The sequence below is a fragment of the Microcoleus sp. Pol7_B2 genome (genome assembly GCF_036701035.1).
GTDB lineage: Bacteria > Cyanobacteriota > Cyanobacteriia > Cyanobacteriales > Microcoleaceae > Microcoleus.
This window is the reverse complement of the sequence record NZ_JAUBQB010000031.1, coordinates 1-57,671: the sequence shown is the minus strand read 5'-3', so window position 1 is coordinate 57,671 and position 57,671 is coordinate 1. Positions and strand designations below refer to the sequence as shown.

Below are 57,671 nucleotides of genomic sequence, written 5' to 3'. Positions count from 1 at the left end.
GGGCCGGCAAAAAAACGACTAATTTTTATCTCTCCGGTGCGGTCTTTTAAAATTACTTCTAATATGGTTAACTTCTTATTCTTCGGACTAGAAAAGCAATTGCAGCGCTTTACTTCGGCGATTAAGGTGACAGTTTCTCCGGCTATTAGCTCGCGAATTTGTACTTGCTTTGCATAGTCGATGTGGTTGCGTGGATAGTAGTAAAGCAAGTCATATACAGTGTATAAACCGAGTTTGGCCAAGCGGTTGCCGTTGGCGGGGCCGATGCCGGTGACACGGGTTAACTGTTGGTCGAGAGTCAGGCTGGGCGGTGGGGGTGCTGTACTCAGGGGTGCAGTTCGGGGAACGGAAAGTGCTGGGGCGGTTGGTTCAGAAGCGTTAGCGTTTGCGGGTCTGACTTGTCTTGCTTGTTCTTGCTGGTGGCGAGTTTCTTGTTCCCAAACTTGCTCCATTTGCCTCAGAAAACTTACCGTAATGGCGATCGAATGTTGGCGCTGTTCGAGATCTTTCTGAGGGTAGATGTCAAATTCAGCGGCTAGTTGTCTGGCTCGATCGCGCGAAGAAGCCGCCACAGAACCTGCCAACTGTCTCAAACTCATTCCCAGAAACTCGCTGAAGCGGTATTGACTGCCTTGGATGTCGTTAAATCCGCGATCTGCTTCTACTGAAAGAGCTTTTTGCAATCGCTGCCATTCGGGTCGATCGATAGTCATATCAATTTTAGATTTTAGATTTTAGATTTTAGATATTAGATTTTAAATTTTAACTTTTTCTTTTAAGAAGCTTCCACCAAAAAAGTATAACACCGAGAAACCCGGTTTCTTTAAGAAAGCGGGTTTCCCAATAGCCTAAAAGTTTTACGTTTTTCCTTCTTCCCTCTTCCTTCTTCCTTCTTCCCTCTTCCTTCTTCCTTCTTCCTTCAACATCCGATCAATCTTCAAACCAACTCGCTCGCCAAGCCGACTCAGCTTCCACCACAGCGAGTTCCCGCTGCTTTTTCTGGTAATCGCGGCCCAGGGAGTTCAACTTGACAGACAGGTTACGAATTTGCTGGCGCCAAGCCGAGGTTCCCGCATCGGCAAACTCTATTTCCGACAGCCGCAGTTTAATCGCTGTAATGTGCAGCGCCCTACCACCCAAGGTTTCTGCCAATTTTTGCGATGCTGATGAGGCATCAGTTTCAATGATTAAGTTTAATAAGTTAGGCGGCCCGGCAACACTATCGCCGGAGGATTCAGCACCAGAAGCAGCTTCTAGAACTGGTTCTGGCAATTGACTCGGCAAGATTCCCGACTGTTGCAGCAAGCGGTTGGTGTCGCGAGAAAGCAGCTTGAGTATATGGACGATCGACTTTTCAATAATATTTTGCCAGCGTGCCAAACTTTCTGGGGAATTGGCACTTGGCAATTGATAATTTGCCAATGAAAATAGATAGTTAATGGCGGAAACTTGGTTTTTTTCCTTTCCGTTTTCTTCCTTTTCGTCTTCTTCGCCTTCATCTTCTTCCTCTTCGTCTTTGTCGAAGTCGTCTTCCTCTTCCTCTTCCTCTTCCTCTTCCTCTTCCTCTTCCTCTTCCTCTTTCTCGCCTTCTGATTCAGTCACCAGCGATCGCAATTTTTCCTCCGACGCCGCAGCCAAAGCCCTTACAGACTGCTGCATTTTTTGCCTCGCCTCGAAGGACAACTTGAGAAACGACTCAGGTACTGCTTGAGTGCAAAGGTGATAGCAAGCCAAAATTAACTGCTGTCGCACCGCTTGTCCCAACGCAGTTAAATAACCTTCGTAGGTACTGCGGAACTCCAAATTCAAGGCTGCTAAAGCCTCTTCGAGTCCTGCCAAATCTTGCTCTATTCGCTCTCTTGGTCGCACCATATCTCTCGTATAAAATTAAAATAGGACTTACGCAAGTTTTAAATTATTACAATTTTTACGCTATCTGTCTGTAGTAGTAAGGTTTGCAGTCTACCTCCTACCAATATAGTCTGTCCGTAAGTCCTCTAAAAATTAAAAATTAAAAATGCAAAAAATTGATTTTTCACATTTTTAATTTTTAATTCTAAATCTTACATTTGGGATTATTGAACACCCATTTGGGCTGCCACTTCATCGGCAAAGTTAGCTTCTACCTTTTCAATGCCTTCGCCCAAGACAAAACGCACGAAGCGGCGCACTTGGACATTTTCTCCAATTTGGGCGATCGTTTGTTTCACCAACTCTTCCACCGAGATATTCTGATCTTTAATAAAAGGCTGATCCATCAAAGATAACTCTTTCATGCGCTTCTCAATCCGCCCTTGAACAATCTTTTCTTTGATGTTTTCCGGCTTGTTGCCCAAGTCATCTTTGCCCATTTCAATTGCCTTTTCTCTTTCGACAACTTCGGCGGGGATATCTTCAACTTTCACGTATTCCACATTCGGGCAAGCTGCAATTTGCATCGCAATATCCCGCACCAACTTTTGGAATTCTTCGCGACGTGCCACAAAATCTGTTTCGCAGTTAACTTCCACCAGCACTCCCACGCGGCCGCCGGTGTGAATGTAGCTGCCTACAAGTCCTTCTGAGGCGACTCGTCCACCTTTTTTACCTGCCGAAGCCAGACCTTTTTTCCGCAGCCACTCAATGGATGTTTCCATATTGCCTTCGTTTTCAACGAGGGCTTTTTTGCAGTCCATCATGCCCGCGCCAGTTTTTTCGCGCAGTTCTTTAACAAGTTTTGCAGATATGTCCGCCATCTTCTTTAAGTTCCCAATCAAAATTAGTTATTAGTCATTAGTCATCAGTCATTAGTCATCAGTCATTAGTCACTAATTTTAATGTTAATGATTAGACCAGAGTGAAGAAATACCCAGTAGATCTTAGGACCGACTTTGTAGGTGTAGTGCCAGAATTAATTCTGACCCTGACACAATGAATGCTTTTGCCAGAACTCTACTAATGACTTAGACTCATGCCATGTACAATTAAAAATTAAAAATATCCAACTAAAAATAATTATTATTTTTAATTTTCAATCTTTAATTTTTAATTTCCTGGTGTCAGATTGCGAGGGCAATACTAGCTCTCGGTTTCTTCGCCTTCAGCGTCTTCGTCGTCGGGTTCTACATAATTGGGGTCATCCAATTCTTCGATTTCGACATCATATTCAGCGCCTTCGTAGCCACCTTCGTAGTCGTAGTCCTCATCAGAGTCGCCGCCCTGCTGACCGTGACGACCTTCGTAGATGGCATCAGCCAACTTGCCGACAATCAGCTTGATCGATCGAATAGCATCGTCATTCGCCGGAATCGCAATGTCAACCAAATCCGGGTCGCAGTTGGTGTCCAACAGAGAGACGATCGGAATTCCCAACTTTTGGCATTCCAACACCGCATTATACTCGCGGCGTTGGTCTACCAGCACCACTCCGTCGGGAATCTTCCGCATAGATTTAATCCCGCCCAGATATTTCTGGAGTTTGGCCATTTCTCGGCGCAGTACCGAAGCTTCTTTTTTCGGCAGCAAATCGAGGGCGCCGATTTCCTCGCGACGCTCCAAATCCTTGAGGCGCTCCACGCGGGACTTAATCGTCGTCCAGTTGGTGAGCATTCCCCCCAGCCAGCGCTGGTTGACGTAATAAGCACCGCAGCGTTGAGCTTCTTGGGCTACAATCCCGGCCGCTTGGCGCTTCGTACCCACGAACAAAAACTTTTTGCCTTTTTCTGAGGCAACTCTCATGTACTCGTAGGCGTCTTCCATAAGCTGAGCGGTTTGCACGAGGTCGATGATGTGAACCCCGTTGCGCTCTGTAAAAATGTATGGAGACATTTTCGGGTTCCACCGACGGGTTTGGTGTCCGAAGTGAACCCCTGACTCTAACATTTGAGCCAAACTGACTACTGGCATTGTATTTTTAACTCCTGATTCGGGTTAATCCTCCACCCGGTCGTATTTCTGAAGGTTTGCACCCTCGAAACACCCGAAAACCCGGATGTGCGAATTTAAACAACTTTTCTAGTTTATCACAAGCGCGCTACTTTTTCTGACAATCTGATATCCGTAGGGTTGGCTTGGCACCCGGATGTGAGATTTAATGGGCGGGTTGGGTGCGGGGTGTGCACGCTGCGGTTAAAGTTACTTGCAAGAGCTTCTTAAAAACAAAAAATCCAGGTGGAAGGTTGCCAAAGCCTTTGTTCGCTTGTGAGAGAATGGCGTTGTTGGTGCGCCTCTTGTGCCTTCTACCTTCGATCGAGCTGGTATCCATTTTTTTCGATTCGGTAATTCTGTCGGCTTTAGTACACTGCCCTCTCGATCCGCAAAAATCCCAAAGCTAAAAACGCCATGCCCATACCCATTCTCGTCCTGCTTGAAGTTCTAATTGTCATCGCACTTTCGAGACTTGTAGGTTTAGGATTTCGAGCGATCAAACAACCTCAAGTCATTGGAGAAATTGTAGCAGGAATTATGCTTGGGCCTTCTCTGTTTGGCTTAGTTGCACCAGATTTAGCAACAGCACTTTTTCCAGCCGAAGCCGTTCCCTTCCTCAACGTGCTATCTGAGGTGGGGCTAATATTTTTTATGTTTTTGATTGGTTTGGAACTGAATCCCAAGTATCTCAAAAGCAATTTAGATATAGCAATTTTAACTTCCCACGTCAGCATTCTAGTGCCGTTTTCTCTAGGAAGCTTGCTAGCGCTGCTGCTGTATCCCATAGTTTCAAATAATAGCGTTTCGTTTACAGCCTTTGCCCTATTTTTGGGCGCTGCCATGTCAATTACTGCCTTTCCGGTGCTGGCAAGAATTATTACAGAACACAACTTGCAGAATACCAAATTGGGGACGCTGGCCCTGACTTGCGCTGCAGTTGACGATGTGACAGCTTGGTGCTTGTTAGCGGTGGCGATCGCAGTTACTCGTACTAATTCGATGCTCGGTGCTTTGCCGACAATTATTGCATCTTTAATTTACATCGGTTTCATGCTGACTGTAGTCCGCTGGTTCTTGCAGCGGCTTTCCAAGCAATACAACCGCACGGGTAGATTAACACAGTTAGTGCTTTCGGGAATTTACATGGGAGTTGTAGCATCGGCTTTAATTACTGAATGGATCGGCATTCATTTAATCTTCGGTGCATTTTTGCTGGGTGCTGCCATGCCTAAAAATGCGGGATTAACCAGAGAATTAGCAGAAAAAACTGAAGACTTTGTACTAATATTTCTGCTGCCAATCTTTTTTGCTTACAGCGGCTTGCGGACTCAAATCGGCCTCCTCAACAGTCCAGAATTGTGGCTGCTGTGTGCCGCAGTTTTAGGAGTGGCTATTATTGGGAAATATGTCGGCACTTACGTTGCGGCAAGAGTTTGCGGCATCAGCAACCGCGAAGCTTCAGCGCTGGGATGGCTGATGAATACTCGCGGTTTGACTGAACTAATTGTGCTGAATATCGGTCTTTCGCTGGGCGTAGTTTCGCCGCTGCTATTTACGATGTTAGTCATCATGGCGTTAGTGACAACTTTTATGACTTCGCCACTGTTGGAGTGGACTTATCCAAAACGGTTAATTAGATTAGATATTTCAGAAGTTAACTCTGAGGATTCAGAATTAGAAGATTCACAAATTGCTGACAGCAGCGAAGAAACTGCTAACAAATTGCTGCCCACTTATCGAATTTTAGTACCTGTTGCCAATCCCAGCACGCAGAAAGGTTTACTGCAACTAGCGGTAGCGCTGGCGCAGCCGGCTGCTGGTATGGGCGGTGATGATTTAAAGTCGGCGGCGGTTCATCCTCTGAGTTTGATAGAATTAAATGATGACTATGCCTTTGAAAGTACGCCGGCAGAAGCCGATCGCATTATTCAAGAGCGTCGCTCGAAATTATCAGAATTGATTGATACTTTGGAACTGCCGGAGGCGCGGAAATTGGTACATCCCATCATTCGGATTACTAATGATGTAGCCCGGGAAACGGCACAAATTGCCGAGATAGATCGCGCAGATTTGATTTTAGTAGGATGGCACAGGCCTACTTTTACCAGCAACCGTTTGGGAGGACGTGTCGGCCAAATTCTCAGCAACGCTAAGGTGGATGTAGCAATTTTTGTTGACCGAGGTCGGGAAAAATTGAATAACTTGTTAGTACCTTACGCGGCAAACATTCACGATGATTTGGGGTTAGAATTGGCGCTGAGACTGTTAGTTAATAGCGAGGAACGCCGTTTGACGGTGCTGCGGGTGGCGGTTGACGGGGAAGCTGAAAATGCTCTGAGTTATGAGTTTCAGCGAGTGATGGATCAGTTGCCGGTTGATGTGCGATCGCGCATTGAAACTCCTATTGTGGAGGCTGCTGAGCCAATTCAAGCAGTGGTGGCTGCTTCTGCTAATGCTGATTTGACTATTGCGGGTACGAGTCGGGAATGGGGAATTGAGCGCCAAACTTTGGGACAGTATACTGATGAATTGGCTGTGCAGTGTCATTCTTCGCTGCTGATTGCGCGGTGTTACGTTAAAGTGCGATCGCACTTGGCGTCGGTACTTCCTCAAATGTAGTCAGTTGACTGTTGACTGTTGACTGTTGGTAGTTGTTATTAGTTATTGGTTATTGATTATTGGTTACTTGTGAGTTAGTACCAATGCCCAATGCCAAATGCCCAATGCCCAATGCCCAATGCCAAATGCCCAATTACTAATTACCAAGATTATGAATCATTTAAGCCTCAAATCGCTGGCATTTTACGGGATTGCGATCGGCTCTGTTTTGCTGCTGTTTAAATTAGTGAGTGCTTACGGCGAATCAAATTTAAAGGCGGCTCCGGCAATTGGGGGAAGTTATCGCTTCGATGCTAAAAGTTTGCCAGAATGTCTGAAGTCTGATGTTTTGGTATTGACAATCGAGCAATCGGGTGTTTATTTGAGCGGTAATTTGCGATCGGGCAGCAGGGAGGGCAGGGAAAAAACAGCCCAGGAGAAACCTTCTCTATTTGGTAAGTGGGAAACTCAAGGATTGAACTTGTCGGGTACGGTTGCTAATTTAGCTGGTTGCAGCGACTCCACAGCAACGGGTCAAAACAGTTCTGTTAAAATGCGCGGAATTGTGGAGCAAGAAAGCCTCAAGGGAAAAATTAGTCTAACTGATAAGACGGCGGCTACTGATTTTACGGCTCAAAGAGAAGCGGCGGTGCAACCCCAAAAGCAGGAACATTGATTGATGCCAATAGAGAATAAGAAATGGGAAATGGGTAATTCTTTGTCGCTTTCGGACTCTTCCCTTCACTCCTCATGAAGCAAGGAATCACAAAGTGGCGGTGGGGGTGGGGGAGTGGGCGATAGAACTCCCGCCGCCGGAGCTCGCCTGTGACGGTCGGTTGCTGCTAAATTAGAAAATATACCTAAAAGTCAATGATAAAAATAAAGTATCCCAGAGAAGTTCTTGGTTGAGAATTTGTCTTGCTTAAGACCCCCCGTGCCCGTATAGTTTGTTTGGAATGGATGTTGCCGTGATATTAATGCCGTCAGAAACTTCGCTTACCCAGTCAAACCCGTTAATTTTAGACAGTTTGCCAGACTTGTCGCCCTCCGATGGGGGATGTCCCCGCCGAGCCAGATTGCAAATTGACTTGATGTTGCTGGCGATCGAAGCCTTGTATCTCGGAGGTGCGGAAGAAATGCTTGCCGTGTCAAAGGACCTGGAATTGGAATCAATTATCAAAAATCGGGTTGCCCTTTGGCTGATGCGTAATACTAACCCGCTGAGACGCTATACCCAGCGCCGCTCCCTTACCATTGTGGAGGCAAAAGCGCTGGTGGCGATCGCCTGCAATATGGCGCGTAAGTTAACAGCCACAATTCGGCAGTTGCTGCTAGACTCGCAGCAGTTGCGATCGAGAAATATCCCCCTCAACCAGAACCAGCCGCTGGCCGAGTATTTAGAACGCTTTAGAGCTCACTTTCGATCGCGCATGAACCCCAAGCGATCGCTAGTTGCAGCTTACGATTCCGACGACAAGCTCAACGAACTAGCTTTGAACTTGTTGAGCAAACTGCTATTTTGTACAGGCACAGCCGGAATGCAGCGCTTCTGGGTTAGCCTGTTTGATGGAGAAGTTGAATAAAAAATGACTATTAGGCGTCAGTACAGTCTGCCAAATTGCACCCTAGTTCTAGAAGGGTTGAGCGATGGTTCGGCAGCCAGCCAGTTAGATATACGGCCGGTGCTTTCCATATTAATGAGCGCTGAATGCTATGTGAAAGGTCTCGGCGAGCCCCTGACGGGGGGGCGGGAGTTTTTTGAAAGCTTGGTGAGGGCCGTCAGCAGCTACGCTCAAGAATTTATGAGCGGAGTGCATTATCCCGATCGCTACGGCCCGAATGCGGGTATGGTGCAGTTACACAGAATTGACGGGAACTTGCACCGGTTGACCGTTCTACCCGCCTCCACAGGCAGCGCAACCCAAATCGATCAAAAAACAGAACTGTCGGCAAAAGTTGATTTGACGACGGTACAGCTATTTGACTTGGTAGAGGCGATCGATCAGTTTTTTGCCGACACGCAGACGCTGCCGGAATTGTCGCTGCAGTTAACCCCTATTTCCAGGCGTTATATCAAGTCTGCCGAACCTTTGGCGAAGCGGAGTTTGCCTGCTGTCGTGGGGGTTTCGAGTTTGGCTTTGGCTGCGATGGCATTTTTCTTGGTACCGGTGCCGGAAGTCCAGCGCCAGAGAGATCCGGTGCCGCAGCCCAATCCTGCGGGCCAGAATCAGGGGACGCCGAATCCGGGCGGATCGGGTTCGCCTAATCCCAATCCCACCCCCCCTGCTGACGGTTTGCTGCCCGGGACTCAAACTCCGAACGCTGGATCGCTTTCGCCGACTCCGATCCCCGCGCCGCAGCCGGACGCTTCACCTAGCCCCACACCGCAGTCGAGCACTTCGCCGGAAAGCACGCCCAGTCCTGTTGCTGAAGGTTTGGCAAGCCCAGAGGTGGCAGCCGTGCCAATTACCGATCCAGGGGAAATAGACCTGTTGAGGGGCAAACTTTCCCAGCAAATTGATGGAGTTGTGAAGGATCAGCCTCCGGTTGATGCGGAGTTGGTTTATCGGGTGAGTGTGGCCCAAGACGGGGCGATTGTCGGTTACAAGCCGGAAAATTCGGCAGCAGTCGAGAGATCCGAAACGCCGTTGTCGGAGTTGCTTTACAAACCGGTTGGCACCAGGCCACCTGCGGAACCACTGGCTGATTTCCGCGTAGTTTTGGCACCAGACGGCACTGTTCAAGTCACTCCTTGGTAATGGTTGATTGTTGACTGTTAACGGTTGATTGTTGACTGTTAACGGTTGACTGTTGATTGTTGACTGATACCAAATCCCGCTTAAATGCTCCCTCAATCTCTTAGTCTGTGGAGGCATACTGGGTTTTTATAGTAGCGATTTCAAAATCCGAATCATCTACAAACCGATTACTGATTCAAAAGCCTGTTGGTGCAAGTGGCTCAATGTCTGGGTCAAATCCTCCAACTTGATTAGTGCGAATTATCCACAAAAATGCTCCCTGTTTTAAGAAAATTTTGGCTATTTCATCTTGGGTGCGCCTGGGCAACATTGTGCGGTAACTAATAGCAGCTTTTATTAGGTTCACTATACCCACAAAAAAGGTTTTTTTCAGTTCCGCATCAATCCCTGCCAATCTTGGATTTTTCTGCCAATCTGGACGGACAATGCCGAGGGGCATTAATACTTTTTCTAAACTCTCTCCTAAAGCTACTAACTGGTGAAATCTTTGGGTTTGTGCGTCGGTGGGATGTGTTTTCAACCAGTCTTGAATCTGAGGATTTGACTCGACTTCGGAAGTAATTTTTTTAATTGTCGCGTAAATTGCCTGACTTGAATCTTGGACGCAAGAAGTTGCTGGCGTGACTAAACTTGCGCCGGTGCCGTCTCCGCTGCGGTAACGGGCCATCATGATATCTAGTTGCTGGTTTAATTCGGTTAAAGGCGACAAGGTGATGCCGTCAAAATCGTAGTCGTAACACACGCAATCTAATTTACAGATGATATCGCAAACCGGGCGATCGCCCAACCAGCCGCGCTGCAAGTCTCCCATGTAGCTTTGCCATTTGCTGGAACCGGCAACTATTCCGTCGGGATTGTGGGCGTAAACTTGTTTGTATTCTATGTCAAAACGCAGTTCGCTGGTAAAGCGATCGCGTACTACTTTTGCTACTCCAAAAGCAAAATGTCCGGTGACAATCCCCAGGGGTGGCCGTTCGCCTTTTTTACCACCGATACCCCCGAAACTGTGAATCACTATCCCGATATCTCCTTCTTGCCAAGGGGAGATTGAAGCGTTTTCTGTAGCATCATTTGGGGTTAACAATACTATTTTTGCTTGCCCTTTTTGGGCTGGTGTATTTTCCCAATTTGGGCTGCTTAAATAAGCGATAGATTTTTTTAGTCCGAAATGTGTTTCATCTGGGATTAATTGAGCAATTTTGCGGGGTTCGATTGCCTGTACTACAAACATATTGTCTTCGTCTCTTTCGCCGTAAATATACCAGCCGTCTGGATTTAAGGGCGATTTTTCTATCAGGTGATTGGTAGACCTCGCTACGCCATTTTTGTCTGGCTGTACTTGGGGAATCCGAATGATTTCGGCTGCGCCGTCAAATTGTCGAGATGTTTTGTTGAAATGCCGGACAATAAATTTGTCGCTGTCGCCTTCTTTTCGCTGTAAAATTGAGACTAAGGCGCAGAAACGTCCGATAATTTGTACTGGTTCGCGATCGATCGTCAGTTCATGGCGATCGCTACTGCTATAATTAATCGCAATCACGGGCCTGCGTAGCATCACAGTCACGCTGTTTTCGAGTCTGCTGCCTGCTAGAGTTTCTAAAGGGCCGACATTTCGCCAACCGTTCAATCTATCTGGATGGATGTTGCCAGATTTTTGGCTTTTTTTAGTTTCTTGTGTGAAGTTTATATCTTGACTGACTGCGTGGACAAAAAACTGTACTTCGCGATTTGTACTCCATTTCAAAAATGCTGTTTTGCCAATAAAGTTTTTATATTTTTTTGGGGCATTTATTACTTCAAAAAAGACTGTACCGTAGGGCTGGCGCTGTTCGTGTGAGGGCAAAATTAAGCGCCCGTGCCAAAGAGCGATCGGCTTGTAGAGATAGGCAACTGCTGCTGAATTTTCGCAGATCATCTCCGGCTGAAGCGCTCTTGAAATAGCGCTTGTGCCTCCAAAAATAGTAGCCGTTAAATTGCCGTCACTTTCTACGAATCGGGGTTCTAAAAACACCTTTTCAGCTTGTGAAATATCAGCGGTTAAATGACCAGTATTTCTTGTGAATGAGCGGCTAAAAAAAAGGGGACGGTTCTCCAATTTCGCCTGCAACCAATTGAAGAAAATGCGAATAAAAATAAATGCTGTTAAACCAAAAACAATAGCTAAAATAATCAGCACCAGGGTCAAAATGAATTGGTTGAAAGACTGACCTGACACTAAAAAAATTGTTGGCCCTATCAAAGAAAATGCCACCATAATATCTAAAAACGAGTTTTAGGTTCGATCCAGTCTGTGCTGGCTTGACTGCCGAAAACTAGGGGTTTGTCCTCGGTGACTGCTACCGTTTGCCCTGTCATATCCACTGCACAAAGAGGCCAAGATCGATCGCCCAAATTGCCTGCGCGGAACAGAACTTTTCCGGGACAAACTTGACTCCAACCCAACAATACAGCATGAGTGTAAAGACTGCGAGCGGGAGCAACGGTATAAGTGTAGTTATCATTTTTGTCCCAAATGACACCGTAGTCGGACATATCGGAAGAGTTGAAAAGTGCTTCAAATTCGCGGGCGAGAATGCGGGAACCGTCTTGATTCCAAGAAACAGGCACTAAAATGGCGATCGTCCCGGACATATCTGTATCATCGCTACCATACATCCCACTTTCGGCCAGTGGCGAAGCAGCCGCCACTGTTTGCAGTTCGCCGGTTTTGAGATTTTCCACAAACATGACGCTGCTAACCCGACACTGGGAGAATTCCGGCTGCACTTGCAACTCAATTCGACTGTAAGCTGCGTATTGGCCGTTAGTTGATACTAGGGATGGACTGCGATAATAGCGGAGGCCTGTGCCGGCAGTGGAGCTCACTTTAGCATGAGTGGCACTAATCCATTCCCAAGGAACGGGATAAGGGCTATTTAAAGGGTCAGTCATCGGTTTTTTTTCCAAAAGTTTTACTGAATTATCCAACAGATTCAGGCTGGCACGCAACAAACTAGAAACCGGGTTTCTGCCTCGATGCTTCGCCACCAAACCCCAGATTTATAGAAACCGGGTTTCTTTTTTAGATTTTAGATTGGAGGCCAAATCTCAAATCTCAAATCTCAAATTTCAAATCGGATAGGTAAGATAGTATCGAAATTAATCTGGTATGTACACCGAGAGGGATGAAATATGACGCGATCTTTTAACCAAAAACCTTCAATCCCCCCCACTCGCGTCTCCAAGTCGCGGGGAAAAGGTTTGCTTGTACTGTCGCTGATTTTTCGACTGCTGCTGCTGGGGGTGGGCAGCGGTTTTGCGTGGGTTCTGGGGATGGCGATCGCTCAAATTTATCCGTCAGGCGCGACGGAGATGCCGCTGGCAGAGAGATTGCTGCGTGTAACTCAAAATTTGACCTCCAGCCCGAAACGCGCCCCAGCAACGCCAATTCCGGCGCTCCCGCCACCAACCGCTACACCAACTCCCCAGTCAACAGTCAGTCCTGCCCAGAGAGAGAAATTGCAGTCGGATTTGAGACAGTTGCAGGGCGAACTCAACGCGCTGATTGGTCGCACCGCGGCTTTGGAGAGTCAGTTGGGCAGCAGCCGCCCGACGGAAACTTTGGAAAAGCGTTTGCAGTTGATGTCGCGGGAATTGGCGGCGCCGGAAACGGCGGCAAGTGTTGCCCCTGCTTTACCGGCGATCGGCAGCAGCCCGAGTCTGAACCCTGAAACGGTGAATACTGCCCCACAGAATGCCAATAATCCGGTGTTTGGGGGGGATGGGCTGATGGTGACTCTACCCAGCGATGTTTTGTTTGATACTGGCAGTATTTCTTTGCGCGCGGGAACTAATGCGATTTTGGACAATTTGGTGGCGGAGTTGAGTAATCACGAGGGGGCAACTGTGCGGGTTGCGGGCCACACTGACGACGCGGGGGAAGCGGCGGATAATCGCAATGTGTCGTTTGCGCGGGCTCAGGCGGTGGTGCAGTATTTGTCGGGTGTACTCGGTCAGAAGTATCATTGGGTGGCGATCGGCTATGGGGAAAGTCGCCCTTCGGTGGATAATAGTTCCGATACTAATCGGCAGCGCAACCGCCGCATTGAAGTGGCAATTAGTCCTTAGTTTTTAGCGATCAGTAATCAGTCACCAGTTATTAGACTTATTACATCAATCTTTGATTAATAGGGAAACTGCCGATGCCACACAGAGGCATTTCAGCATAGGAGAGCGAAGGCATACAATTCAAGTCTAGTCTTTAGTTAATAGTGCGAGCTTAATATCTCGCGAGTGTTCTTTTCGCGAGATATTAAGCTCGCACTGCACTTTCAAGCATATTATGCCGATTCCAAGAGAAACGATATAAATTAAATATTTCAATTCCCCTCTCCCTATTGCCCCATTTCCCCATCTTCCACGCTATCAAGCCGAAGGTGTAAGAGGTGGCAAGTCAGAATTATTTTTAGCTTGATCTATTGCCTCTCGATGTTCGCTCCTAAGTTTCGGTTTTAAATACAAGTTCTCAATCAAAGCTGCTACTCCCGCAAACCAAGGCGGCACAATTACAGCTCCAATAATTCCTAATACTTGAACGCCTCCCAAGACAGACAGCAATTGATATAAAGGATGCACACCAACCGATGAACCAACCAGCAAAGGATCGAGTACGTAAGTTTCTAAATTCTGGATGATTACAAATAACAGTAATACCCACACAAGTACCCAGCCACCTTTAGCTAATGCTACGATTAATGCTGGTACTGCTCCTAACACTGGGCCGATGAAGGGAATCAAGTTGGTAACACCTGCGATCGCACCCAAGCCTAAAGAAAATTCCGGCATTCCCAAAATGCTCAAACCTGTGGTAATAAATATCCCTAAAATGCCTGAAACTAACACTCGCCCGCGAATATAACTCCCCATTCTTTGACCGATTGGCGCGGCTTGTGCGGCTAATCTTGCGTCCCAAGGTTTTGGGAAAAATTGCACCAAACTTTTGATTAATGTGTCGCTGTCCGCAACCATGTAACCTGAAATAAATAATGCTAAAACTAGGCTGAAGACACCGCCTAGAATGCCTCTCGTTAAACTGTACGATCGCAAAACCAGTTGTTGACTCGATCGAATCAGCCAATTAGTCAGCGATTGAGTGTCCACCAACTGACCCACCAAGGTTGGGGCATCGTCCGTTAGGCGACTCAATACATTAGTTGCCACAGTTCGCAAACTTTCAACATACAGTGGTAACTGTCGCAGCAGTAACTCTATTTGTTCGATGACCGTCGGCCCGATTAACACTACCGTCCCGCTAAATCCGCCGATGAGAGTTAAATAAACCATAATCACTGCCAGCCAGCGGGGAACCCGCATGGTTTGGGCCCAATTCACGATCGGGACGATCGAAGCAGCCAGCACAACTGATATCATCAGAATTACTAGCAGGCTCCGCAATTGCCACAGCAGCACTAGCAGCAAGGACGATGCTACAATTAGCAGCAAGTTAGGTAAAGAAATGGTAATCCGCTGTTCTGACATGATTAAGTAATCAAGGTTTGTATTGACGCTTATGTCATCCCGCAGGGCGGGTTTATTTATATTCTCATTTACCAAATGTAGGTCGGGTCAAACCCGCACCTACTCATATTACAATAAAAAGTAACATCGATTCAAAAAAAAATAAGATGCAACCCCCATATTCAACCCAAGATTTCTCCACTATTTCGTCTATAAAATCACCAACGCTCTTTTACGGATGGCAAAATTATCGCTGTGCTTATGATGTTTATAACCCAACTACTGCGGCACTAGATAGCATTCCTTTATTATTAATTCATCCGATAGGAGTGGGTTTGTCAAGAATCTTTTGGCATAGATTTTGTGAGAGTTGGTACAAAGCAGGGAACACTAATCCGATTTACAATCCCGACCTTTTGGGCTGCGGCGATTGCGAAATGCCGGCTGTGGCTTGCTATCCTGACGATTGGGCCGCACAGTTGCAGTATTTCTTGGAAACTGTAGTCAAAAAACCTGCGATCGTACTCGTGCAAGGTGCTTTACTGTCGGTAGCCTTGGCTTTAGCAAAAATGCAGCAGGAAAGCGACTCAAATTTAATTCGTGGCTTAGTTCTCGCAGGGCCTCCCGCTTGGGCTGTGATGAACAAACATTCGACAGAAAGACAGCAAAGAATTGTCTGGAATTTGTTAGATTCTCCCTTGGGAAACGCTTTTTATCGCTACGCCAGACGCGCTGAGTTTTTGCGTTCTTTTTCAGTGAAACAACTGTTTGGCGATGCGGCGAAAGTTGACAGCGAATGGTTGGATGCTTTGCAGGCAGGGGCGGCAAATCCTGACAGCCGACACGCGGTTTTCTCGTTTTTAGCGGGGTTGTGGCGCCAGGATTATAGCGGTACGATTCAAAAGTTCGATCGCCCCGCACTGATTGTGATGGGAGAAACAGCCTCAAGCATCAGTCAAGCGGGTAAAGAAGAGAAACCGGATGAAAGATTAGGGCAATATTTAGCCCATTTTCCCAATGCGAAAGGTTTATTAATGCCGGGGCGCAATGTTTTGCCCTACGAATCCACCGCAGAATTTGTCGCGGCTGTTGCGGAGTTTGTGAATGGGAGTTTTTAACCGCAGATATCAGCAGATGAACACAGATGAACGCGGATGGAATTTCATGTGCGTTCATCCGCGTTCATCTGCGATTAAAAAACTCTAAATTTCAACTCCGGTGCCAGATGGTTGTACCATCTTTTTGATCGATCAAAGTAATGCCCCGATCCTTGAGTTCGTTGCGAATGCGATCGCCCTCAGCGAAATTCTTAGCTTTTCGGGCATCTTTCCGCTGCTGAATCATCACCTCAATCTCCTCATCAGTTAATCCCCTAATGATTTCAACTTTATTAATACTGAAAGATGCGGAAGGGATATTGATAGTCGCACTTAGCGGGACGAGATTGGGTTTTTTAAATCCTAAAACTTCGCCTAACTTAACAAGACTCTGCCACTTGTGTTGCAACACTTCCGAAGGCATTTCCGTTTTTCCCCCATGTACAATTATATTCCTTTCGCGCCGCAATTCCTTCGCCAATTCAAACACAACAGCTAAAGCATTAGGAGTATTGAAATCATCATCCATCGCTGCTCTAAATTGCTGTACAGCCTCACTCTCCCCTATGGGCAATTTCTTGATTTTATCTACATCCCAGCCCAATTGGGAACCGTGCAAATCACCAAAAAGTAGGCTTTCTTCAAGAGTATGCCAGCCATTTTTTGCAGAGGCGATCGCCTCTTCGGTAAAATCAATTTGACTGCGGTAGTGCGCTGTTAACACAAACAGCCTCACCGCCATCGGTTCCACCGCTTTTGAGTTCTCGCTTCTTTCCAAAGCTGTATCGCCCGACCACTTCCCATCCAACAAATCGCGAATTGTAATAAAATTGTGCAAAGATTTCGACATCTTTTTGCCATTGACAGTCACAAAAGCATTGTGCATCCAATAATTAGCAAGCGACTTGCCAGTCGCGGCTTCAGATTGAGCAATTTCGTTTTCATGGTGCGGAAAAGTTAAATCGGAACCGCCGCAGTGAATGTCAATAGTTTCGCCCAAGCAATCGCGCACCATCGCCGAACATTCGATGTGCCATCCGGGGCGACCTTTTCCCCAAGATGAATCCCAAGCAGGTTCTCCGGGTTTAGCGCTTTTCCACAGGGCAAAATCTGACGAATCTTGCTTTTTTTGAGCTTCTATTTCTGCGGTTTCCAATCTACCGCTAGCCCCGGCCTGCATTTCTTCTAACTTGCGGCCGGAAAGTTTTCCGTAATCTGCAAACTGCCTCACGTTGTAGTAAACGTCGCCGCCGGAAGCATAGGCATAACCTTTATTTTCTAATTCGTGAATCAGCCGTTTAATGCCGTCGATTGTATGGGTGGCGCGGGGATATTCATCGGCCCTGAGAATATTCAGCTTGTCCATATCTACAAAATATTCCTCGATGAAGCGTTCCGCCACGGCTTCCATTGTGGAATTGGTTTCGCGGGCGCGGTTGAGAATTTTGTCGTCAATATCTGTAAAATTCTGCACGTAGCGCACATCGTATCCCCGCCACATTAGATAACGCCGCACCATGTCCCAAACAATGTAAGCGCGGGCGTGGCCGACGTGGCAGTAATCGTATACCGTAACGCCGCAGCAATATATCCGCACCTTTCCTGGTTCGAGGGGATCAAAAGGTGATTCGCGACGGGTCAAGCTGTTGTAAAGCGTTAGAGTCATTCGATTTTAGATTTTAGATTTTAGATTTTACAAGATTTACGCAGAACGTCTATGTGTAGGGTGTGCAGTACCCACCTTATCTGTATCAGTAGCGCGTCAAACCATTTTTGCGTTCAGGAGTGTTGGTTTGTAGTTGCGATCGCCCGTTAGCGAAGCTTGCATAAGACAATCGCCCAACTGCCAGCCTAGCAAATTTTGTACTAAATTTCCTCTATCCATAGTACCGCCCCAGCCGACTCAATCTCAAATCTAATTCATGTCAGAGAATCTTGACAATAGTTTCCGAGACGATCCCCGCAAGCGGAGTATTGTCAAGATTCCATGACAATCTGATCCCCAAAATCACGAAAATGCGTATAAGTACCCAGGATTGAGGGAAAAGACCCCTTGACCCGATCGCAATTTGTCTGCAACATTAAGTCATGACAAAGCGATCCCAAAGAAATGCTTGGATTAAGCACCCCTGGGAGTCGAATAGCGCGTGTGCTGCAAGCACAGCGTTGCTAGCAGCACCGATCGCACTCACAAAATCGATCTTGTCAATCAAGAATCGACAGATAAAGCTTTATTTAGATCGGGCGGTGCGCGCAGAAGCCAATAAGTCCAAACCCCGATCGCATGGGGGACAAGACAAGCTAAAAACAAGCAAGGCTTCAAAGGTTGGAGAGATTTGGAAGCTCGATAATATGTGGATTTAAAAGAGTTTCTAACTCAAAAAGTCAACACATTTGTGTTGAAAGAAAAAAATCTAACCCGCCATCCTAAATTAGTGGAGAACCAACTCATGGCAAAAGAACGCCCACCATTAGAAGAGATGACTTTGCGACAACTCCGCAGAGTGGCTAGCGAATGTGGAGTCTCTCGCTACAGCCGGATGCGGAAATCGCAACTTCTGGCATCAATTCAAGAAATTCAACGCACCAAATTTTCCTACAGCCCATCTCGCAAACTAGAGGCACAAGAAGCAGTGGAAGCAGCAAAGTTTGAACTCGGTCAAGAAGATAGAACAGGCGGTTCTTTGTCGTCTGTAGATGAAGGTTTAGCAGATTTGCCCAACGGCTACGGCGAAAGCCGGGTGGTTTTAATGCCCCGCGACCCTGAATGGGCCTACACTTACTGGGACATTCCCAACGATCGCAAAGAAGAATTGCGTCGCCAAGGAGGACAGCAACTCGCCCTGCGGATCTACGACGTTACAGATGTTAACCTCGACATTCAAAGCCCGCACAGCATTCAAGAATATCCCTGCGACGAACTGGCGCGGGAATGGTACGTGCCAATCCCCGTGAGCGATCGGGACTACGCGATCGACATCGGCTACCGCTGTGCAGATGGCCGCTGGCTGGTATTAGCTCGATCGGCTGAAGTCCGCGTTCCTCCCGTCTATCCCAGCGACTGGATTGAAGATCAATTCATCACCCTCGACTGGGAAGAAGAATTGCAGGGCAAAACATTCGCGGAACTGGTTCCTCCGGCCAAGAAACTCGCACAAGCAGTCAATGGCGGTGGTTACAGCACCAGCAACGCCATCTACGAACAAATATTCGGCATGGCAGAATCTGCCGAAGCCCTGCGCGTAGCGGGTTCTGTCTTCGGTTCCATGCAGCACGTCGCCGGTTCCGTCCAGCAAGTTGGCATCCACGAACAAGCTCTCAGTTCCTACGTGTTCCCCTCCGGCGTCGGAATGTGGGCGGCTCCCACCATGTCCGGCCTCACCACGTCGGGTGTGGGTATGTCCGGCCTCACCATGTCGGGTGTCGGTATGTCCGGTGTCGGTATGTCCGGTCTCACCATGTCTGGTTTTGGTATGTCCGGTGTCGGTATGTCGGGAGTTGGCTTCGCCGCCCCGATGCGCCCCCGCCAGTTCTGGTTAGTTGCTGATGCCGAACTGATCGTCTACGGGGCCACCGAGCCTGACGCTACCGTCTACGTAGGCGGACAGCCGATTAAACTCAATGCTGACGGCACTTTCCGCTTCCAGATGTCCTTCCAAGACGGCTTAATCGACTATCCGATTTTTGCAGTAGCAGCAGACGGCGAACAAAACCGCGCCATCCACTTGAAATTCAACCGCGAAACCCCAGAACGGCGCACCAATACCAAGCAGGATGCTGTGGTGGAATGGTTGGGCTAATCGCAAAGGTCGATCAAGCAACGGGCGATCATGCAGGTTTGTGCCAATTTTTTAACCATCACAAGGCATAGCCTCAGCCGATCGTGATTTGTTAAGGTTAATCCCAGACAACAACCCATAACACCCCCTATACACCGTTCTCCTGTTTTGAGGAGCGGTGTTTTTTGTATTTAGGACTTACTTGAAAACCGGGTTTTTATAGTAGAATAGCTCGTCGATTGGGCGATCGACAAAAGTTATACCAATGCTTAAAAGTACGGATAAATATAGATTGTATGCGAGCATCTGTAGGGACTTAGGTCAAGCTTAAGTCCCTACTTTGTTTCATCTGAGATATTGCACAATTCTCAATTACTTGTGTAGGAAAAGGCTTTTCGGCCTGTTCCACAAGAGATGAATTTCATTGTGGAACAGGCCGAAAAGCCTGTTCTTGAGAATGGTGCAAGATGTGAGTTTCATCCGATTGACAACTGCTAGCTTAGACAACTTTCTCAATATCTCTCTATAGATAGATGTCTACTTAACTCCCCTTGGACAGACTTAAAACAAAATTTGCATTCTTCAGTCAAGTATTATTAAGTAAGCTAAAGTTTACTTAAATTTTTATTGCACAAACTCGCTAAATCCAGCGAAACAAAAGAAAGCGAGTTATGAGAGAAATAAGGCGATCGCACTGCCATTTCTCAAAAGCAAATGCAAAAAATAAATTCCCCGCAGCAACGAAGCCAGAAGCGTCCCCGTCTTTTAGCCTTATTTGCTGTCACATTAGCCGCCGTCTTGCTTTTATTTATTCTGCCGGCACTGACTCAACAGCCAGTCGTGCTCACCATGTTAATGCAAGGTCAAGACCTTGTTAACTGGAAACCCTTTGTCAAAGAATTTGAACAGAAAAACCCCGACATTCGCATCAACCTCATAGAAGGGCCTTTCGACAGCAACCTCATAGAAAATCTTTACACATCTGCCTTTCTTTTAGGCGAATCGCCCTACGACATCATCAACATGGATATTGTCTGGGTTCCCAAATTTGCAGCCGCCGGTTGGGTAAGCGATTTGACAGACAAAATTCCCCCGGAACAACTTTCCAAATTCATCAAAGGTAACGTCGAAGGCGGGCGGTATCGGGGCAAACTTTACCGAATTCCCCATGCTTCCGATGCCGGAATGCTTTATTACCGCAAAGACATTTTAGAACAAGCGAAAATTCCAGCCCCGAAAACCTTTGAAGAGATGGTAAAAATCTCTCAAAACTTGCAAAAACAGGGAAAAGCAACTTGGGGTTATCTGTGGCAAGGTAAACAATACGAGGGAGTATCTGCGATGTTTGTTGAAGTGCTCTCCGGTTTCGGCGGCTTCTGGGCTAACCCGCAAACTTTTGAAGTTGGGTTAGATAAACCCGAGGCAATTAAAGCAGTGGAATTTCTCAAAAATACGATCGCCTCTGGCATTTCTCCTCCGGGTGTCACCACCTACGGCGAAGAAGAAACCCGGCTGTTGTTTCAAAACGGCAAAGCACTTTTTTTGCGAAACTGGCCGTATGTTTGGAAGCTGGCAAATGCCGAAGGATCGAATGTTAGGGGCAAAATTGCGATCGAGCCAATGCTCAGCAGTATCGGTCAAACAGGCGGTTCCTGCTTGGGCGGCTGGGGCTGGGGAATTGCCAAAACCTCAAAACATCCAGAACAAGCGTGGAAAGCAATTCAGTACCTTACCAGCGAGGAAACACAACGCAAATTTATTTTACAAACCGGTTTAGTTCCCAGTTACAAATCCCTATTTATTAACAAAGAAATAGTCGCAAAATATCCCCACTACCCGCAACTGCTAAAAGTAGTGGAACGGTCAGCTTTGCGCCCGCCCCTGGCACAATACGCTCAAGCTTCTGATATTTTGCAGCGTTATTTGAGTTCAGCTTTTACCGGGAGAATGAGTGCAGAACAAGCAATGAAAGCAGCAGCTAGCGAAACTCGCAATTTATTAGGCAGTTTGAAACAACCCCAAGCTTCGTAAATTTGACATCTTGCCTCTGTCAGAAACAGGCAAGATGCCTGTTCCACAAAGAGTGAATTTTTTTATGGTGGGGAGTAGGGGTTGGGCATCTTGCCCGCCCGAACAGGCATCTTGCCTGTTCCACAAAAAGTTAATTCAATTGTGGGCAGTTGCTCATAGCCCGCCCAAAAATAAATTAAAGGTGAGAAATATGCAATTAGACAAGATGCGACAGCGCGAACAAAAAACCGGATGGATATTAGTAGCACCAGCTTTGATAATTCTGATGCTAGTATTTGCTTACCCAATATTGCGCGCTTTTTGGCTGAGTTTATTCACCCAAAACCTCGGTACAGAATTAAAACTGGTTTTTTCCGGTTTTGCTAACTACAGTCGAATGTTAGGCGACGGGCGTTTCTGGCAAACTTTAGGCAACACCACAGTATTTACTGTCGCCTCTGTTGTGCTGGAATTAATTATTGGTATGGGCATTGCCTTAGTCTTAAATCAATCCTTCGCAGGACGCGGCATCGTGCGGACAATTTCCCTGCTACCTTGGGCACTGCCCACTGCATTGATGGGAGTAGCTTGGGCGTGGATTTTTAACGACCAATACGGCGTAATTAACGACATTTTGAGGCGTTTGGGATTGATTCAAAATAGCATTAGCTGGTTGGGAGATCCGACTTTGGCAATGATGGCAGTGATTACAGCAGATGTGTGGAAAACTACACCCTTTGTCAGCTTGCTTTTGCTAGCGGGATTGCAATCAATTCCCGGTGATTTGTATGAAGCACACGCCATTGACGGCGCGAGTAGCTGGCAGAGTTTCCGTCAAGTTACCGTGCCCCTGCTGATGCCACAAATTGTGATTGCTGTGCTGTTTCGATTTGCCCAAGCTTTCGGCATTTTTGACTTGATTCAGGTGATGACGGGAGGGGGACCGGCGGGGGCAACGGAGACGGTTTCTATCTACATTTACAGCACGGTAATGAGGTATTTAGACTTTGGGTATGGGGCGGCTTTGGTGGTGTGTACTTTTTTGCTGTTAGTGGCAGCAGTTGCGATCGCCGCTTACCTGTTATCGAGAGCCCGCATCAATGCAGCCGGAGGAAACTAAAACGATTTTAGATTTGGGATTTTTGATTTTAGAGAACCAACTGTTGCACTTTTATTTCATTGGTACAAATTATGTCTATAGCCCGCGAACAACCTACCAAAAAAACCTTTAACATCCGGCAACTAATCTTGCCAATTTCAGCGCTCTTAATAGTCGCATATTTCATTGCACCCATCCTCTGGCAGGTGCTAACTTCTTTCAAAGTAAATGCGGATATTTCAGCGATTCCAAACGTCTACATTCCCAAACGAATTACTTTCGATCATTACCTGTCGCTGTTCCAGCGCCGCCCGTTTGCTCTTTACATTTTAAATAGCGCTTTTGTTTCCATTAGTTCAACATTACTGTGTTTAGCAGTAGGGGCTCCCGCAGCTTACGCTTTAGCCCGGTTGCGGCTGTGGAGCGAAAAAATCATCCTGGCAACTGTGACGATTGTGACACTATTTCCGGCGGTGCTGCTATTTTTGGGACTGCTAGAAATTGTCAAAGCTTTGGATTTAGGAAATAATTATTTAGCATTAATTATTCCTTATACTGCGATCAATCTGCCGCTGACAATTTTGGTGATGCGGAGTTTCTTTCAACAATTGCCAAAAGATTTGGAAGATGCGGCTAAAGTTGACGGATACAACACTTTTCAAATGCTGTGGCAAATCGTACTGCCGATGACATTTCCCGCGTTAGTCACAACGGGAATTTTAACATTTATTTCAGCTTGGAACGAGTTTATATTTGCACTAACATTTATGACTCGCGAATCTCTAAAAACCATTCCCGTCGCCACAGCTCAACTCAGCGGGGTGTCAGTCTTTGAGATTCCTTACGGCCCGATCGCCGCAGCTACCGTTTTGGGAACTTTGCCCTTGGTTTTGCTGGTTTTGGTATTCCAGCGGCGCATTGTTCAGGGTTTAACTGCGGGGGCGGTAAAAGGATAAATCGATTTTAGATTTTAGATTTTAGATTTTAGATTGAACTGGTTCCTAGGCTGTGCCTGGGAACGAGTCAAACAACACAGTCAACAGTCAACAGTCAACAGTCAACAGTTTAAAAATCATGGCAAAATTGCAACTCAAAAACCTCAATAAAACCTACAGCCCTAAAGTTGTTCCCGTAAAAGACATTAGTTTGGATGTCAGCGAAGGAGAATTTCTGACCTTGCTGGGGCCGTCGGGGTGCGGCAAATCTACGACGCTGCGGTTAATTGCAGGGTTAGAACAGCCGACTAGGGGCGAGATTAGAATTGGCGATCGCAATGTCACTTATCTCAGACCGGGCGATCGCGATATTGCAATGGTTTTTCAAAGTTACGCGCTGTATCCGCACATGACAGTATACGAGAATATGGCATCGAGTCTCAAACTTCGCAAAATCTCCTCCAGCGAAATCAATCGGTTAGTGACGGAAGTTGCAACATCCCTTGGATTGACGGAATTAATTGATCGCAAACCCGGAAAACTATCAGGCGGACAGCGGCAGCGAGTCGCCCTCGGCCGCGCATTAGTGCGCCAACCGGAAGTATTTTTGCTCGACGAACCTTTGAGCAATCTCGACGCATTATTACGGGAAAAAGTTAGGGCAGAACTCAAACAATTGTTTTCCTCCCAAAAAGCTCCTGTAGTGTACGTAACTCACGACCAAACCGAAGCCATGACGCTTTCTACCAAAGTCGCAGTTCTCAACAGCGGCAATGTGCAGCAGCTCGATCCGCCACACTTAATTTATACTCGTCCAGCAAATCAGTTTGTCGCTGGTTTTGTGGGCAGCCCGCAAATGAATTTGCTAGTGCTTAAATGCCAGGGCAATTTTGCTCAGTTGGGCGATTTTCGAGTTCGACTACCAGATATGCCGACTGTGCCCCCAGAAATTGTGTTAGGAATTCGCCCGGAACACGTCGGCTTTGCAGATGCAGAGGCCGGCAAGATGTCTGCCCCAGAGGCAATTAAAGGTGAGGTTTATTTAGTGGAAAACTTGGGAATGCAAAATTTAGTTAGCGTCCGAGTTAAAGGTTTGGAGTCAGTAACGGTGCGGGCTTTGCTGCCAAATGACCGCCACTGGAATTCAGAAATTGTAGAGCTGGTTTTTCCGCCTCAGTTGCTGCACTGGTTTGACGTGAAAACGGGCGATCGCTTGCAATAAGAATTTGCCCTGCATACCATGCTTGATTAAAAATTGTCTAACCATGTGTATAAAAAAATGTTTTTTGCTTCTAATTAAGTTATGACTTTAGTTAGAGGTAGAACTATTTGGTGGCTGTTAATGTGATATTCATGTGTGAAAAAGCTAATTGGCTGACACATAGGTTGCGTGTTTACCAAATTTTATCGCTAACCTATAACTCTATTTAGGTGGTTAATCGGAAGTTAAAGCTATGTTGGCTTTACCTCGCATTAGCTGCTGATTTTGGAGCGAGTCAATTAGATGAAAAAATGTTGAAAATTATCACCAATCAACTTAGGGAGTATTACTGAGATGAATTTGATTTCCACAGCCATTGCTCGTATCAGTTCCCTGCTTAAGGGCTTTCAAATTAAGAGTTTTTTGAGTGTTGTCCTAGTCGGTTTTCTGGTGCTGACAACCACTGTTGATTCGGGACGCACTAACAAAGGTTTTAGCACGCAAGCAAGCTCAAAATCTGAGCTCAACAATCCTGAAAGACCCCAAACAACGCGGGAATGGAGGCAAGAAGCTCGCGAAACCTCAGACTCTCCCGGCGATCGAGCTCAGAAGATTGGCCAAGAGGCAGGAGCAGCCGTGAAAGAAATGGGGGAGATGTATCAAGACACTGCTAAGAGAAGTATCCGCGAATTAAAGGATTAGTAGCTCCACCTAAAAAATATAACACTGAGAAACCTGATTGCTTTCGGGGCGCAGCCAAGAGTGCTCGCCCTTCCGGGTTTCTGAACACCTGAAAAGTTTGACGTTTAAATAGGTTGAGCTACTTAATACGACAGACGCAATCAAGTAGTCGAGCATACATAAACTAGAACAGATGCTCAAAAACCCAGTTTCTCAGGTGAAACTGGGTTTTTGAGTTGGAAGTCTTTTATGTTAAATTAAATCAAATTCGCGTTAAAAACCCGTTGCTCAGACTCGGTGGTTAAAACTGAGATATTGCAGTATTCTCAATCAACCTTTCAAGGGCACGCTAGAAACAACTGTCCACAATATAGAATTTTCGCGTAATTCCTGATGAATAAACATCTTAACAGTCTTTGCGTGACGTGCCTGCTGTTCATCCTGCCTGTTTGTCCTGCGACAATTGCCCGCGCTCAACTTCCCGAAACTTCGGAGACTAATGCCAAGCAAACAAATCTCCTCAAAGATGAACTGTTTTTTGGCTTAACCAAACCGGGAGGCGAGACAATTTCTGAATCCGAATGGCAGGAGTTTGTCAAGGCAGTTATTACCCCTCGCTTTCGCGAAGGGCTAACCGTATTAGACAGCTCCGGGCAGTTTCTCAACAGTTCGGGAATTCTGATTAGAGAAAACTCTAAAATAGTTATTTTAATTTATGAAAGTAGTCCTGAAAAAAATCAAGCTATTCATGAAATTATCGAAACTTACAAGCGCACTTTCCAGCAAGAGTCAGTGCTGCGGGCAACCAGCGAAGTTAAGGTTTCTTTCTGATGTGGTCATCCAATCAGCGTATTTATGATATTATTCGTGGTAATCAAGGTCATATCCTCAAAGATAATTAGGGTGCGGGTGCAAGAAAAATCATAATTTGTGGGTATCGATCGCAGACTGCAAAAAATCGCTATAAAAACCTGCACGGGAGAAAACAAAAACATGATGAACGACGGCAACCAAAAAGCTGAAGCGCCTGAAACCGATGATGCACAAAATTTGTCCGCCATGGCGAAAGCTTTTCTTGTTAACGTGGCTTGGTCTTACGCAGAGTCATTGGAGCGAATGAAACGCTCGCGAAATCCACAGGAACCCGCGCCGGAATCTCCGACAGAACAAGTCGAACCCGATCCTGAAAAAAATTAATGACAGACTATTAATGCGATCGATTTGCTAAACTATCTGGGGGTGCGATCGAACGCAATAGTCAATTAGCTGTTTTGAGTGAAGAACAATCAACTCAGAACAGCGAACTGTGCAGCTTAAGCCGGATTTGTATTGGATTTTACAATAAAAAAAACTGAAAGCCCCGTGACCCTTAAACAAGCTCAGGAAAAGCTTTAGTCCGGGGATAACAACTGCGTTGCAGGTTTGAACCGCAACCTATATCTATCCATAAAAGGGATTTAAACTAAACAAAGTACGGTTTTACCGCTACAGTGTACAAAACAAATAACCAATTTTTAGATCTGTCTCATGTCTAATTCAAAAATGATTGGTAAAGCGATCGCAGGTAGCCTTTGCTTGGGCATCCTCATTAGCTTCAACGCCTCACTCGGCCCAGCATCCGCAGCAACACCAACAATTGCCCAAGAAACAGCAGCCCCGGCCGCTAGCAACCTCGACCAGCAACTCCTAGGTCAATGGCAAGGCACAGTCCCCTCCGGTCAGTCTTTCACCTTCGTCTTTGCCCCAGAAGGCAAATTGTTTCTCATGGCTAAAGGCCCCGACGGAGCCGCCCGCGCCAAAGAAATGAGGTACAAAGTTAATCTCGGTGAAAAACCGATGCACATTGATGTCGGCCTCAGCAGCACAGAAACCGTTGAGACTGTTTTTGAATTGACTCCCGAAGGTCAAATGCGCCTTCAGTTGCAAGGCACCAATCCCGGACAGGCCAGACCTAATTCCTTAAACGAGCAGGCAACTGTGTTTAAAAAGGTCTCTGAGGCCACTGCACTGCCTGCTGACACTCAAGTCATAGGTTTTTGAGGAAAATTGCAGGCAGAAGGCACTTATCGCAATTGTCAATTGAGTGAGGTACTGATTGGGATTTTCGATTTTCGATTTTCGATTGCGGAATTGGTAAGAAAGCCCGCGAGTACCTCACCTGATTGAGATCCGCTATAACTAGCTCTGAGTTTTCAGATTGCCACGCTTCGCGAGGAACGAAGCAATCTTAAAACTTTCCCCGTGCCTTCTGCCTTGAACAGGCCCTGCTACAATCCACTTAATCTCCCTTTAATTTTTGTCATAGACTTCCATGAGTGAAACCGTCCTAGAAGTTCGCAACCTGCGGGTTCAATTTCAATCTGCGGACGCAGGCGATGCGTCTGCAACCGTCAAAGCGGTTGACGGCATTTCCTTTGAGGTCAAGCGAGGGCAAACTCTGGGCATCGTGGGAGAGTCGGGGTCGGGAAAATCGGTAACATCCCTGGCTGTTATGGGTTTGCTGTCGAGTTCGTCAACGAAAATCGATGGCGAAATTTGGTTTTCTCCGACAAAAGACGGCGCTAGCAATGGGCCTGTGAATCTGCTGGAAATGCCGGACAGGGAAAAACAAACATACCGGGGCAGCCAGATTGCGACGATTTTTCAAGAGCCGATGAGTTCGCTAAATCCCGTTTATACGATCGGATTTCAACTCACAGAAGCCATTTGTTTGCACCAACAGGTGTCCCAGACAGAAGCGCGGCGCCAAGCTGCTTCTCTGCTGCAAGAAGTGAAGCTGCTACCGGGCGACGATGAGCTCAGGCAGCGGTGTTTGGCTTTGCGGCAAGAGCATTCCCGGGCTGCTGCGGGAAATCAAGCAGTGATGGAGGACGATCGCGATTTGATGCAGCTTGTCAACGGCCAAAAACAAGCTATGCTCGATCGCTATCCCCACGAACTCTCAGGCGGTCAAATCCAGCGCGTGATGATTGCAATGGCCATTTCTTGCAATCCAACTTTATTAATTGCTGATGAACCTACCACGGCTTTGGACGTAACCGTGCAGGCAACAATCTTAGCTTTGCTGCGCGAGTTGCGCGACTCTAGAGGCATGGCAATGATTTTTATTACCCACGATTTGGGCGTCATTGCTGAAATTGGCGATACCGTGGCGGTGATGTACCGAGGCAAGATTGTTGAGTGCGGTGCGATCGAACAAATTTTCAGTAATCCCCAACATCCTTACACAAAAGGTTTATTAGCTTGCCGCCCAACTCTCGATCGGCAACTGCGCCGCTTGCCGACAGTTTCCGATTTTATGGATGTCACCACAAATGCTAGTGGCGAATTAGTAATTGTCGAGAAAAATGCCGATTTAGACGGCGACAATAGCGGGGGAAATTCCGCTTTTGCAACAGGAAAACCGCCTCGGCTGCCGCATATTTCCGGCCCTTTGCTAGCTGTTGATAACTTGCGAGTCGGTTTTCCGGTGCAGGGAATGTTTGGCGAAACTAAACGCTTGTTTATGGCGGTAAACGATATTTCTTTTGAGGTTTACCCGGGCGAGACTTTGGGTTTGGTGGGCGAGTCTGGCTGCGGCAAATCTACTTTGGCGAGAGCTTTGCTGCAATTAATTCCGATCGCCAGCGGTAAAGTGTTTTTTGAAGGTCAAGAAATTACGCCTCCTGCGAAAAGTATTTCGGCATCGCAGTGGATGGCTAATTATCGGATGCAAAAAGAGTACGATCGCAAATTGCGGTGGCTGCGGCGCGATCTGCAAATTATTTTTCAAGACCCTTTTAGTTCTCTCGATCCGCGTCTAAATGTTGGGGATGCGGTGATGGAACCGATGGTAATTCACCGCTTTGGTAAGAACCACAAAGAACAGCGCGAGCGCGCGGCTTATTTGTTGGATAGAGTGGGTTTAAATCCCGATTTTATGCGGCGCTACCCTCACGAGTTTTCGGGCGGACAGCGGCAGCGAATTTGTATTGCTAGAGCTTTGGCTTTGAATCCTAAGTTTATTATTTGCGATGAGTCGGTTTCGGCATTAGATGTGTCGGTGCAGGCGCAAGTTTTAAATTTGCTGAAGGAGTTGCAAACAGAGTTTGGACTGACTTATATTTTTATTTCTCATGATTTGAGCGTGGTCAAGTTTATGAGCGATCGCGCGATCGTCATGAACAAAGGTAAAATCGAGGAAATTGGCACTGCTGAGCGCATTTACAGGCAGCCGCAGCAAGCTTACACCCGGCAGCTTATAGCTGCTATTCCTGCGGGAAATTTGGAGCGAATTCGGCAACAGCAACTAGGTCGCCAAGCTGCGTGGCTCCCGTCGCCTGCAAATGAATCAGAACAAAATTGATATTTAGTGTTTTAAACTCGTATCAAGTACCAATTGCCTGTGACCAATTACCAATTACTAATTAACCATTACGGGCGAACATCTCCTGCAAGGAAAAACTGCTATGAAGGTTTTTTTCTTTTTATCTTCACAAATCAGCAGTTTATATTTATTTTAACTTCATAATTTATGCTCAACTTCAACCTGTTTGAACTTGACTAATATTCCGGGCTGTTTAACCCACAGCCAGGACTCTCCACGCAGTATTTTCGTACATCCAACGCGGTCATTCCTGGACGCAAAAAGTGGTATAACACGCTACTATAACCCGGTAAGGATCTTCATGTGCAGCGTACATAATTAGGTTCTGCGTCCAGGACTACCTAAATTAGGCTAAATGTCCAATGACTAACAACAATAAGTAGCGTAGTATTATAGATAAACTCTCTCTCTGAGCCGGAAAAAGTAGAAAATGCCCACCCCACCTAAAAAGAGATTGCTCCCTAATTCCGTAAATACACTTAATTCTCTGGTGGGGTTGCGTAGATTTACGCAAATCTTAAAAGGCTAGATTTCGCAAGCTAGGAAAGTTTTACAATATTTAAACATCTTTATTCTTGTAATTTTGGCTCATCAAAAGTAAAACGGGATCAAGAGTAAAAAAATGAAATCTTCTGTTCGTATCGAAGAATCAAAAAGCACTAAATTCTCGAACTTAATGCAAGTGTTGTGGACAAAAATTACGGCAGTAGTCACCAGAATAGAAAAGGCAGAATCTAGAAAGAACTATGAAAAAAAAATCAGCGTAGCGACGATCGCCCCTGGCAGTGTATTCTCAATTTTGATAATTGTACTGCTTGTCTTAAACGGGTGGCTGGTAGCTGGCAGTCGTGATAATTTCTACGATAGCCCACTCGCCCTGGGATTTTTGGCAATAGCAAATTTTGTCTTTTTAGCGGTATCGGCGCGCTCAAACGCCTCTGCTGTCGTAGCCCAAAACGATCGCCCCTCCAGCGAACCCAACGGGGGCGATCTCTTTTTTACCCTATCGCTAGATCTGCTGTGCGTCCTTGGTTTTGACGGTTATGTAAAACTCATCAACCCAGCAGCAGAAAAAATACTCGGCTATTCCCCAGGAGAAATGATTGGCCAACTCTTCCTCGAATTCGTGCATCCAGACGATCGCGAAGCTACTTTAAAAGAAGCTGAAAGTCTGGCTGCGGGGAATAATACCGTTGGGTTTGAAAACCGCTGGCGCTGTCGGAACGGTTCTTACAAGTGGATAGCCTGGACTGGTAGCCGTTTCTGGGAGGAAGAATTGATGTATGGTGTCGGCCGCGACATTACCGCTCAAAAACAAGCAGAAGCAGCGCTGCAAGAGAGTCAGCGTTTTGTTGAGCGAATTGCCAATACCAGTCCGAATCTTCTCTTTGTTTACGATGAAAGCGAGCAGCGAAATGTCTACAGCAACCGCGAAATCAGTGACATCCTCGGCTATACCGCCGAAGAAGTTGAAAACATGGGCAGCAATCTACTGCCCACCATCATCCACCCTGACGACTTAGCTAAATTTCCCGGATATTTTCAGCAATTAGAAAATGCTCCCGACGGCGAAGTTATTGAGTACGAATATCGGGTACGCGATCGACAAAATTGTTGGCACTGGTTAGTCAGCCGGAATATTGTATTTAGCAGAACCGAGGAGGGAAAAATTAAGCAGCGTCTCGGTGCTGCTACGGACATTACAGAGCGCAAAATAGCAGAACAAGCTTTAGCAGAACAATTGAAACTTTCTTTATTCACAGCAGATGTGGGAATTGTTCTAACTCAAAACCAGGGTTTGCGTACAACTTTGCAATATTGCGCCGATGCAGTTGTGCGCCATTTGGATGTTGCCTTTGCTCGGATTTGGACATTGAATGAAGACGGAAATGTATTGCAACTGCAAGCAAGCGCGGGGATATATACTCATATTGACGGCGCTCACAGCCGCATTGCTGTCGGCGAGTTCAAGATTGGTTTAATCGCCCTGGAGCGACAACCTCACATCACTAATTGTGTGCAAGAAGATCCCCGAGTCAGCGACAAAGAATGGGCCTCACGAGAAGGAATGGTGGCTTTTGCTGGATATCCGCTAATTGTTGACAATCAGTTGCTGGGAGTAATCGCGATGTTTGCTCGCCAAGAGTTGAACGAATCAACCCTGATTGCTTTGGCGTCAAGTGCCGATACGATCGCCCTGGGGATTAAGCGCAAACAAACAGAAGAAGCTCTCGCCACACAAAAGCAAACTTTGAGGGCAATTATTGACAACGCTCCCATTTGGGTGTGGCTGACTGACACTAAAGGCAAGATGCTGTTGGTTAACAAAACTTTTTGCGAATCTGTGAACGTTCCTGAAGAAAGATTTTTGGCAGCATCTCACTGTTGTGAAATTTTGGGAGCGGAAGCATTTGCTAACTGCATGGCGTCTGACGTGCAAGTCTGGAGTCAAGATAGTCCTTTTTATGCTGATGAAATTATCAAGTTTGCTGACGGTAAAAATCACCATTTAGAGGTAATTAAAGCTAAGGTAAAAGAGGCCAACGGCAGCGCGATAGGCTTAATCGGCTTGGGTTTGGACGTTACACAACAAAAAGAAGCTCAACTCAAATTGCAAGCTTCGGAAGCGAGATTCCGGAAGTTAGCGGAGCAGGAAGCGCTGCTGAACCAGCTAGCTAGCAATATCCGCGAATCTCTAGATTTAGATACTATTTTGGCAACAACTGTGCAGCAGATTCGCGACTTGCTGCAAGTCGATCACTGTGTGTTTATCTGGTATTTGCCCGACGCTTCGCCGCCTGCTTGGGATGTCGTCCACGAAGCTAAGAATGATGACTTGTCCTCGCTTTTGGGTTATTTTCCTGCTGACATAACGGGTATGCTGCCACAAAAAATCGCTAATTTGGAAGTTTATCAAATAGATGATGTTACAACTGTCAGCGATCCCGTAGAACAAAAGTTCTTTTTGGAGGTTGGTTGCAAGTCTGTTTTGGATTTGCCGATTAAAAGTGCCGGAGGTTTAACTGGTGTTGTTAGCTGCATTTCTTGCAGCGAGGTGCGTAAGTGGACAAAAGAGGAAGTGGAGTTAATGGAGGCAATTGGCGATCAATTGGCGATCGCCATCAGTCAATCTGAACTTTACACTCAAAGCCTCGATTCAGCCCGGATAGCGCAAGAACAAGCTGCTAAACTCGAAGTAACTCTGTGCGAGCTCCAGCAAGCTCAAACTCAACTCGTGCAGGCCGAAAAAATGTCGAGTCTCGGTCAGATGGTTGCGGGGATTGCCCATGAAATCAATAACCCGGTCAGCTTTATCTTCGGCAATCTTACCTACACAGAAGAATACACCAGAAACCTGATGAAACTGCTGCAAATGTATCGAGATGAATACCCGCAACCTTCTCCAGCAATTCAGGAGGAAATAGAGGTGTTAGAGCTGGATTTTGTGCTAGACGACTTGCCGAAAATGCTGTCTTCTATGCAGGTGGGAGCCACTCGCATCCGGGATATCGTGCGGAGTTTGCGAAATTTCTCTCGCCTCGATGAATCTGACATGAAAAAGGTTAACATTCACGAAGGCATCGACAGCACATTGATGATTTTAGAACACCGTTTGAAAGTTCAGCCCGTTAACGTAGTGGCTACGGATTACCATCGCCCAGCAATTCAAATCGTTAAAGAATACGGAAAATTGCCACGGGTGGAGTGCTACGCCGGACTATTGAATCAGGTGTTTATGAATATTATTGCTAACGCTATTGACGTGTTACAAGAACCGCTAGAACATCCGGGAATTATCCGCATTCGTACAGAGGTAGAAGGTACTCTCGCTGTGATTAGAATTGCTGATAACGGTCCAGGTATCACCGATCAAGTCAAGCAACGGATATTTGACCCGTTCTATACTACCAAACGGATCGGTTCAGGAACGGGGATGGGTTTAGCGATTTCCCATTCAATTATTGTAGAAAAACATAAAGGTGAAATTAAGTGTTTATCGGTGGTGGGGAAAGGCACTGAATTTATAATCGAGATTCCGATTAAAAGACCAGAAAATTAAATTGGTTTGTCGGTGAAAATACTAATTTGCATCAGTTGGAAAAACCTGATTTTTTTTGTACAAACCTTAAGACTGACACACCCTACAGGATACAAACAGAGAAAAGTTATTTTACCAGAAATTTGTCTGGTGCGTATTGCCCACCCTCCAACTAAAATTGATATGATATTAAAAATCTAAAATCTAAAATCTAAAATCTAAAATGGCATTACCTCCCGGTAGTTTCGGTTTACCCCTAATTGGCGATACCCTCAACTTTTTGCAAGATTCCCAATTTGCCAAAAAACGCCACCAGCAGTACGGGCCCATTTTCAAAACCAGCATTTTCGGACAGCCTACCGTGTTTGTGCGTGGCCAAGAGGCTAGTTTGTTTGTTTTAAGCAATGAAAACCAATATTTTGTTGTGAGTTTTCCTCCGAGTACCAAAGCGCTTTTAGGGTCGCTTTCCTTGTCACTGCAAACGGGTGCTAACCACCAAAATCGGCGCAAGTTGCTGTACCAAGCGTTTCAGCCTAGAGCTTTAGCCGGCTACATCGGTGCGATGGAAGATATCACTCAGCGCTATTTGGAAAAATGGGTCAAAATGGAAACCATGACTTGGTATCCTGAACTGAGAAATTATACTTTTGATGTTGCGGGTAAGTTGTTAGTAGGGATGGAAAAAGGTTCGGAAACGGCGCTAGGACATTATTTTGAAACTTGGTCTAAGGGTTTATTTTCGATTCCTTTAGATGTGCCGTGGAGTCAGTTTGGTAAAGCTAAAAAGTGCCGAAAGCTGCTGTTGGCAGAACTTGAAAAGATTATTCGCGATCGCAAACAAGGAACCCATAGTGGCAATGATGCTTTGAGTTTGCTGATTTCGGCTCGCGATGAGGAGGGAAATAGTTTGAGTTTGGATGAGTTAAAAGATCAAGTGCTGTTGTTGCTGTTTGCGGGACACGAAACTTTAACTTCGGCGATCGCCTCTTTTTGCCTTCTGCTAGCCCAACATCCCGATGTGATGGCAAAAGTGCGGGCCGAACAGCAGCAGTTCCCCGCAACTGAACCGCTAACCTTGGAACAGCTCAAACAAATGACTTATTTAGAACAGGTGCTGCGAGAAGTGCTGCGTCTAGTTCCACCGGCTGGAGGTGTTTTTCGGACAGTAATTAATGCTTGTGAGTTCGGCGGCTATGAAATTCCCAAGGGTTGGACCGTGGTTTCTGGGATTACTCAAACCCATCAGGATAGTCAACTTTATCCTGAACCAGCTCGATTCGACCCCGATCGATTTAGCTCTGAGCGATCGCCTAAACCTTTCAGCTACGTGCCCTTTGGCGGCGGTTTGCGAGAATGTTTGGGCAAAGAATTTGCCCGATTAGAGATGAAGTTGTTTGCAGCAAAGATGGTTCGGGAGTACGAGTGGGATCTGTTACCGGATCAAGATTTGAATTTGATCACAATACCGATGCCTCATCCTCGCGACGGTTTGCGAGTAAAATTTCGTCGAACAACAATGAAATAAGTAAAAGCTTCAGTTCTACACCCTCCTAATTTTCCTCTTCTTCTTGAGAACAGGCTTTCCGGCCTGTTCCACAAGAGATGAATTTTATTGTGCGGAGTAGGGGTTGGGCTTCTAGCCCGCCCTGAAAGCCTGATTGATAATGGCGCAAGATCTCAGTCTCAATCAACATCCAATTGCATCGACCCCAAATACTTAGTTAAATAAGGAGAAAAAACCTCATAAATCAGAGTCAATGGCTTCCCGTGATGCCAAAACAAATAGTGCCGCCCCCAAAAAGGGCCCGACTCTTCAAACGCTGATTCCAAAGCAGCCGAATCACCACAATAAATGCCCTGCACATCGCGATACAATTCTGTCCGCAGCCTCGCTAAACTAGCCCAAATTGGCAACGATTTATTTTGCAAATATTCATCTACGTGGCTCGCTTCCCACCAAGATGTCGCATAGGCCAGGCGCTGTCCCGAAGCAGTCCGCAGCCACACTTGGCGGCGCAGGCGCGGCCCCGGAACCGCAACAATTTGCTGGGGCGCGCCGTCTGCGTCTTCACCCACTAAAGACATATCGATCACATCTACTTCTGTGGGTTCCCCTGTCAGCAGTTGCAGGTGACGGGTGGGGGAACCGTCGCCTAGGAGCAGTATTTGCCATGCCGGTGCGAGCTTGGTGTGGGGCAAACCCTTCTGTACTGCGTCTTCGGCTCCTTGCCACAGAGGGTTGAGAGCGTGCCAGGTGCGGCTGTTTTTGGGTGTGAATGTTGCAGTCAAGGGTCTTTACAAAACTTAATTTTTTGTTTATTATAACGCTTCTTCAATTATCCGCTCAAAAACCAAAAATTGATCGACCGAGGACGAGCGCCCATAGGATGCCCGGTTAAATAGTTATAATACTTCTGTTCGGGATTTTTATTCTTCCTTCTTCCTTCTTCCTTCTTCCTTCTTCCTTCTTCCCACTATATGTTACGAATAACCGAAATAAAACTCCCCCTAGATCATCCTCAAGATGCGATCGCCAGTGCTATAGTCAAAAAGCTGCAAATTCCCCCCGAAGAATTGCTCAGCTATTCCATCTTCAAGCGCAGCTATGATGCTCGTAAAAAAGCAGAAATCCTCCTTGTCTATATTGTGGATGTAGAAACGACACAGGAAAAGCAACTTTTGGCGCGCTTCAAAAAAGATCCTCATGTGATGGTAACACCAGACACGAGTTATCGCTATGTAGCGCAAGCCCCCAACAATTTGACGATTCGCCCCATTGTGATTGGTACAGGGCCGTGCGGTATGTTTGCAGGTCTGATGCTGGCACAAATGGGATTTCGCCCCATTCTTTTAGAACGCGGAAAAGCTGTGCGCGATCGCACGGTTGATACTTTTGGGTTTTGGAAGAAAAAAGCAGAATTCAACCCAGAATCTAACGCTCAGTTTGGCGAAGGTGGTGCGGGTACTTTTTCCGATGGCAAGCTCTACAGCCAAGTTAAAGATCCTCAACATTATGGGCGGAAGGTGTTGACGGAACTTGTGAATGCAGGAGCTTCACCGGAAATTTTATATATTAATAAACCGCATATTGGCACGTTCAAACTGGTGGGAATTGTCCAAAGTCTTCGCGCCCAAATAGAATCATTAGGCGGAGAAATTCGGTTTCAAACTCGTGTAGAAGATATCCACATCGAAAATGGAAAAGTGCAGGGACTTACCCTCGCCAGCGGAGAATATATTGCTAGTAATTATATAGTTCTGGCGGTGGGACACAGCGCCCGCGATACTTTTGAAATGTTGTTTTCGCGCGGGGTTTACATTGAGGCAAAACCTTTTTCCATTGGTTTTCGGGTGGAACATCCCCAAAGTATTATCGATCGCTGTCGTTTTGGCGATCGGGCGGGCCATAAGCTTTTGGGTGCCGCCGATTACAAACTGGTTCACCATTGCCAAAACGGCCGTTCTGTGTATAGTTTCTGTATGTGTCCCGGTGGTTTGGTAGTGGCGGCTGCGTCAGAACCGGGGCGAGTGGTCACTAATGGAATGAGTCAATATTCTCGCAATGAACGCAATGCTAACAGCGGGATTGTGGTGGGTATCACGCCGGAAGATTATCCGGGTCATCCCTTAGCCGGAATTGAGTTTCAGCGTCGCCTAGAAGAACGGGCATTTGAGTTAGGAGGTGGCACTTACAACGCTCCTGGGCAGCTTGTGGGTGATTTTTTGGCGAATCGCCCTTCCACGGCGCTAGGCAGTGTGCAGCCGTCTTATACGCCGGGAGTTGTGATGACTGATTTGAGCGAAAGTTTGCCAGATTATGCGATCGCAGCTATCCGCGAAGCACTTCCGGCTTTTGACAAGCAGATTAAAGGATTTGCGATGGATGATGCGGTTTTGACTGGGGTGGAAACGCGCACTTCTTCACCGATTCGGATTAAACGCAAGGAAGATTATCAGAGTTTGAATACAGAAGGTCTTTATCCTGCTGGGGAAGGTGCAGGATATGCGGGTGGAATTCTGTCGGCGGGGATTGATGGGATTAAAGTGGCGGAGGCGGTTGCTTTGAGCATATTGCAATCTTCAAACCACAAAATTTAATGCGGGGTTTGAGGATTTTTAGATGATTTGAAGATTGCCGTCAACCGTCAACTGTCAACTGTTCAAACAGCAGCTAAACGCGAGCGAATTTCCGTATCGGTATACTCAGGCGTCCAGCCTTCTTTAGTGGTAAAATAGCGCACCGCTTTAATTTTCTGGGCTGCTGTCAAATAAAACCAGTGTTCTGTATTCGCCGGCACGTTGATAAATTCTTCCGGCTGCACTGTGAGTTCGACTTGGCTGCCGTCGGGCCGCACGAAGCCGAAAATGCCCTCGCCTGCTACGATATAGCGGACTTCATCATCGGCGTGGATGTGACACTTGTTGAATTTGGACAGCATGGTGTCGAGGTTGGGAATGTCCGGGTGCAGTACAATTAAGTCGCGATCCTGATAGCCTGCACTTTCCGACAACTGTTGAAAGTAGCCGTCGAGGGCTTGCAGCACTTGCTCTTTTTGATTCTCGTCAAGAGCATCTTTAGCTAACAAATTTTGAATTTCAGCGCTGTCACCCACGGGCCAGCGGTTGAGTTGAATGTTTAAGGAAGCGAGTTCTCGGGTAATGTCGCTTTGTTGAGTGTAGGTTGTACCGTTTTCGAGTCGCAGGATAGCCATTTTTGCACGTTCCAATTTTTGGGTGAGGCGATACACAGGCACTGTGAAAGATGTTTGTCGATCGCGCCTGTACCAGAATCACAATTTTAACGCTAATTTGAACAGGCAAGATGCCTGTTCCACAATAGTTTAATGATTTGAACAGGCAAGATGCCTGTTCTACAATAGTTCCAGATTTGTCGCGATAAGATTAATAAGTCAGCCACCAGCTAGCACCCGCAGCCATCGGCAATACTGATATCTTAACTGTAATTTTTGCAACAACCATGCCTACTTATACGGGAATTTCTAGCGAAGCATTTCAGCATCCGCTCGATCGCCAAGCTGAGGAAGCGCTGCGAAGCGTGCCTGGATTTGACTTAATTGCCAGCAAATTTGTAGAATTTGTCTACGAACGACCGCAATTCGTTTACCTAATGGGAAATAGCATTCAAGTCGGGCCCCGCCAATATGCCAGCATTTATCATATATTTCGGGAGTGCGTGCAGGCTTTAGATATTTTTCCAGAACCGGGTTTGTTTGTTTCTCAGGATCCCTCAGTTAACAGCTATGCCCTGGGAAAAAACCAGCCTTATGTAGTATTAAACACTGGTCTTTTAGACTTGTTGGACGAGGCGGAACTGCGGGTAGTCTTGGCTCACGAGTTGGGACACATTAAATGCGGCCATCCAACTTTAAATCAAATGGCGACGTGGGCGATGAGCGTCGCATCGACAATTGGCGAGATGACTTTCGGTTTGGGAAATATGGTCGGTAGCGGTTTAATTTTCGCTTTTTACGAGTGGCGGCGCAAGGCTGAATTGTCGGCAGATCGGGCGGCTTTGTTGGTGACGGATGACTTGAACAGTGTGATGAAGACGATGATGAAACTTGCGGGAGTTAGCAGTAAATATGCTGACCAATGCAGTTTGCAAGAATTTATACGCCAGTCTGACAACTATCAAGAGCTCGATCGAGACAATCTCAACCAAGTGTATAAATTTTTACTTTACAACGGCGGCCAAGGCGTGATGCTGAGTCACCCTTTCCCGGTGGAACGGCTGAGGTATTTGCGAGACTGGGCCAGTTCCGAAGAATACCGCCAAATTAAGTTGGGGAACTACAAGCGGGCTGTAGCTGAAGGTGCGGTTGATGTGAAGTCGCAAACGCCTAACAGCGAGACGGAGGCTTTGCGCCGTCAAATTGAAGAGTTGCAGCGGGAGATTGAGAGGCAAAAATCAAAGCGAAACTAAGTTTAAATTCCTCGTCCCCAGGCTGCGCCTGGGAACCAGCTAAATGTTTTGTTGAAGATTTACCGGATTTGAGGGAGGGAGAAACGTAAAAGGAAGGTAAACCAGTGAGAGACTTACTCGCAACTGGCCTCCAATCTAAAAACTGTCCCCTCCTTTCGGAAATGTGTTTCTGAGGAGGTGTAGTTTAAATCAAGAGAAGCTTATAAATCAACGGGGCTAAAAAAAATGAATATTGATAACGCAATGAATACTAACAAGCCAACTTCTAATTTTTTCGGCAATGTGGGAAAAGTCGCGATCGCTCTGACTCTTCTAGCCGCCGGCATGGCATTTACAAATCCTGGGAGAGACAAATACCTAACTTATGCTTCCGGCGTACTCCAAACCGAGTTGGAAAGCACTGTGTGCAAAGATTCTCGGGTGCCTAAAGCTTTGAGCGGGATTACAGATACTTTGATCGGCAGTTGCAAGAATTTGCTAACTTCGCAGCGGGACACGATCGAAAGTTTGCTAGACAATACAACGCAGCGTCAAAATTTAGGTGTGGTCAGTATTTACACAACTCAATTAGGCAAAAAAAGCTATCCAACGGTTGGAGCTTTTGGGAATTTCGTGACGTTGCCACCTAGTTCTGAAAATGTTCAAAAGTAGAGTCAAATTAAGTTTAAGTGTAGAAACCGGGTTTTGTAGAAAGCCCGGTTTTTGCTTAGGTAATTGTCTCTAAGCAAATCTCAATAAATTCGGATAGCGGCAGCACATATTTTTAGTCAAGCTCCCTATTAGAAGCAAAATATTAAGTTTTCTTAAAGAACAAAAGTTATTGCCGCACTTAATATTAACATGAACGCTATAAAGTTTGATGTTTAACAAATAAGCTGATGGCAATGCAATTAAGTAAGGGTGAGAGATTTAATATCTCTAAAGAAGCGCCTGGTTTAAAAAAAATGGCGATCGCCCTCGGTTGGCAGGTGACAGAGGCAGGACAAAGCTACGAGATTGATGTCTCTGCATTTATGCTAGGTGCTGACGGCAAAATACCTAACGATAAATATTTTATCTTTTACAATAATCTGCAATCCGGTGACAGTTCGGTACTGCAAGTGATTCGAGATAAAAACAACCCAAGTCAAGAGAATAAGACTATTTACGGCGTTATCTTAAAAAGAGTTAATCCTGACATTGAGGAAATAACTTTTGTTGTGACTATTCACGAAGCAGATAAAAATAGGGCAAATTTTAGCAATATCAAAAATGCTTTTATCAAAGTTTCCAATTTGGATACAAAAAGCGAACTGGTTCGGTATGAATTAAAAGAAAATTTTTCGCGAGAGACAGCGGTAGAATTTGGTCGTTTGTATAGAAAGAATGGAGAGTGGAGATTTCAGGCTGTAGGAGCAGGATATCAGGCAGGATTGCAGAGTTTTGTTGACAAGTATTGCAGCTAAATTAGTAATAATATTGCTGCAATTCCTCACGAGTTAGCAGCGGGAACGGCTGATGATTTACAGTTTTCGGCTGGGGAGCTGGAGGTGGAGTCAGAACCGGAAGCGGAATACTCTCGTCTGGAGCTTTTGGTAAATTTGTGGCTCTTCAGTAACTAGTATGCTAAACTAACAGTCAAACTGCCAAGTAGGCAAACATCTAACACGGAAGTTTTCAAAGTTTCTAAACCCGTAAGCAGAACGTTTAATCAACTTGAGCTTATTGTTGATGCCTTCGACAACACCACTCGTAGTCTTATAATCGAAGTAAGCAATAATCTCATCTAGCCAACGAATAATAGTATTCTGACTATCGGGAAAATATTTTTTAGCTCCTGACAGCCATCTTCCCAGTTTCAACAAACCGACTAACCAATTATTAGCCTGCTCGAAAATCCTTCTAATTTCTTCTTTTAATTCATGCCTACTTTTGAGAGGAGAAGATACATCTTTAACTTGCACGAGTTTAGCTTTTCGCTCTTCATTTAGATCTGATTCGTTCTTCAATAACACATATTTACTTTTATTCAATCCTTCTAAAACTTTCTCCTGGTCTGCTTTCTCTTCTGACGATTCTGCTTTTTTAATTAAATCTTCTACCTGTCTCTTTTCTCGCTTCCTTTGGGCATCTAATTCCTTATTTATTTGTGCCATTACATGAAATCAGTCGGCGACCACCTGAGCCTTTGGCATCAAGTCTATCACTAGATTTCTGTAACCTTTCCACAAATCTATACTTACTTCTTCTATTGGCTCTAATACCTCTTTACCCTATCCGAGCAGCACTTCCCTAATTTCTTGTTGTTTCCTTCCTGCCAATATCCCACTTTACTTTGACTTCTCTAAATCTATTAATACTGCACAGTAATTTCCTTTTTTTTTTATTACAGCTATTTCATCTATCCCTAATCTCTTCAACTCGCTAGGCTTAGCTTTCAATTATTCTTTCGATGCGTCTTTTAACATCCTTTCTATTTCTTCTGTTGTCACCACCCCTTTTTTCGCTACGCTGTGGATATCGTTCTCTAACACTTCTTAGATTATTGCTCTTCCTAGCCTTTTTGTATAGGTTCTTCTTTTTCTGACAAACTCCAACTCTTCACTAAATGGCTAGACACATTTTTCGCCTTTAAACTGTCGTCTGTTAATTTCTAAAAATACAAATTTCTCTCCCCAAGGTAAATTTTTGACTAGGTATCTATGATTTTGATGTAATCTATGACTTTTTTTTCCCCAACGTGGACAGTTACTTTCCTTACCGATTCCTTCCACCTGTAAAATTATTCCAATCCCTTCATGCTGGCGATGTGAGATTACTTTTATTCCCTCTATATTCAACAGCTTTGTTAAAAACTTTATCTCCTTTTTCGTTGTCATGGCTGTTCAATCTACCTAACCCATCTAGCTTTTGCTTATAGTTAATAATAAATGAGTTTCCTCTGTCAACCCCGGTAATGACTCTACCAACTATTTTTCTAGCCTCATTTGTCTTTCTTTCCTGGCTTAGCTGTTCATTTAGCATATTAACTACTGAAGAGCCTTAGTTATTTTTCTCATTGTCCGATATTTAGAAAGTAGACGACCTATATTTATCAATTCACTGTTTGGTTATTTTGTCAATGCGTAAGTCCTAATTTCTTAGTCCGCGTCGGCGGACTTCGTTCGTGTAGAAGCGATTTCAATCGCCGAATGACTGATTAAACAAATCAAAAATCTGCTGGCAAAAGTCTTTGAGTTTTTGCGCCGACTCCACCGCAGGTTCGGTTATGCCGAGAAAATTCCAATTTTCCACAGTAGAAAAGTGCCACTGCTGACCAGTATGATCGTAACCGGCGGCCTCAACGCCGATCGCCCGCCGATATCCTTCCACCGGATCTTGGTAAAATCGGATTTGAATCAAAATGCTGCGGCTTTGCAACAAGCGACTTCTACCGGGAAAATGGAAGCCAATGTCTATCGAATCTGGATCTACAAGTTCTCTGGTATCCTCGTCATTCATCCAAGGTTTCAAATCGACTTTTGCATCCGGGAATTCGGACTTGAATAAATTAACAACCGCAGCAATTTTGCTGGCAACTTCTATATTTTTGGCTTGTTCGGCAGCGTTCACTCGAAAAACTCCTATCAAATACAGTTATTACGTGATTTAGCTAACAATGTAACTGCATACTGCCTGCTTTAAACAGTGAACTGTGGACTATTTGATAGATATTTAGGAGTTGACAAATTTCCCACTATGTGTTAATGACCAGTCATAACATTTGAGAGTTGAGATTGGAGATTAAACAATTGGCAATGACTGATTCCGTAAAAGTGGTGAATAAATTTTATCAAAGCGGCAGGGCGATCGCAAATTCCGTACCTTCTCCCAGCACCGATTCGCAAGTTAGTTTACCGCCGTGGGTTTCTTCTACAATTTGCCGGCTGATAGACAACCCCAAACCAGTACCTTTTCCTACTCCTTTGGTAGTAAATAAATGGTCAAATATTTTCGACTTGACCTCCGATGACATCCCTTGACCGTTATCTTTGATTTTAATCACCACGCTGTTGTTATCCTCCCCGAGATGAGTGATAATGGCGATCGTATTCGGTAAAGCTTCAATTTCAGCGTAAGTGCGACCCTGATTGAATTCGTCAAAACACTCGATCGCATTTGCCAGCAAATTCATAAATACCTGATTCAGTTGCCCAAAATAACATTTAACTGGCGGGATATCTCCGTATTCTTTGATAATCTTAATCGCCGGGCGAGTATCTTTAGCTTTCAGGCGATACTGTAAAATCATCAAAGTGCTGTCGATGCCGTCATGAATATTTGCTGACACTTTATTCGCACTATCAGCGCGGGAAAAAGTCCGCAAAGACGTGCTAATATTGCGGATGCGCTCTGTACCTGATTTCATGGATAAAAGCATTTTCGGCAAATCTTCGATCAAATATTCTAAATCGATCTCCGATGCTTTATCCTGTAATTCATCTCCAGGATTAGGAAATTTTTCTTGGTAAAGTTGTAAGCAATCAATCAAATCTAAGCTCGCCTCAGCAGCAGCATCAAGATTGCCCGCAATAAAACCGAGCGGATTGTTAATTTCGTGAGCAACCCCTGCAATCAAGTTGCCGAGAGCCGACATTTTTTCGCTTTGAATGAGTTGCAGTTGCGCCTGTTGCAGTTCATTAAAAGATTTTTCTAACTGTTGAGATTTTTCTTTCTCGCGCGCGTACAAACCAGCATTTTCTACAGCAATAGCCACTTGAGAAATTAACACTTTGAATACTTCTACTCTTTCTGCTGTAAAAGCCCCTACTGTCAAAGCATTTTCTAAATAAATTATTCCGCGCCGCTGAGATTGATAAATAATCGGCAAACAGAGAATTGATTTTGGTTGATATTTCTGAATGTAGGTATCTACATTAAAAGGTTCGGCGACAGTCGCATTGTCTAAAACCAGATGCTTTTGACTGCGGTGTACGTAATTAATCACAGACAGGGGAACATCTTGACGAGTTTCTACGGGAATAGAGGGTAAAAGTGTCACTTTATCCTCCGCAAAACTGCCAGTAGCTTCTATGCAGAGGATATCGTTTTTCAGGAGCAGCAGCACTACTTTTTGAGCCGCCGCATTTTCTAAAATAATTTTGATTAATTTGGTCAACAATTTTTCTAGAACAATTTCACCGTTAATGGCTTGCGCCGACTTAATAAAAGTAGCTAAGTCTAAGAAATCGCCTAAACTACTACTGGTAGTATTTCCCGTAGCCGTGCGGGTGACATCCAGGGTTGGGGTGTGAATTGTGCGCGTCTGTGCTGCTAAGAAAGGATGTGTTGATTCTAAGTGTTTAACTTTAGCTATGGCTCCCCAATGGATATATCCATAATAGGCTTTAGTCAGATATGCTTGAGAAACTATCTCTTTACCCAAAGCTTGATAAAATTCTCCTGCTAATTCATAGGCTAATGCTTCCTCTTGAATGTAACCGTTTTTGGCGGCTCCATCAATTGCGCGATCGTACAATTCCATCGCTTGGCTATTGTGCCCAAAGACTCGCGCTTTCTCCGCTGCTACCAAATCATACTTGTGTTGATAATTCATTGGAGCATCAATAGCCCATTTTTGCATCTTTTTCTGGAGATTTGCCACTTTTTTGATATATTCTTTTTGCTCCTTTTTACCAGCTTGTGGATACAAAGCTAGGAGGCTAAGAGAATAGTATAATTTATTGACAGCGATCACATAAAATCCAGGTGCAACATCTTCATGTTGCTCAAATAATATGGAATTTTCTACGGCTTGGGCATAGTTGCCGAATGTGAAGTTCAGCACTGTCTTGGCATTGTACGCCAAAATAACGAAAAGAAATATTTTATATTCTATTAGAATAGGAAGCGTTTTGAACTCATCAAAACTGTCGCCGACTAAATAGCAGGGATCTGCTGATTTGTCACGCAAATTGAGCGCTATTTGTCTTTCTATACTAATGTAGTCAGAGCAACCTTCTTGTTTATTTTTTTGCAGTAATTTTATATATTTACCTGTCTCCTCTTCAATCAAATCTAGAGACTCTCCTGCCCACATTTTATAAGAGCAATATATACATAAAGAATAACCAGCATATTCCAACTCTCCACTTTCCATGCCGATTTTAAAACCTTCCATGAGATACCCTAATGCTAACTTAAGTTCGGCTTTCTGGGGTGCTATCAAAAAACTAAAGACTTCATAAACTCTACTTTTGATCGAACCGGATGAAAATTTATCTAACAGCTTAATTGCCAGTTGACCGAATTGGTATCCCAAATTAATATCCCCTAGCCCGCACAAAACTACGCCATAATAAACGTAACCAACGCTAGAATAAGGGGAATTGCCATATTTAAGGCACAGCTTAACCATCGTAAATGTTAGAAGCGGTAACAGTTGGGGCTTGATTTGAAAAGCACTGCTGAGAATTCCTGATAAAATTCGCATGGCTGCTTTTTGATTGGGATCGGTCATTTCTGGCAAGTTGGCTAAATCATCAATTCGCCTAATTCCTAAGCTCAGTCTTGTATTAATCGCTCCCGGTACAATATTTATTGATTTGGGATTTTGAGGAAAAACAATGCCTAAGAATTTCAGAACTTCTAGTCCTGTATTTAGTGCTTCTACAAGTTTATTTTGAGCGTTGTAAGACTGGAGTTGAAGCTCATAAGCATTCAGTTTTTCCAGCAAAGCTTGAGATTTTTGCAGTATAATATCAACCAGTTTTTTTGAATATTCATAGTTAATATTTAAGTATTCAGATTCTGCCATTGATTCGTAAATTGCCAATGTTAATTTATACTGGCTTTGCCAACAATCTGTTGGCAATAATTCCATAGCAACCTGCAAATACCTCACAGCAGCCTCGTAAGCATTCGCCAATTTTGCCTTGCGTCCCGCAGTTAAATTTAGTTTAGCTAACTGCGTCTTTTCTGCTGGCTGGCTAATCGTTTCAATTCCCACATTCAATTGATTGACAATATCAAAGATGTTTTCTTCGAGCTTTTCGGCTGGAGTATTATTTAACAGTAATTGACCAATTTTTAAATGGGTGGATTGCTTTTCGTTTTCGGGAATGAGGGAATAGGCCGCTTGCTGGACGCGATCGTGCAAAAATTTGTAAATAACCCGCGAAGTATCTAACTTGAGATTGATTGATTCGGCTCGATCGAAAACTAAAGGAATGCGATAAGCATCGCTCAAGGGCAGAATTAACCCGGCTTGCAAAGCTGAATAAAGTTCAGTTGCGGTAGTATTAGCTGACTCTTCGCTAACAAGTGACAGCACATCCAGAGCAAATTTATCTCCCACGCAAGCTGCTAGCTTCAACACTTCTTGGGTGGGTGCAGGCAGCTTTTCAATGCGAGAAGCTACCAGTTCCACCACACTTTTATCGGTGATTCCAATGGCTTGAATTTCATCAATACTCCAATACCAGCCACTTTGACTTCCCTCATTTGTAATGTGATTAAATTCAAATTTTAAAAGAGAGTCTTGATAAAGTGCTTGGAGTAATTGAGTCAAGAAAAAAGGATTACCGCCCGTTTTATTCCAGATTAAATCCGCTAGATTTGTTATTTTGTCTGTGCAAGTGTTAAGTGTTTCAGTGACTAATTCCGTCACATTTGCTAAATCCAGCGGTTGCAACACGATATTGTTGACTATGGTACCAGTTTTTTCAATTTCTTCTACAGTCTGAATTAAGGGGTGGGTCGGACTAACTTCATTGTCTCGATAGGCACCGATTAGCAACAAATATTCCTGGTAAGGGTCAGTTATCAGTATTTGCATCAACTTTAATGTTGCTGAATCTGCCCATTGCAAATCGTCTAAAAAGATAACTAGGGGGTGTTCTTTTTGGGCGAAAACGCGAATAAATTCTTTGAATACCCGATTGAATCGATTTTGGGATTCTACAGGGGCGAGTTCTGGGACTTCTGGCTGTTTGCCGATAATTAATTCAACTTTTGGAATTACGTCGGCAATTACTTGGCCGTCTGTTCCCACTGCTGTTAAAATTTTAGTGCGCCATATTTCTAATGAAAGTGCACTTTCTGTTAGCAATTGCCGCAGCAGGGAGTTAAATGCTTGGATTAATGAGGCATAAGGAATATTGCGTTTTAATTGGTCAAATTTGCCGCTAATAAAGTAACCTTTTGACCTGGTAATTGGTTTGCTAACTTCGTTTACTGCGGCTGATTTACCGATGCCTGAGTAGCCTGATACTAGAATTAATTCGCTGCTTCCTGATGGGGGCGGGTTTGGTTCTAAGGTTGCTGGTTTTTCTAACAAATTGTTGGCTAAACCCCCTCTTACACGTTCAAATGCTGCTAGCAATTCATTAACCTGATTTTCCCTACCGTACAATTTTTGGGGGATTAACAATTGGCTGAGAATATCTAAGCGTCCGGGGATGAAGTCGGCAATTTGTCCGATGGTTTTTAACTGATGCAAAGAAATTTCTAAGTCGGCTAACAATCCGGCCGCACTTTGATATCTATCTTGGGCATTTTTTGCCATCAATTTCATCACTATCTCAGAGATAGCGACAGGTATTTCTGAATTGATTTGATGGGGATATATTGGTTGAACTGCGATGTGGCTGTAAACTATTTCTAATGGGTCGTTGCTGCGGAAAGGTAATTTTCCAGTCAGCATTTCATATAATGTGATACCAAGGGAATAAAAGTCTGTGCGGTAGTCGAGGGTGCGGTTCATTCTCCCGGTTTGTTCGGGTGACATATAGGCTAAGGTGCCTTCGACTGAGTTGGGATTGTTAAATTGCGGATTTTCTTTGTTGAGTTTTGTAGCAATGCCGAAGTCGGTGAGTTTTACTTGTTTTGTTTGCGAGTTAATTATGATGTTGCTGGGTTTAATGTCTTTGTGAATAATGTGCTGAAAATGCAGGTATTGTAAGGCTTTGACTATTTGGATGGCGATGTTTAAATTTGCTTGCAGGCTCAAGGTTTCTCTTTCCAGCAGTTTGGCGAGGGATTCGCCGCCCAAGTCTTCTAAAACGATTCCTAATCGGTGGTCAAATGTTTCGATACTGATAGCTTTGACGATGTGTTCGCTGTCTAAATTTTGGCTGATTTGATATTCGTGTTTGAGCCTGGTAATGGCTTCAAGGGAGGGATATTCGGCTTTGAGAACTTTCAAAATTACTGGGGGCGCATCTGTCGGTGTTTGTCCGCGATAGATTATTGTTTCGACCCCTTCGTGCAGAGTATAAGTTATTTGGTATTTTGATAAGGTTAACATCTCTTAAGTTATAAATTACAGGAGCCGAGCATCATTAGATTAACACTACTTAATCTTAATTTTGTGTGATTCGGATCATGTATTTTGCGATTTCCCAATCACACGGAATATACACTAAGTAAAAAGGTGGGCTGGGTCGTTGGTGTCAACAAACATCTTAAATGTAATCTCGGTCTTGTGTTTGAGTCCCGAATGCTTTCGCTGCACCGTTTTTCTGGGAGATGGGAGCGATCGCACTGGGCCTATAACAGCAGAAGATGGGAGCGATCGCACTGGGCCTAAAACAGGCAATTGAACGGGTTCTCAATCGCTGACTACCGTAACTTCACAGATAGTAGCAATAGATTCCGGTTCAGGTAAAATACGCACGCGGGCGAATTTTAAACCGCTGACTCCTTGCAGTGATTCTACCATGCCGGTCTGAACTTTTGGCTCTACCCAACCTTCGCGAGACAAGTAACGCAAGTATTGTTGGTACTCTTCCCATTCGTCTTCGGTTGAATAAACTACCGTTAACATTCCTGGCTGGGTAATTCGCTCTTGTGCGTCTTTGTCAACGGCTTTTTCGATCCGCTTTTTGACAAGTTCGTAGCGGATGTCGCGAGTGCCTTTGACATCAAACATTTTTTCGGTGTTTTCGTTGTGAAAAATGTCGATCGTGGTATTCTGCACTAACACTAAATGTGCGAGTTCCATGTTGATTTGAGACTCGGCTTGCAGGCGAAAAACTGTGCGGCCGCAATCGCAAATAGCTCGCAGTTGTTCGTACCGCAAACTGTGTAGGTGAAACTGGCTGAATGTGGGGTCGATCGATTTTCCTACATAAATCATGTGATCGATGCCGTCGGTGCATTCGATGTCGCAGTAGTGGGGCAAAATTTGCTGCATTTTTTCTTGCCAGCGGGCCCAGGTTTCTTGGAGTTTGGTGCTGATTAGGTTCAGCATTTGGTCGTAGCGGTTGCGATCGCTGTAAACGCAGTTATGTTCGTTGTCACAGGCTGCTTGGTAAGCTTCAACGGCTGCCTGAACCTTGGGCCCGCACTGCACAAAATAGTCAAAATATACTTCTAAATGCTCGTTTAAATACTCGGCTGCTCGCACCTCCATATCGACTGTTACTTTTTGTTTTAAATGCTGGATGTAGTCGAGCAAGTCGAGCCGCAGTTGCTCGCCGAGGTGGGTAGTTTGTGTTTGGCAAACAGCATCAGCTATGACTAAACCTAAGCGAAATTGTTCGAGCAAATCAGTTTGAATGGCTCGGTTTCTTTCATCGCTAGAACCGCGAATGTCCGAAATTCCGTACAGCGGATGAACGTCAGCAAATACGATTGTTTCTGGAGGTAGTCCCCAACTTCGCCTTTCTGCTTCTTGGGCGAACCGCCACTCGACTGCGGGGTGGATATTGTGAATGTGGGTAAACCGCTCCTGGATAGCTTGCCGCAGGGCTGCAATGAAAGCGGGAATGAGTTCTTGGGCGTGTTGAGCGTCAATGCCGTTGAAGTGGTTTGGCCGATCGCACAACAGCCCCACGACTCCCAAAATCCGCACCCCGCACCCCTCACGGGTGACGGATTTGACTACCAGGGGCACCAGCAGCATCGATCGAGTTCCCATTCTCCGCAAAGTTCGATCGCACTCGGTTTCGCACTCCCTACGCAAGTCTGGCACGTTCCAAACTTGATTTGCTGCTGTGGCCTTCAAAAAGTGAGAAGCTTCTAGGGAGTGCATTGAATAAAGAATCGGCTGCAAATTTTGGCCGTCTTTTGCAACTAATAGCTGTACCTGATCGCCGTCTGGTCGCAGCAACAAAGTGCCGTCAGCATTGAAGAGCGATCGCAAACACCGATCGATTCTCTCAAATTTGTCTGGCCGCAGCATCGAATCTTGATCGATCAATAACTGAGTCAGCCGCCGAATTTGCTCCTGCACGGTGACATCAAAACCTTCTAGCAGCAACAAACCTTCTACGCGGTAATTATCCAACTGCAATCGATTGGTTAAATTTTCCAGTTGATTCGGCTGCATCAGCCAAGCTTCCCGTTCTGCAAGAGGCATTAATCTTAAAGAAATATCCGCGAATTCATCTATTTTTGAGTCAATTCGAGTAATTTTTAACTGTTCCGAACCCAGCCAAAATTCAATGAATCTCGCTTCTCGGTGTTTGGGGTTTTTTACACTCGCCGTGACAGGTTGGTCTAGCACCCGCAAACCGTCAATGTCAATTTGATAATATTGCTTAAATACCCAGTGCAAAAGGTGGCGACGGTACAATTGTTCTGCTGTTCTGCCGCCCCAATCCTCCAACAGTTCCAGCAGAGTGATGTCGGTTTCTGCAAACCCACCGTTGGTAAATTGAGTTGCCAAGGGCGTTTCCTCCCAACCAGCCAAGCGACAAAATGCCGCGTTAGCGTAACGCAGGGCAAAAGTTCCCGGTTGCATTACTGCGATTAAAACGTGGCGATCGCCGAGAAATTGAAACAATCGCTGTAAATCTTGTTTCCACGTTTTCAACGGTTCGATTTCAGAAGATTGACTGGGTACTTTGCCCGCCAAAGCTTCCAGTAGCTGTTCTATACTTGGTTCGCTGGGCAGATTGTTACTGTCTTGCTTTGTTGGAACGATATCTGTCGCTGGCGATTTTACAGAGTTGTTGTTTTGATGGGAAGACGATTTAGGAGTAGACATGAGTAAAACACCTGAAAGCAGTGGATTTTGCCAAAAAATGTCAGCGATCGGCGATTATGGCTTTGTAAAGAGCTTAAATCCTGTTTGTAAAGTTTGTGTGTGGGTATCGGAAACTGGGTTTTTTCTCGGACGAGGGGCCCAGGGACTTTTACTTTTATTCACAAACAACCTCTCAGTCTCGACGTTATAGGTGATATTAACGTGTTTACCGCCTGGGGGGTAACACCCATTATAAGCGGTAGGCAGTAGCGGATAGTGTCAGCAACTAATGCTATTTGACTCAGAGGCGAGATATATAGCAGGTTTGGGTTGAATGAAGCACAGCCCTGGCAATTGGTAATTGGTAATTGGTAATTAATAATTAGCAAACTGGTTGCTTGTCACTAAATTAGCCAATAAAGTTGCGACAACAATTCCACTAACACTTGCTATTTGCCAATGCAAGAATTAACATATATAATACAGCTAACAGGATTTTTGAAAGGACATAGTTATGGCTTTAACGGTTAACAATCTCATTGCCGATGTGAATGGATTTCCTGTATTTGCTGGGGGCGGGCCACGTCTTTTGGGATTCGCTACACCCGATGAGATTAACGTAGGGAATGGAAATTTGTCGTCTTTTTCTTGGGGAGTTTGGGGACTAGACGGCAACGATACTATAGGAGGTTCGTCGGATTCCAACGAACGGCTGTTAGGAAATAATGGCAATGATATTATCGCTGGTGGCGGCGGAAATGACATAATTTACGGCGGGAAAGAGGACGATCGCCTGGATGGAAATGATGGCAACGACTTAGTTAGGGGCGACGCCGGAAATGACCTTATCTTTGGAGGGTTCGGGAACGATATCCTGCGGGGAGGGCAAGGAGACGACGATTTAGACGGCAATGAGGGCAACGATTTCTTAGCAGGCGATCGGGGAGTTGACGTGCTCACCGGAGGCATCGGTGCTGACATATTCGTGCTCAGAAGCAACGATGAAGCATTTGGTATAGATGGAGCAGATGTCGTTACAGATTTTAATTTTGACGAGGGCGATCGCATCGGTTTGACGGACGGTTTAACAGAACTAAACCTTTTCTTTGAAGACGACAATTTGATTGCTTACGATAATGATGGAATTATCAACGACATGGTGATTGAAAACATAATTACCGGACAGATTGTGGGGATAGTTTTAGACACGGACAACTTTGAACTTGTCGGTGCATTTGAACAGGCAAGTCCGTTTGCTTTGGCAGTTAACGGTTCTCAATTCCAGTTTTTGGCTTAGGTTATTTGTAGGAAATTAGACGGGCTAGAGAGCGAGTTCCGGGTAGGGGACACGGCAATTTTGCGTCGGACACGGCAGTGCCGTGTCCCTACCGATAGCGGAAAATCTATCTCTAAGCAACTGTACTTTGCAGAAGTCTTAAAACAGTAATAGTTGTTTTTGCACAAGCACCAGTTTTGACTATATCTTCGCCATAAATTGCAAAATTAGCTGAATCTGTCACCGGTTTAAATTGATCAAAAAACAAGCGGTGGCGGGTCACGATTTATTATTACCAAACAAGGCCCGACTTACACGGTTTTGACAGCTAATCACGTTGTTGCCGCTCCGGATACCTATACGATTCGCACTTCTACAGGAAAAGACTATCAAGTAACCCGTAGTGTACTATTGCAGAAAGGCCAAAATGCTCCTGATTTAGCAGTTGTAACATTTAAGAGCACTAAATCTTATCCAGTTGTAACTTTAGGCTATTCTGAACAAGCGGCAGTTGGTACACCAATTTTTGTGTTTGGCTATCCAGGTTTTCCGGCTAGCATAACAAACCAAACTGAACGCAATTTTGAATTTTCACCAGGCTTTGATATGAATCGGGCGCTGAGCCTGTGCTACTTGTGCGTCAACAGTCGCTAGAGTAAAAGACAACATCCCATGGAGGAACAAACCTCTGCACCAATGGACTCGCTTCATAAAAATATCCTGCTAATACCTTAATAAACTAATATAAAGGATGAGCTGTGTAGGAAAAATCCTAACTTTAGACAGATGACAAATAGGACTTACGCACAGCCTTGGACGTACTGCAACCAAAGAAAGCGGGTTTTTTATCGAATATGCAGGCTGTAACGAAGTATTTTGGTAAAAAAAACCGGTTTCTGGGTTCTCATGCGTTAGTCCTAATTGTAGGAAATCTCAGGTATTATGAATGGCCTAAACTCCAGCTTGTTCCTAATCTAGGGATATTGCCGAAGTTTTAACACTGGCAGATGAGCTAGGTATACTGGAGGTCGATCGAATACCGATCGAGTTCCAAACGATATCATCAATGATAATGAAGAATAATAAAAATTATAAAAATAGCGAAAAATTAGGTAAATCACAGCCTAAATATCTCATACTAATAGGTTATTTGTTAGCAGTAGTTGCTACTTTAATATGGGCTGGTAACTTCATTGTTGCCCGAGCTTTTACTCAAGATATTCTACCTGTAGGACTAGCCTTTTGGCGATGGACTATCGCTGTTGTAACTCTGACACCATTCGCCATTAAAACGACAGTCGCCGACTGGAAATTGGTACAAAAAAATCTGCCATACTTGGCTTTATCGGGTTTTTTAGGCGTGACTGCTTTTAACACATTAATCTATATTGCAGGTCACACAACACAGGCCACAAACTTGTCATTAATCGCTGCTTCTTCCCCTATTTTTATCGTACTAATGTCTAGAATTTTTTATGGAGAAATTATTTTTTTGACGCGGTTCGCGGGAATTGCGATCACAGTCAGCGGTGTTATACTTTTGCTCGCAGGAGGTTCTTTAGAAAAATTACTCAATATTTCTTTCGCCATTGGCGATATTTATATGCTATTGGCGGCCATAATCTTCGCTGGCTACACCATGTTAGTCAAACGCAAGCCATCGACCATGCACATCACAACCTTTAGCTTATGTACTTTTAGTTTAGGGCTATTATTTTTAGTACCCTTATATGCCCTTGAATGTTGGATTTATCATCCTGTTGTCTTTAATCCAGCCATCGTGAGGGCATTGCTCTACGTTGGAGTGCTTTCTTCAGTAGTGGCTTATCTCGCATGGAATCAGGCGATCGCCCTAATTGGCCCTTCCCGCACAGCTTTAATTTACTACATGATTCCAGTCTTTAGCGGTCTTGGTGCGCGGCTTATCCTCAATGAACCGATCGCCTTAGTTCATCTCTTTAGTACGTTGTTAATCATCGCAGGCATTATTATCACTAATAGACAGTAACTATATAACAAAAGATCCCAACTCATAGCGCGTTAATCCGCGAGCATCAGCGGTTAAAAAATAAAAACATCTAACTTTTCCCAAAACTTGCATCCAAACAGCCCCATTTAGCCCTAAAATAAAAAAGACTGACTAGCCAACAATGCCCTATGTTTGAAGCCCTTGCCGATCGACTCGAATCCACCTGGAAAAAACTGCGCGGACAGAATAAAATCTCCGAGTCTAACATCCAAGACGCCCTCAAAGAAGTCCGTCGCGCCCTCCTGGAAGCCGATGTCAACCTCCAAGTCGTCAAAAACTTCATCGGAGAGGTAGCAGCCAAAGCACAAGGAGCAGAAGTAGTTTCAGGCGTCCGTCCCGACCAACAATTCATCAAAATCGTTCACGACGAACTCGTGCGCGTCATGGGGGAAACCAACGTACCCCTCGCCACCGCCGAATCCGGGCCCACAGTGATCCTGATGGCCGGTTTGCAAGGAACCGGGAAAACCACAGCTACCGCCAAACTAGCACTGCACCTCCGCAAACAAAATCGTACCGCACTGCTAGTCGCAACCGACATTTATCGACCAGCCGCGATCGACCAATTGCTGACCCTCGGCAAACAAATCGACGTACCCGTATTTGAATTAGGCAAAGACATTGACCCCGTAGAAATTGCCCGCCAAGGCATCGAACACGGCAAACAAATTGGCATTGATACCATCATCGTCGATACCGCAGGCCGCCTGCAAATCGACCAAGACATGATGGCAGAATTGGGCCGCATCAAACAAACAGTACAACCCCACGAAACACTGTTAGTTGTTGATGCCATGACCGGCCAAGAAGCAGCCAATTTAACCCGCACTTTTCATGAACAAATCGGCATTACCGGCGCAATCTTAACCAAATTAGACGGCGACAGCCGCGGCGGTGCAGCCTTGTCAGTGCGGCAAATATCCGGCGCGCCGATTAAATTTGTCGGAGTTGGCGAAAAAGTGGAAGCATTGCAACCATTTTATCCCGATCGCATGGCATCGAGAATACTAGGCATGGGCGATGTCTTGACCCTCGTAGAAAAAGCGCAAGAAGAATTCGACATCGCCGATGCCGAAAAAATGCAAGAGAAAATGCTCACGGCAAAGTTTGACTTTACCGACTTTCTCAAACAAACCAGACTGTTAAAAAATATGGGTTCCCTCGGCGGCATCATGAAAATGATTCCGGGGATGAACAAACTCTCAGACGAACAAATGCGGCAGGGAGAAGTGCAGCTAAAACGCACCGAAGCCATGATCAATTCGATGACAGTTGAAGAACGCCGCAATCCCGAACTTTTAGCAAGTTCTCCATCCCGCCGCCGCCGCATCGGCAAAGGCGCAGGCTACGCTGAAAACGACGTAACTAAGCTGGTGAGCGATTTCCAGAAAATGCGTACAATGATGCAGCAAATGAGTCAAGGCAACTTTACAGGAATGGGAGGATTGCCGGGAATGCCCGGAATGCCCGGAATGGGTGGCCCCGGAATGCAGCCCGGTTCCCGTGGCTATATGGGTGCCCAGCAGAAGAAGAAAAAGAAAAAAGATAAGCCAAAAAAAGGTTTCGGACAGTTGTAAAAAGTGGTGGCTGGTTTCACTAAATAATTGGCTACCACCGATAATCTCGTAAACCAGCCCCCACCCCAATATTCCTTTATTACTATTGGTCGAAAATGTAATAACTATTAAACTTTAACTCTTTTCTTGTTGCCACTTTATACGTGAAAAAGCCTGTAATTAGGGCTTGCTGAAAAAAGGGAAAAAAGTGAGGGGGATTGGATGGGCGAGCATTAGGTGGGTGGTAAGCGTGCAGGAAAAACCGGTAAAATAGTTCAAAACCCGTGCATTATCGTTGGCTCCCGTCTACCGAAAAGTTGAACCCACCCCAAGCTCAGCCCAAGACTTTAAGCTGCCCTTGGAAGGAAAGTTGGCAGCGACTAATCGTTGGGTGCAGCTAGCCGAACTAATACCCTGGTCGCAATTTGAATCAGAAGATGCCCAAAATTTCGTAGCAGAAGTGGGACCTCCCGCTCTCATCATTTCGGCTGGCGTTATACCAATTTCCTAAAGTTCTGCTACAGATAAGGCATCTAAAATGAATTGCCATCCCGTCAAAGAAGCAATGACTTCATTCGTCAACTTGTTTAACTCTTTTTGCACCGCTGCTCTCAACTCCTCTATGTGTTCAAATCTCAACCATTTTAATCGTTCTTTTATAGCGTTCCTAATTGAGTTGTGAACACTAACCATACATATAAAGTTTGGGAAATCCAAATATTTGACGATAAGCGAAAAAACATAAATAACCTCTTTACTATGGCAAAAGATTTACAGCGATAGGCCAATTTCCTTAAGAGATTCTTTCCTTGTAACCAAATATCTTCTACTGGATTTTGTTCGGGGGCATTCGGAGCAAATAAGATACAGCAGATTCCATGTATATATGATACAGTTTATTTAGTACATAAGCGAAAAAAATGAAACCTTATTCGATTGAGTTGCGTGAGAAAATAGTTAAAATTTATGAA

42 protein-coding genes and 2 pseudogenes (1 of these 44 running past the window's edge) are annotated in these 57,671 nt (G+C 45.2%); 27 read left to right on the top strand and 17 right to left on the bottom strand.

Annotation, left to right across the window (positions count from 1 at the left end; translation table 11 throughout):
- The 4 genes from recG to rpsB form a co-directional block, all read right to left on the bottom strand.
- Positions 1-713: the 5' portion of an ATP-dependent DNA helicase RecG gene (recG, locus tag QUA57_RS14145; protein WP_333061558.1), read on the bottom strand. Its footprint begins 1,801 nt before the window's first position; only the first 713 of its 2,514 coding nucleotides appear in the window; it begins with the start codon at positions 711-713; the stop codon falls past the left edge of the window.
- Between the two features lie 217 nt (positions 714-930).
- Positions 931-1,872: a hypothetical protein gene (locus QUA57_RS14140; RefSeq protein WP_333061560.1), complete on the bottom strand. Its 942-nt coding sequence runs from the start codon at positions 1,870-1,872 to the stop codon at positions 931-933.
- Positions 1,873-2,075: 203 nt separating this feature from the next.
- Entirely contained in the window at positions 2,076-2,735 is a 660-nt protein-coding gene (gene tsf, locus QUA57_RS14135; protein ID WP_333061561.1) for a translation elongation factor Ts, read from the bottom strand.
- A 322-nt stretch (positions 2,736-3,057) separates the two neighbouring features.
- Complete coding sequence (rpsB, locus tag QUA57_RS14130; protein WP_333061564.1) at positions 3,058-3,885, bottom strand: 30S ribosomal protein S2; 828 nt, start codon at positions 3,883-3,885, stop codon at positions 3,058-3,060.
- Positions 3,886-4,320: 435 nt separating this feature from the next.
- Here rpsB and QUA57_RS14125 point away from each other — a divergent pair, with 435 nt between their 5' ends.
- From QUA57_RS14125 to QUA57_RS14110, 4 genes are all read left to right on the top strand, one after another.
- On the top strand, positions 4,321-6,525 hold the full coding sequence (locus QUA57_RS14125) for a cation:proton antiporter domain-containing protein (RefSeq protein WP_333061565.1): 2,205 nt from the start codon (positions 4,321-4,323) through the stop codon (positions 6,523-6,525).
- Between the two features lie 151 nt (positions 6,526-6,676).
- Positions 6,677-7,180, top strand: a complete 504-nt coding sequence (locus tag QUA57_RS14120) for a hypothetical protein (RefSeq protein WP_333035191.1) — start codon at positions 6,677-6,679, stop codon at positions 7,178-7,180.
- A gap of 280 nt (positions 7,181-7,460) precedes the next feature.
- Positions 7,461-8,087, top strand: a complete 627-nt coding sequence (locus QUA57_RS14115; protein ID WP_333061568.1) for a DUF3038 domain-containing protein — start codon at positions 7,461-7,463, stop codon at positions 8,085-8,087.
- A gap of 3 nt (positions 8,088-8,090) precedes the next feature.
- The gene (locus tag QUA57_RS14110; protein ID WP_333035189.1) at positions 8,091-9,263 is read left to right on the top strand and encodes a DUF4335 domain-containing protein; all 1,173 of its coding nucleotides are present in this window, start codon (positions 8,091-8,093) and stop codon (positions 9,261-9,263) included.
- 175 nt (positions 9,264-9,438) lie between these two features.
- Here QUA57_RS14110 and QUA57_RS14105 read toward each other — a convergent pair whose 3' ends face one another.
- Positions 9,439-11,439 carry an abortive infection protein gene (locus QUA57_RS14105; protein ID WP_333251156.1) on the bottom strand — a complete coding sequence of 667 codons (2,001 nt, stop codon included), beginning with the start codon at positions 11,437-11,439 and terminating at the stop codon, positions 9,439-9,441.
- 83 nt (positions 11,440-11,522) lie between these two features.
- The gene (locus QUA57_RS14100; RefSeq protein ID WP_333061573.1) at positions 11,523-12,194 is read right to left on the bottom strand and encodes a hypothetical protein; all 672 of its coding nucleotides are present in this window, start codon (positions 12,192-12,194) and stop codon (positions 11,523-11,525) included.
- Between the two features lie 240 nt (positions 12,195-12,434).
- Between QUA57_RS14100 and QUA57_RS14095 the strand changes: the two genes are divergently transcribed.
- Positions 12,435-13,370, top strand: a complete 936-nt coding sequence (locus QUA57_RS14095; RefSeq protein ID WP_333061574.1) for an OmpA family protein — start codon at positions 12,435-12,437, stop codon at positions 13,368-13,370.
- 297 nt (positions 13,371-13,667) lie between these two features.
- Here the strand turns inward: QUA57_RS14095 and QUA57_RS14090 are convergent, their stop codons facing one another.
- Positions 13,668-14,780 carry an AI-2E family transporter gene (locus QUA57_RS14090; RefSeq protein WP_333061575.1) on the bottom strand — a complete coding sequence of 371 codons (1,113 nt, stop codon included), beginning with the start codon at positions 14,778-14,780 and terminating at the stop codon, positions 13,668-13,670.
- A gap of 146 nt (positions 14,781-14,926) precedes the next feature.
- Between QUA57_RS14090 and QUA57_RS14085 the strand changes: the two genes are divergently transcribed.
- Positions 14,927-15,877 (top strand): alpha/beta fold hydrolase, encoded by a 951-nt coding sequence (locus tag QUA57_RS14085; protein ID WP_333061576.1) that lies wholly within the window; start codon positions 14,927-14,929, stop codon positions 15,875-15,877.
- 91 nt (positions 15,878-15,968) lie between these two features.
- On the opposite strand, the gene cysS is transcribed toward QUA57_RS14085, so the two are convergent.
- Positions 15,969-17,522, bottom strand: a complete 1,554-nt coding sequence (gene cysS, locus QUA57_RS14080; protein WP_333061578.1) for a cysteine--tRNA ligase — start codon at positions 17,520-17,522, stop codon at positions 15,969-15,971.
- Positions 17,523-18,306: 784 nt separating this feature from the next.
- Here cysS and QUA57_RS14075 point away from each other — a divergent pair.
- From QUA57_RS14075 to QUA57_RS14020, 12 genes are all read left to right on the top strand, one after another.
- Positions 18,307-19,656 (top strand): DUF4912 domain-containing protein, encoded by a 1,350-nt coding sequence (locus tag QUA57_RS14075; protein ID WP_333061579.1) that lies wholly within the window; start codon positions 18,307-18,309, stop codon positions 19,654-19,656.
- A gap of 693 nt (positions 19,657-20,349) precedes the next feature.
- Positions 20,350-21,666 (top strand): ABC transporter substrate-binding protein, encoded by a 1,317-nt coding sequence (locus QUA57_RS14070; protein WP_333061580.1) that lies wholly within the window; start codon positions 20,350-20,352, stop codon positions 21,664-21,666.
- 190 nt (positions 21,667-21,856) lie between these two features.
- On the top strand, positions 21,857-22,765 hold the full coding sequence (locus QUA57_RS14065; protein ID WP_333061581.1) for a sugar ABC transporter permease: 909 nt from the start codon (positions 21,857-21,859) through the stop codon (positions 22,763-22,765).
- 71 nt (positions 22,766-22,836) lie between these two features.
- The gene (locus QUA57_RS14060; RefSeq protein WP_333061582.1) at positions 22,837-23,700 is read left to right on the top strand and encodes a carbohydrate ABC transporter permease; all 864 of its coding nucleotides are present in this window, start codon (positions 22,837-22,839) and stop codon (positions 23,698-23,700) included.
- A gap of 118 nt (positions 23,701-23,818) precedes the next feature.
- Positions 23,819-24,901 carry an ABC transporter ATP-binding protein gene (locus QUA57_RS14055; RefSeq protein ID WP_333061583.1) on the top strand — a complete coding sequence of 361 codons (1,083 nt, stop codon included), beginning with the start codon at positions 23,819-23,821 and terminating at the stop codon, positions 24,899-24,901.
- Between the two features lie 333 nt (positions 24,902-25,234).
- Positions 25,235-25,582, top strand: coding sequence for a hypothetical protein (locus tag QUA57_RS14050; protein WP_333061585.1), 348 nt, complete (start codon positions 25,235-25,237; stop codon positions 25,580-25,582).
- Positions 25,583-25,954: 372 nt separating this feature from the next.
- The gene (locus QUA57_RS14045) at positions 25,955-26,392 is read left to right on the top strand and encodes a DUF3574 domain-containing protein (protein ID WP_333061587.1); all 438 of its coding nucleotides are present in this window, start codon (positions 25,955-25,957) and stop codon (positions 26,390-26,392) included.
- 99 nt (positions 26,393-26,491) lie between these two features.
- The gene (locus QUA57_RS14040) at positions 26,492-26,758 is read left to right on the top strand and encodes a hypothetical protein (protein WP_333061588.1); all 267 of its coding nucleotides are present in this window, start codon (positions 26,492-26,494) and stop codon (positions 26,756-26,758) included.
- A gap of 330 nt (positions 26,759-27,088) precedes the next feature.
- Positions 27,089-27,601, top strand: coding sequence for a hypothetical protein (locus QUA57_RS14035; RefSeq protein ID WP_333035161.1), 513 nt, complete (start codon positions 27,089-27,091; stop codon positions 27,599-27,601).
- A gap of 271 nt (positions 27,602-27,872) precedes the next feature.
- Positions 27,873-29,906 (top strand): ABC transporter ATP-binding protein, encoded by a 2,034-nt coding sequence (locus QUA57_RS14030; RefSeq protein WP_333061589.1) that lies wholly within the window; start codon positions 27,873-27,875, stop codon positions 29,904-29,906.
- Between the two features lie 643 nt (positions 29,907-30,549).
- Complete coding sequence (locus QUA57_RS14025; protein WP_333061590.1) at positions 30,550-33,987, top strand: PAS domain S-box protein; 3,438 nt, start codon at positions 30,550-30,552, stop codon at positions 33,985-33,987.
- Between the two features lie 202 nt (positions 33,988-34,189).
- The gene (locus tag QUA57_RS14020; protein ID WP_333061591.1) at positions 34,190-35,491 is read left to right on the top strand and encodes a cytochrome P450; all 1,302 of its coding nucleotides are present in this window, start codon (positions 34,190-34,192) and stop codon (positions 35,489-35,491) included.
- A gap of 158 nt (positions 35,492-35,649) precedes the next feature.
- Here the strand turns inward: QUA57_RS14020 and QUA57_RS14015 are convergent, their stop codons facing one another.
- On the bottom strand, positions 35,650-36,255 hold the full coding sequence (locus tag QUA57_RS14015; protein ID WP_242718747.1) for a chorismate lyase: 606 nt from the start codon (positions 36,253-36,255) through the stop codon (positions 35,650-35,652).
- A gap of 189 nt (positions 36,256-36,444) precedes the next feature.
- On the opposite strand from QUA57_RS14015, the gene QUA57_RS14010 reads away from it, so the two are divergent.
- Positions 36,445-38,064, top strand: coding sequence for an NAD(P)/FAD-dependent oxidoreductase (locus tag QUA57_RS14010; RefSeq protein ID WP_333061594.1), 1,620 nt, complete (start codon positions 36,445-36,447; stop codon positions 38,062-38,064).
- Positions 38,065-38,126: 62 nt separating this feature from the next.
- On the opposite strand, the gene QUA57_RS14005 is transcribed toward QUA57_RS14010, so the two are convergent.
- The gene (locus QUA57_RS14005) at positions 38,127-38,678 is read right to left on the bottom strand and encodes an acireductone dioxygenase (RefSeq protein ID WP_333061595.1); all 552 of its coding nucleotides are present in this window, start codon (positions 38,676-38,678) and stop codon (positions 38,127-38,129) included.
- A gap of 266 nt (positions 38,679-38,944) precedes the next feature.
- Between QUA57_RS14005 and QUA57_RS14000 the strand changes: the two genes are divergently transcribed.
- The 3 genes from QUA57_RS14000 to QUA57_RS13990 all read left to right on the top strand — a co-directional run bounded on the left by QUA57_RS14000 (position 38,945) and on the right by QUA57_RS13990 (position 41,355).
- Positions 38,945-39,910: a M48 family metallopeptidase gene (locus QUA57_RS14000; RefSeq protein WP_333061596.1), complete on the top strand. Its 966-nt coding sequence runs from the start codon at positions 38,945-38,947 to the stop codon at positions 39,908-39,910.
- A gap of 225 nt (positions 39,911-40,135) precedes the next feature.
- A complete protein-coding gene (locus QUA57_RS13995) occupies positions 40,136-40,561 on the top strand; it encodes a DUF4359 domain-containing protein (RefSeq protein ID WP_333061597.1) in 426 nt (141 codons plus the stop codon).
- Positions 40,562-40,788: 227 nt separating this feature from the next.
- Positions 40,789-41,355 (top strand): TerD family protein, encoded by a 567-nt coding sequence (locus QUA57_RS13990; RefSeq protein WP_333061598.1) that lies wholly within the window; start codon positions 40,789-40,791, stop codon positions 41,353-41,355.
- Between the two features lie 165 nt (positions 41,356-41,520).
- On the opposite strand, the pseudogene QUA57_RS13985 reads toward QUA57_RS13990, so the two are convergent.
- The 4 genes and pseudogenes from QUA57_RS13985 to QUA57_RS13970 form a co-directional block, all read right to left on the bottom strand.
- Positions 41,521-42,768: pseudogene (locus QUA57_RS13985) on the bottom strand (ISL3 family transposase).
- Between the two features lie 301 nt (positions 42,769-43,069).
- Complete coding sequence (locus QUA57_RS13980) at positions 43,070-43,501, bottom strand: hypothetical protein (protein ID WP_333035142.1); 432 nt, start codon at positions 43,499-43,501, stop codon at positions 43,070-43,072.
- 220 nt (positions 43,502-43,721) lie between these two features.
- Complete coding sequence (locus tag QUA57_RS13975) at positions 43,722-49,175, bottom strand: protein kinase domain-containing protein (protein ID WP_333061599.1); 5,454 nt, start codon at positions 49,173-49,175, stop codon at positions 43,722-43,724.
- Between the two features lie 303 nt (positions 49,176-49,478).
- Positions 49,479-51,860, bottom strand: a complete 2,382-nt coding sequence (locus tag QUA57_RS13970; protein WP_333061600.1) for a GAF domain-containing protein — start codon at positions 51,858-51,860, stop codon at positions 49,479-49,481.
- A 493-nt stretch (positions 51,861-52,353) separates the two neighbouring features.
- Here QUA57_RS13970 and QUA57_RS13965 point away from each other — a divergent pair, with 493 nt between their 5' ends.
- Positions 52,354-53,136: a calcium-binding protein gene (locus tag QUA57_RS13965; RefSeq protein ID WP_333061601.1), complete on the top strand. Its 783-nt coding sequence runs from the start codon at positions 52,354-52,356 to the stop codon at positions 53,134-53,136.
- A 112-nt stretch (positions 53,137-53,248) separates the two neighbouring features.
- Here QUA57_RS13965 and QUA57_RS13960 read toward each other — a convergent pair whose 3' ends face one another.
- On the bottom strand, positions 53,249-53,398 hold the full coding sequence (locus tag QUA57_RS13960; protein ID WP_333061602.1) for a hypothetical protein: 150 nt from the start codon (positions 53,396-53,398) through the stop codon (positions 53,249-53,251).
- A gap of 38 nt (positions 53,399-53,436) precedes the next feature.
- Between QUA57_RS13960 and QUA57_RS13955 the strand changes: the two genes are divergently transcribed.
- The 4 genes from QUA57_RS13955 to QUA57_RS13940 all read left to right on the top strand — a co-directional run bounded on the left by QUA57_RS13955 (position 53,437) and on the right by QUA57_RS13940 (position 57,211).
- Positions 53,437-53,769, top strand: a complete 333-nt coding sequence (locus QUA57_RS13955; protein WP_333061603.1) for a serine protease — start codon at positions 53,437-53,439, stop codon at positions 53,767-53,769.
- A gap of 418 nt (positions 53,770-54,187) precedes the next feature.
- Positions 54,188-55,123, top strand: coding sequence for a DMT family transporter (locus tag QUA57_RS13950; protein WP_333061604.1), 936 nt, complete (start codon positions 54,188-54,190; stop codon positions 55,121-55,123).
- Between the two features lie 149 nt (positions 55,124-55,272).
- Positions 55,273-56,721, top strand: coding sequence for a signal recognition particle protein (gene ffh / locus QUA57_RS13945; RefSeq protein WP_333035131.1), 1,449 nt, complete (start codon positions 55,273-55,275; stop codon positions 56,719-56,721).
- 274 nt (positions 56,722-56,995) lie between these two features.
- Complete coding sequence (locus QUA57_RS13940) at positions 56,996-57,211, top strand: hypothetical protein (RefSeq protein WP_445304477.1); 216 nt, start codon at positions 56,996-56,998, stop codon at positions 57,209-57,211.
- Here the strand turns inward: QUA57_RS13940 and QUA57_RS13935 are convergent.
- On the bottom strand, positions 57,208-57,393 hold the full coding sequence (locus tag QUA57_RS13935) for a hypothetical protein (RefSeq protein WP_333061605.1): 186 nt from the start codon (positions 57,391-57,393) through the stop codon (positions 57,208-57,210). The two genes, QUA57_RS13940 and QUA57_RS13935, sit on opposite strands and share 4 nt — an antisense overlap.
- Positions 57,386-57,575: pseudogene (locus QUA57_RS13930) on the bottom strand (IS630 family transposase); the annotation flags it as partial. The gene QUA57_RS13935 and the pseudogene QUA57_RS13930, both read right to left, overlap by 8 nt.
- Between the last annotated feature and the right edge of the window lie 96 nt (positions 57,576-57,671).

Coding starts and splice junctions, on each gene's coding strand:
- QUA57_RS14095 (WP_333061574.1), top strand. CDS start 12,435: ATGACGCGATCTTTTAACCAAAAACCTTCAATCCCCCCCACTCGCGTC.
- tsf (WP_333061561.1), bottom strand. CDS start 2,735: ATGGCGGACATATCTGCAAAACTTGTTAAAGAACTGCGCGAAAAAACT.
- QUA57_RS13935 (WP_333061605.1), bottom strand. CDS start 57,393: ATGGTTAGTGTTCACAACTCAATTAGGAACGCTATAAAAGAACGATTA.
- QUA57_RS14090 (WP_333061575.1), bottom strand. CDS start 14,780: ATGTCAGAACAGCGGATTACCATTTCTTTACCTAACTTGCTGCTAATT.
- ffh (WP_333035131.1), top strand. CDS start 55,273: ATGTTTGAAGCCCTTGCCGATCGACTCGAATCCACCTGGAAAAAACTG.
- QUA57_RS14085 (WP_333061576.1), top strand. CDS start 14,927: ATGCAACCCCCATATTCAACCCAAGATTTCTCCACTATTTCGTCTATA.
- QUA57_RS14065 (WP_333061581.1), top strand. CDS start 21,857: ATGCAATTAGACAAGATGCGACAGCGCGAACAAAAAACCGGATGGATA.
- QUA57_RS13950 (WP_333061604.1), top strand. CDS start 54,188: ATGAAGAATAATAAAAATTATAAAAATAGCGAAAAATTAGGTAAATCA.
- QUA57_RS14060 (WP_333061582.1), top strand. CDS start 22,837: ATGTCTATAGCCCGCGAACAACCTACCAAAAAAACCTTTAACATCCGG.
- QUA57_RS14030 (WP_333061589.1), top strand. CDS start 27,873: ATGAGTGAAACCGTCCTAGAAGTTCGCAACCTGCGGGTTCAATTTCAA.
- QUA57_RS14120 (WP_333035191.1), top strand. CDS start 6,677: ATGAATCATTTAAGCCTCAAATCGCTGGCATTTTACGGGATTGCGATC.
- QUA57_RS14110 (WP_333035189.1), top strand. CDS start 8,091: ATGACTATTAGGCGTCAGTACAGTCTGCCAAATTGCACCCTAGTTCTA.
- QUA57_RS14025 (WP_333061590.1), top strand. CDS start 30,550: ATGAAATCTTCTGTTCGTATCGAAGAATCAAAAAGCACTAAATTCTCG.
- QUA57_RS14100 (WP_333061573.1), bottom strand. CDS start 12,194: ATGACTGACCCTTTAAATAGCCCTTATCCCGTTCCTTGGGAATGGATT.
- QUA57_RS13990 (WP_333061598.1), top strand. CDS start 40,789: ATGGCAATGCAATTAAGTAAGGGTGAGAGATTTAATATCTCTAAAGAA.
- QUA57_RS14010 (WP_333061594.1), top strand. CDS start 36,445: ATGTTACGAATAACCGAAATAAAACTCCCCCTAGATCATCCTCAAGAT.
- QUA57_RS14055 (WP_333061583.1), top strand. CDS start 23,819: ATGGCAAAATTGCAACTCAAAAACCTCAATAAAACCTACAGCCCTAAA.
- QUA57_RS14125 (WP_333061565.1), top strand. CDS start 4,321: ATGCCCATACCCATTCTCGTCCTGCTTGAAGTTCTAATTGTCATCGCA.
- QUA57_RS14115 (WP_333061568.1), top strand. CDS start 7,461: ATGGATGTTGCCGTGATATTAATGCCGTCAGAAACTTCGCTTACCCAG.
- QUA57_RS14020 (WP_333061591.1), top strand. CDS start 34,190: ATGGCATTACCTCCCGGTAGTTTCGGTTTACCCCTAATTGGCGATACC.
- QUA57_RS14140 (WP_333061560.1), bottom strand. CDS start 1,872: ATGGTGCGACCAAGAGAGCGAATAGAGCAAGATTTGGCAGGACTCGAA.
- QUA57_RS13975 (WP_333061599.1), bottom strand. CDS start 49,175: ATGTTAACCTTATCAAAATACCAAATAACTTATACTCTGCACGAAGGG.
- QUA57_RS14000 (WP_333061596.1), top strand. CDS start 38,945: ATGCCTACTTATACGGGAATTTCTAGCGAAGCATTTCAGCATCCGCTC.
- QUA57_RS14005 (WP_333061595.1), bottom strand. CDS start 38,678: ATGGCTATCCTGCGACTCGAAAACGGTACAACCTACACTCAACAAAGC.
- QUA57_RS13965 (WP_333061601.1), top strand. CDS start 52,354: ATGGCTTTAACGGTTAACAATCTCATTGCCGATGTGAATGGATTTCCT.
- QUA57_RS13995 (WP_333061597.1), top strand. CDS start 40,136: ATGAATATTGATAACGCAATGAATACTAACAAGCCAACTTCTAATTTT.
- QUA57_RS14075 (WP_333061579.1), top strand. CDS start 18,307: ATGGCAAAAGAACGCCCACCATTAGAAGAGATGACTTTGCGACAACTC.
- QUA57_RS14045 (WP_333061587.1), top strand. CDS start 25,955: ATGAATAAACATCTTAACAGTCTTTGCGTGACGTGCCTGCTGTTCATC.
- cysS (WP_333061578.1), bottom strand. CDS start 17,522: ATGACTCTAACGCTTTACAACAGCTTGACCCGTCGCGAATCACCTTTT.
- QUA57_RS14035 (WP_333035161.1), top strand. CDS start 27,089: ATGTCTAATTCAAAAATGATTGGTAAAGCGATCGCAGGTAGCCTTTGC.
- QUA57_RS14050 (WP_333061585.1), top strand. CDS start 25,235: ATGAATTTGATTTCCACAGCCATTGCTCGTATCAGTTCCCTGCTTAAG.
- rpsB (WP_333061564.1), bottom strand. CDS start 3,885: ATGCCAGTAGTCAGTTTGGCTCAAATGTTAGAGTCAGGGGTTCACTTC.
- QUA57_RS13970 (WP_333061600.1), bottom strand. CDS start 51,860: ATGTCTACTCCTAAATCGTCTTCCCATCAAAACAACAACTCTGTAAAA.
- QUA57_RS14070 (WP_333061580.1), top strand. CDS start 20,350: ATGCAAAAAATAAATTCCCCGCAGCAACGAAGCCAGAAGCGTCCCCGT.